We start from the raw sequence: 44,623 nt of genomic DNA, 5'->3' as shown, positions 1-44,623 counted from the left end.
CCGATCGCCGCCTGCGTCGGCGCCGCCGCCTCTACATGGCTGGCCCGGTGGCTCGTCACCACCCCGCCCAGCACCACGGCCAGCGCCCCCGCTCCCACCAACGCGAGAATCCGCTTGCGGATACTCAAGGTGCTACTCCTGCTTCTCTAGTTCGGGTCATTGCTCTGCCACTGAGACCCGTGGAATCGGCGGTGGCGCGCATCCGCACGCTGCTGTTGGCGGCCGGAAGCCCCGACGCGCCTCCTCTGCATTCGCACCTCCTCGCGGCAAGTGGCCAGCGCTCACCGTGACTCCGTTCAGGGGAACCGGCGGATGCGCCCATCCGACGATAGGAACGCCCCTGAACGGGAAAGGTTAACGGCGCGCATTACGTTCATTTCGTCACAATCACGTTATGCGCGCGACAAACCCGCACCACTGTACACGCCTCAGCCGTGACGGGGAAGGGTTCTGCGGAATTATGTCAGTGGCTTTTCCTCCGGGCATCTGGGGCGCAGACTGAACAACGCGGCGGCGGGGGCGGTGCCCGCAGCGCCCGCGCCGCGCTGCCGAACGATGGTACAGTTGGTCCTGCACAGGACGATGCGCAATGGAACATGACGCAGCCGCCCGGGCGAACGGCAACGAGGAGCTGACCCCTGCCGTCGTGGCGCGGCTGCCGCTGCCGGGCTTTACCCAGCCGGTGCAGCACCGCTTCTCGCCCGACGGCCGGCTCGTCACCTTTCTCTTCAGCGAAGACGGCTCGCTCAGCCGCCAGCTCTGGGCCTTTGGTCCGGAAACGGGCGAGCGCGAGCTGCTGGTGCGCCCGCCCGGCGAGGGCGAGACCGACGCCAACCTCTCGCGCGAGGAGCAACTGCGCCGCGAGCGCCAGCGCCAGCGCGGCTTCGGCGTCACCAGCTACGCCTGGGCGAAGCGCGGCGCCACGCTGCTTGTGCCCGTGCGCGGCGCTCTCTACGTGCAGCACGGCGCCGGCGGCTCCCTGCGCCGCGTCACGGACGAGGAGCCGCCCTGCATCGACCCGCAGCTCAACGAGGACGGCGCCGCCGTGGCCTTTGTGCGCGCCGGCGAGCTGTATTGCCTGGACCTGACGCGCGACGACGCCGTGCCCGTGCGCCTCACGTTCGACGCCGCGCCCGTGCAGAACGGCGAGCAGCTCGTGACCAACGGTCTGGCCGAGTTCGTGGCGCAGGAGGAGATGGACCGCGCCACCGGCTTCTGGTGGTCGCCCGACGGCCGCTTCATCGCCTTCGAGCAGGCCGACAGCAGCCCCGTGCCGCCCTACACGATCGCGCACCAGGGCGAGGCGCGGTACGACACCGAAGTCCATCGCTACCCCTTCGCCGGCGGGCCGAACGTGCGCGTGCGGCTCGGCGTGGTGCGGGCCGCGGGCGGCGCCGTGCGCTGGCTGCCGCTGCCCGGCGTCACGGACGGCGATGGCTATCTTGCCCGCGTGAACTGGGCGCCGGACGGCACGCTGCTGGCGCAGGTGATCACGCGCGACCAACGGCGGCTGGAGCTGCGCCGCATCGATGCTTGGGCGGGAACGACGACGACGCTGATCGCGGAGGAGGCGAAGGACTGGCTCAACCTCAGCCACGACCTGCGCTGCGTCTCGCGCGCCGGCGGCCCACCCGACGATTTCGAAATCCTCTGGTCGAGCGAGCGCGACGGCTTCCGCCAACTGTTTCTGTACGGACGCGACGGTGCGCTACTCCGCCGGCTCACGAGCGGCGATTGGCCGGTGGACGGCGTGATCGCCGTGGACGAAGCGCGCCGCCTCGTGTACTTCGCCGGCAGCGAGTCGCCGCTGGAGCAGCACATCTGGCGCGTGAGCCTCGACGGCGGCGAGCCGCAGCGGCTGACCACGGAGCCGGGCATGCATTTCGCCGCCTTCTCCGACGACTGCACGCGCTGGGTCGAGAGCTTCCAGTCGCTGGAGACGCCGCCGCGCGTCACCCTGCGCGACGCGGACGGCAAGACGCTGTGCGAGATCTTCGCCGGCGACGCGGGCGAGGCGAAGCGGCTGGGGCTGCGGCCGCCGGCGCTGGTCTCCTTCCCCTCGCGCGACGGCGTGACGCTGTACGGCGCGATCTACCACCCGCCGAACCTCGAACCGGGCAAGCGATACCCGGTAATCGTCGAGGTCTACGGCGGGCCGCACGTGCAGATGGTCTACAACGGCTGGGGCAACACCGTGGACCTGCGCGCCCAGTATTTGGCGCGGCAGGGCTACATCGTCTTCAAGTGCGACAACCGCGGCAGCGCCCGCCGCGGCCACGCCTTCGAGGCGGCAATCTTCAAGCAGATGGGCAGCGTCGAGGTGCAGGACCAGGTGGACGGCGTGCGCTTCCTCGCCTCGCTGTCCGAAGCCGACACGACGCGCACCGGCGTCTACGGCTGGAGCTACGGCGGCTACATGACGCTGATGTGCCTGCTGAAGGCGCCCGACATCTTCAAGGCCGGCGTCTCCGGCGCACCGTGCGTCGACTGGGACGGCTACGACACGTTCTACACCGAGCGCTACATGCAGACGCCGCAGGCCAATCCGGACGGCTACCGCGAGGCCAGCGCCCTCACGCACGCGGCGAAGCTGCACGCCCCGCTGCTGCTGCTGCACGGCATGCTGGACGAAAACGTCCACTTCCGCCACACGGCGCGGCTGATCACGGCGCTGAACGACGCGGACAAGCCCTACGAGCTGGCCGTCTATCCCAACGAGCGCCACGGTCCGCGCAGCCCCGCGCAGCGCGCCGCGCTCGAACGGCGGCTGGCCGAGTTCTTCCAGGCGCACCTGTGAGCAGCCCAGAACCTTCGCCCGCGATCGGCGCCACGCCCCGCGCCCGCGTCTTCATCGACGTGGACGACACGCTGCTCACCTGGAACTGGCGGCTGCGCCCCTTCGCGCGCGAGGTGCTGGCGGAACTCGGCACGGCGGGCTTCGCCGTCTATCTCTGGTCGGGCCGCGGCAAGCGCTGGGATGTCGTGAACACGTTCGGCCTGGCCGCGCACGTGCGCGACTGCTTCGAGAAGCCGCTCTTCCACCACCGCGAGCGGCTGGCCGAGCTGGGCGTGCCCTTCGCGCCCGACTACGTCGTGGACGACCACGCGGAAGTCGTCGCGGCGTTCGGCGGTCTTTGCGTGCGCCCGCCGCACGAACCGCTGGAGCAAGACCGCGAGCTGCTGCGCGTGCTGGACGATCTGCGCGGCCGCTCTGGCTGAGGCAGATTGGCGGAGCCTTGTGGCCTATGCGGCCACGGCCGCACAGATGGCGTAGGCGGTCAGTTGCGTCGTCACGTGCACGTCCGCGTGCCACTGCGCCGTCCAGCCGCTCGCATCGCTCGTGGGGAACGAAGCGAAGAGCTGCGCGTTGCCGTTGCTGGAGGCGCCGCCGCCGCCGAGCACGCGCTCGCCCGCCGGGCAGCTCGCCGTCACGATCGCGTTGCCGCTGCCCACGGCGGTCGAGCTGGCGGTCACGACCTGGTAGCCGCTCACGCCGCTCGGCCCCTGCGGCCCGGCCGGTCCCTGCTGGTTCCAGTCGAGCTCGTTTGACCCGCCCGGACACTGGCCCGCATCGGCGGCCACGGAGAGAACGCCGCCGCCGCCGACACAGCCGTGAATCACGCCGCCGGCCGTCTGCGCCCGCACCAGCGCCAGCGAGCCGGCGCCCAGCACGCCGATCAGCAGCCCCGCGATACCCCAAACGATCCGATTCCTGTTCAGGTGATGCATGGCCGTGCCCCCGTCTTCAACCCGCCTGCTCGTCGTACCCGTTTCCCTCACAAGTACGATCCAGTGCGGTCGAGAGATGGCCGGCCATGCCCTGAGCAGGGCGCTGATCGCCGCGCCCGCTCCGCAAAGACGACACTCACTCACGCCGCCGTTGCAAGGCGCCGGGCGGCGTCTACAGATATGCCGGCGCCGCTTCGCCGCCGCGCGCGTTTTCCGCGGCGGTCAGCAGGCGGGCGAGGCGGCGGTAGACGGAGGCGTTGACGGCGAGGCCGCTGTGGCTGCCGCGCACCGTGAGGTTTTCGGCGTGCGGGTCGCGAGCCACGGCGGCCGGGGCGCGCACAATGCGGTCGTCGGCGCTGGCGATGGCGGCGATGCGGATCGTCTCTGGCAATGGGTGGCTGCCGGCGATCGGTGCGCCGAGCGTGATCACCTGGCGTACGGCCTCGGGATGGCGGCGGGCGATGGCGCGGGCCTGGGCGCCGCCGATGCTGTGGCCGACGATGCTGACGCGCCGGCCCGTGCGGCGGTATTCGGCCTCGACCTTCTCGCCCAGATCGGCGATCAACCGCTCGGAGAGGCCGGGGTTGCGCGCGATGCCGGAGCGCAGCGTGCTGTAGCCCAGCCGCCGCAGCCAGCCGCGCAACGGCCGCAGGTAGGCGTCGCCGGCGCCGAGGCCGGGCAGCACCAGCACGGTATGGCCGTCGCCCCGCGGCACGCCCCAGCCCCAGAAGACCGGGGCGCGCAACAACTGCGCGAGCTCGAGGGCCGGCTGCAGCGGGCCGGCCGGATAGGCGCCAGGGGCGCCGGGGAACGCTCCAGGTCGAGCCGCCGCCGTCCAGATCATCGGGCACCTCCTCGTCTTCGGCTTTCGCGGCCAGAGCAGCCGTGATGTGTGCAGGATGCGCGGGCCGCGTGGCGTGCTTCGTCCGCCCTGTGGGCGGAACTTGCCCGGCCAGATGGGCAGTAGCCACTCCGGCAGGACGGCGCGGAGGCGCGGGCGTCAACCCGCCAGCGCCGCGCGCACCGCGGCAACGATCCTCTCCGTGGACGCGAGCCGCGGGCTGCCGGCGGCGATCTCGCCATCGACGATCGTGGCGCCCCACGCGCGCAGCAGTTCGAGCGAAAGCCGCGTGCGCGGGTGCGCCCAGAGACCGGCATTCATCGCAGGCGCGACCAGCACACCCCAGCCGGCGCCGATCGCATCGGCCGCGATCGAGAGCGCGAGGTTGTCGGCGATGCCCGCGGCGAGCTTGTTCAGCGAGTTGAAGCCGCAGGGCGCCACGATCACCAGCCCCGGCGCCGCGGGCATGCCCAGCTTCTCATCAAAGTAACTCTCAACCACGCCATGGCCGCCGGGCAGCGGCGCCAGCGCCTGGTGCAGCTCGTGCAGCGAGAGCACCGCCGCGGCGTTCGGCGTGGGCACGACGAGCAGCCGCGGCCCCAGAGCGGCCCGCGCAACCGCGATCTCCGGCGCCCGCCGCGCCGTGCCCGCGCCCGTCACGATCAGATAGATCCGCTCGTGCATCGCCTTGCCCTGCCGCGCCCCGGCAGCTTCACGGGGCGCGTCTGCATGGCCGCGGCGCCTCCAGGTCGGGATCTATCTGGACGCGCCCAGGTACGCCTCGGTCAGCCAGCCACGCACCTCGTCGTCCACATCCTCCGTATCGTGCAAGTCGATGAAGTGCGCCACGCCCCGCGCTCCTGCCCGCACGTGCCGTCGCACCCGCGGATGGTCCAGCATGCGGCCGAGCAGCAGCGACAGCGCCAGCCGGTCGCGCCGCGGCCGCAGCTCGGCGAAGGTGCGCGAGGCCTTGATCAGGATGCCGACCGAGACGGCCTCGATCTCCACACCGTCCAGCTCGCGTACGTGTGCCGCGACCGCATCGAATACCCGGCGCTGCGCCGGCGGCCGCCCGGCGAAGTAGGCATCCAGCGAGAGCGCCGGCGCACAGGTGTGGGGCCGGTTCGCCCGCCCGAACGAGCGCCCGCAGCGCGGACAGATCCAGCGCGTGCCGTTCATCGCCGCCTCTACCAATCGCCTGCCGGCACGATGGTACGCTGTCGGGGCGTGCCCGGGCCGGAACGCGCCCGTGCGCCCCGCCTGGTCTGGCCGCGCATTCGTCGTAGAGGTACACGATCGCTATGGGCGAAGCGGCGGAGGTCCCGATCGTCGTCGTGCTTGCCGGCCCGAACGGTGCGGGCAAGACCACGACCTCGCGCAGCGTGCTGCAAGGGGCGCTGGGAGTGCAGGAGTTCGTCAACGCGGACACGATCGCCGTGGGCCTCTCCGCCTTCAATCCGGAGCAGGCGGCGATGGCGGCGGGCCGCATCATGCTGGCGCGGCTGCAAGCGCTCGCCGAACAGCGGGCGAGCTTCGCCTTCGAAACCACGCTCGCCAGCCGCAGCTTCGCCCCGTGGCTGCGGCAGCGACGCGCCGAGGGCTACCGCTTTCACCTGATCTTCTTGTCGCTGCCCAGCGCGGAGCTGGCGATCGCCCGCGTGCAGGAGCGGGTGCGGCGCGGCGGTCACCACGTGCCCGAGGAGGTAGTGCGCCGCCGCTACGCCGGCGGCCTGCGCAACTTCTTTACGCTCTACCTGCCGATCGCCGACGGCTGGCGGTTGTACGATAATACGGACAGGCAACGGCGCCGGCTGATTGCCCGGCGCAGAGTGGGCGAAACCAGCGAGGCGATCCTCGATCCGGCGAGCTGGAACCGCTTACGGGAGCAGAGTCGATGACGACCGAAACGAATCCGGCAGCAGCGGCGAAGGATCCATCGGCGCGGTTCAACGATGACGCCCGTATCCTCAAAGCAATGGACGAGGCCGTGCGCGCGGCGATCCTCGACCACAAGCGCGCCGGCAACCCGATCGCCGTCTGGCGCGACGGCCAGGTCGTCTGGATCGCCCCGGAAGACATCCCCGAGGACGACGAGCCCGACGCGTAGACGATCGAGTGCCGGGCGGCTCTCGAGCCGCCGATCTTCCTCTGTCCCCTGCGCGCCTGCCTGCACCGCGCGGAGAACGTCTCCGGAGGCCGCACGCGCCGCGTCTGCGGCCTCTCCGGCGCCTGTGCGGAGCGGCGCGGATGCGGGCGGCGTGACGAAGATCCGCGTTCACACGGCCTGATGGCTTCGATACGCAGCTTCTATGCCTGATCAACCTGCGCGCTCTACGATACCTTGTCTCATCTGCCTTTACATGGAGTAACAGTGCAGTAACACCCGTATCGACAGTTCGTAGTATTTCTTGTAACTGGTCTATAGCTATGGCACGCTGGCCGCGCCGGACGCAGGTTATACTGGATAACCGCGCAAAAGTTGATCCGGTTGAGGAGACGGTTGTCGTGCGCAAATGGACCGTGGTTGGAATGCTTGCCGCTGCCATCGGCCTGATGGCGATCGCCGTGCCCCATGCGCGGGCAGACGGCTCGCCTGCCGGCGAGGGCGCCAACGCTTGCTACCAGCTGTACGCAGGCGGCCAGCTTGCCGGCGCGACGCCGCTCGTCGTCAATGCGAAGTACAACGTGGGGAACCCGGCGTCCGTGCTGGTTGCCGGTGACTGCTCCGGTGGGGCGATCTCCTTCGTCGACGACGGTTTGACGGTTACGCTCAGCAACCCCACGGGCGGCGGCGGCAGCCTCCACCAGAACTTCTTCAACTTTTGCGGCGGCTCGAACAACGGCGGCCCGGCGCTCGACGTGACGGCGCTGTTCAAGCCCGGCACGAACAGCTTCTCGCTCACCCTCACCAACGAGTGCGGCGGCACCGTGTTCGCCCCAGCGCTCTTCCTCGTCGTCAGGCAGCACTGACGTACCGAGTCAGAAGACGCGCCCTCGCCAGCCTTCCGGCCGCTTCAGATCAGTGGCCGGAAGGCTGGCGGCGCGCCGGCGGCCGATCAACGATTTGCCTCCAGCCCGCGGCCTTCACCCGCTGCCTCGGCGGCAGCATAATTTGTCGCATGCGTTCATCGCGGGATCGCCAGGCTCGCCGGCATCTGGGTCGCGCTCATTGCCGGCGGGAACCGCTCCCCTGCCCGGCGCTAAACGACGCGGCGGCAGTTCTTTGCCTGCTTGTCTTGTGCCCGGCGCGTGAAGGGTGAGGCCGGTGAGCGATGCGGGCACGGCCGCCATCGCCGCGAAGCTGCGGCGTGTGCTGGGCGTCGCCGCGGTGCGCTGGGAGTCGCTGGCGCATCGCGGCTACACGAACAACGGCCGCTGGCTCGTCGCCCTGGCCGACGGCCGCACGGTGTTTGTGAAGGCGGCCGTAGACGGGCAGACGGCCGGCTGGCTGCGTGCCGAGCAGCGGATCTACGCGGCGCTGCGGGAGCCGTTTCTGCCGCGGATGTTGGGCTGGGACGATGACGGCGCCCTGCCCGTGCTCGTGCTGGAGGATCTCTCGTCCGCCGCCTGGCCGCCGCCCTGGACGCCGGCGGCGATCGGCGCCGTGCGAGAGTTGCTGCGTACCGTGGCCGGCACGCGGCCGCCGCCGGGTATTCGGCAACTCGCGGACCAGCGGGAAGCGCTCGCGGGCTGGGGACTTGTCGAGCGCGACCCTGAGCCGCTGCTGCGCCTCGGTCTCTGCTCGCCGGCCTGGCTGGACCGCTGCCTGCCCAGCCTGCGGACCGCGGCCGACGCCGCGCCTCTGGCCGGCGAGGCGCTGGTGCACGGCGATGTGCGCAGCGACAACCTCTGCCTCCGCGACGGCCGGGCGTTGCTGGTCGACTGGAACCAGGCCGTCGCCGGCAATGCGCTCTTCGACAAGATCAGCTGGCTGCCGAGCCTGCACGCCGAAGGCGGCCCGCTGCCAGAAGAGCTCGGTCTGCAGCAGGCGCCGGGCGCGCCCGAGCTGATCGCCCTGATCGCCGGCTACTTCGCCGCGCGCGCCGGGCTGCCGCCCATTCCGCACGCGCCGCGGGTGCGCGACGTGCAGCGAGAACAGCTCAAGGTGGCGCTGCCGTGGGCGGCGCGCACGCTCGGGCTGCCTCCGCCCACGACTTGATCTTGATATAGTAGTAGGTGAGGAGCGCCTGATGCCGAAAGCAGGTCAGCGCGCGAAGGCGTCGAAGCCGTCGGAGATCGATCCTGCGTTCGCGCCCGTGATCGATGCCTTCGCCGGCGACGGGCAGGTGCTGCTCGGCAAGATCTTCGTCTCCACCGGCCTGCAGGTGAACGGCAGGTTCTTCGCCTTCGTCCGCAAGGGCGCCATGGTGGTGAAGCTGCCGCGCGAGCGGGTGCGGGCGCTGATCGAGAGCGGCGCCGGCGAGCCGTTTGATCGCGGCAAGGGCACGCCGCTCCCGGAGTGGGCCGTCATCCCGCCCGGCCGCGCCGACTGGGTCGCAATCGCGCGGGAAGCGCGGCGCTTCGTCGGCGGAGAGGGTTAGCGGCGCGGACCTGTGCCGTCCGCCGCGCGTCCCAATCAACCCATGCCTCGCACCTGCCTGTCGCTCAGTCGAAGTCCCAGGTGATTTCGGTTTCGCCGAAGCGCACACGGTCGCCGTTCCTGACGCCGGCGCGACGCAGCGCCGCGGCCACACCGAAGCGCGTCAGCCGGCGGAAGAACTCGGCGCGCGCCTCGTCCTCGGAAAGGTTCAGCATCTCCGCCATCGCCGCCAGCCGCCGGCCCTCTACCGAGTAGCGCCCCGGCTGCAGCCGCTGCACCGTGTAGCGCCGTTCCGGCCGCGGCCGCAGCACCGGCAGCGCCTCCTCGTCCTCTCCGCCCTCCAGTTCTCCGCCATCGCGGCCGGCCGCATGGGCGAAAGGCAACGCCGCGGACGCGGGCCGCACCACGTCGTCCTCGTCGTCCGGGTTGGCGGGCGCGACCACGCCGCCCTCGGCCCAGCCGCTCTCGTCGCGCCGTCCGCGCACCTGCTCCAGCCGCTCGGCCACCCGCCGCAGCAGCTCCGGCAGGTGCTCCCGCGTGGCGACGGAGATCGCGATCGGCTCGATGCCCCGCGCCTGCAGCGCCGCCTCAAGCGCGGGCAGGTGCTCCCGCGCCGCTGCCAGGTCGATCTTGTTGAGCGCCACGATCTGCGGCCGCTCGGCCAGCGCCGGGTCGTACAGCGCCAGCTCCTCACTAATCATGGCGAACTCGCGCAGCGCGTCCTCGTGCGAGGCGTCGAGCAGATGCACGAGCAGGCGCGTGCGCTCCACGTGGCGCAGGAACTCGTGGCCGAGGCCGGCGCCGGCGTGCGCGCCCTCGATCAAGCCGGGCAAGTCCACCATCACGAACGAGGTGTAGCCCAGGTCCACCACGCCCAGCACGGGCTCCAGCGTGGTGAAGGGATACTCCGCGACTTTCGGCCGTGCGGCGGAGACGGCGGCGATCAGCGAGGACTTGCCCACGCTGGGCACGCCGACGATGCCCACGTCGGCCAAAAGCTTCAGCTCGAGCACGATCTCGGCGCGCTGGCCGCGCTGCCCGCGCTCGGCGATACGCGGCGCTTGATTGGTGGAACTGGCGAAGCGCGCGTTGCCCTTGCCGCCCAGCCCGCCGTAGGCCGCCACACAGCGGGCGCCGGCGTGGTCCAGGTCGGCGATCGTCTCCAGCAAGCCGTCGGGCAGGCGGCGCTGCACGATCGTGCCGGGCGGCACGCGCAGCAACTCGTCGCTGCCGCTCTTGCCGTGCATCGCCTTGCCGCCGCCGCGGCCGCCGTCCTCGGCGCGGTAGACACGGCGGAAGCGGATGTGCTGCAGGGTACTGAGGTTTTCGACGGCCACGATGTGCACGCTGCCGCCCTGACCGCCGTCACCGCCGTCCGGCCCGCCCTGCGGCGCGAACTTCTCCCGCCGAAACGAGACGGCGCCGGCGCCGCCATCGCCGGCCTGCGCGGTGAACTCCGCCCGGTCGATCACAGGGAACAGGGAATTTTCACAACCGCGCAACGCGCGGTTCTTAGAACAAACAGGGAATCGAGGGGGAACGGCTCGGCGCGCATGGGGTGCTCTCCAACGAGTACTTGCATGTAGTATCGCGGGCGGCGGACGCGGCGGCAAAGACGACGCGGGCTGGGTACGCGTGCTGCTCATTGAGGCGTGCGATGTGGGAAACGTGAAGAGCCTTAAGTCAGCCATCCAGATGGCATTCTGATCGGTCGTCGTAGTAAGGGTGTGGAGAGCGGGGAAAAGGCCGGATCGCCGCACGATTCCCGCGTCCGCCGCGGGGGAGAGGCGCGCGGCGGGCGTGGACGGTTGGGGATGCCCGGCCGCGCTACGCCGAGGGCGGCGCCGGCCTCTCCCCCGCGGCGCCCGACTTTCCACAGGACAGTGGACAAGTTATCCCCAGCGCGGGCCAGTTATCCACACGATCCGGGGTAGTTATCCACAGGCCCGGTGGATGCGGCCCGTGGCGCCGCGTTCGATGCGTGGACCATGCCCCGCGCGGGGCGGAGAATGGATGCGGCAGCTGCCGCCGTCTACGGCAGCGCGCGCAAGCGATGCTCTCTCTCTCGATGACCGATGAACACAAAGGACGTGCCCGCATGCGTGCCATCCTCAGCGTCTACGACAAGGCCGGCATTGCCGAGTTTGCCGGCGGGCTGACGCGGCTCGGCTGGGAGCTGTTCAGCACCGGCAACACGAAGACGGCGATCGACGCCGCCGGCGTGCCCGTGCGCAGCATCTCCGACCTTACCGGCTTCCCCGAGATCTTGGACGGCCGCGTGAAGACGCTGCATCCGGCGGTGCACGCCGGCCTGCTCGCCCGCCGCGACCTGCCGGCGCATGTGCGCGAGCTGGAGTCGGCCGGGCTCGGCACGATCGACCTGGTCTGCAATAACCTCTATCCCTTTGTGCGCACGGTGCGCGGCGGCGCCGACCTGGAGACGGCGCTGGAGAATATCGACATCGGCGGGCCGGCGATGCTGCGCGCCGCGGCCAAGAATTTTCCCCATGTGCTCGTGATCGTCGATCCCGCCGACTACGCGCCGCTGCTGAAGGCGCTGGCCGCCGGCGGCCCGGACACGGCCGAGCGGCGCCGGCTGGCGCAGAAGGCGTTTCAGCATGTCGCCAGCTACGACACCGCCGTAGCCGAGTACCTGCGCGGGCCGGAGGAGCCTTTCCCCGAGCACCTGACCATGGCCTACGAGAAGCGCTTCGACCTGCGCTACGGCGAGAATCCGCACCAGCAGGCGGCCTTCTACGCCGAGCAGTCGGTGTTCGCGCCAGGCGTGGCCGGCGTCGCCGGGGCGCGGCAGCTCCACGGCAAGGAGCTCTCCTTTAACAACATCCTGGACGCCGACGCGGCCTGGAACGCGGCCTGCGCCTTTCCCGAGCAGACCGTGGCGATCATCAAGCACACCAACCCCTGCGGCCTCGCCTCGCACGACGACCAGGCGGAGGCCTACCGCCGGGCGCTGGCGGGCGACCCGGTCTCGGCCTACGGCGGCATCGCCGCCGTCAACCGCCCGCTCGACGCGGCCACGGCGGAGGCGATGAAGGGCGTCTTCTACGAGATCGTGATCGCGCCGTCGTTCTCCGACGCGGCGCTGACCGTGCTCCAGAAGCGGCGCGACCTGCGCATCCTGGCGATGGGCGACGCCGCGAACGGCGGCCACGGACTGGACTACCGCCGCGTCTCCGGCGGCCTGCTCGTGCAGACGCCGGACGCCTATCCCGAAGACCAGCTCGCCTTCACCCAGCAGAGCGAGCGGGCGCCGACGCCGGCCGAGCTGGACGATCTGCGCTTCGCCTGGCGGGCGGTGCAGCAGATCAAGTCCAACGCGATCGTGCTGGTGAAGGACCGGCAGATCGTGGGCATGGGCGCGGGCCAGCCGAACCGGGTGGTGAGCGTGTACCTGGCGGTGCGGGCGGCGGGCGAGCGGGCGGCCGGCTCGGTGCTGGCCAGCGACGCCTACTTCCCCTTCCCTGACGGCCCGCAACTGGCCGCCGACGCCGGCGTGACGGCGATCGTGCAGCCGGGCGGCTCGGTCCGCGACGCGGAGACGGTGGCCGTCTGCGACCAGGCGGGGATGGCGCTGGTGCACACCGGCGTGCGGCACTTCCGCCACTGAGGCCGCGGCGCGGGCAAGTTCAGGCGTCCGCGGCGGCGGGCCGCGCGAAGCGCCTGAGCTTGTCCGGGTTGCGCATGCCGTAGAGGGCGCGGATGCCCTGCTCGTCGCCGTCCAGCAGCAGCACGAAGAAGGGCGTGCCGTCCGCCTCGCGCGTCACGATCGCCGGCTGGCCGTTCGCCTGCTCGATCGTGATGTTCAGCCCCGGCGGCGCCCGGCGCACGATGCTCTCGGTGAAGCGGATCACCGGCTCCGGCCCGTACAGCGGGCGCGTGGCCGCGGTGACCTGGCCGCCGCCGTCCGTCCAGGCGGTGACGTCGGACGCCAGCAGCCGGGTGAGCTGCTGCACGTCGCCGCCGGCGGCCGCCTGCAGGAAGGCCACGGTCAGCCGCTCCAGCGCCGCCGGCGAGGCGTGGAAGCGTGGCCGGCGCTGCGCCAGCGATGCCTGGGCACGGTGAAACGCCTGGCGGCAGGCATCCTCGCGCCGGCCCGTCATCTGCGCGATCTCGGCGAAGCGGTAGTCGAAGACCTTGTGCAGCACGAGCACCGCCCGTTCCAGCGGCGGCAGGCTCTCCAGCAGCACGAGCATCGCCATGCTCAGCGATTCGCGCTCTTCGAGGCGGCGGCCGGGCACCAGCTCGGGGTCGGCGTCGGCGGTGGGCAGCGGCTCGGGCAGCCAGGGGCCGATGTAGTACTGCTCGCGCCGCGCCCGCGCCGACTTGAGCTGGTCCAGGCAGAGCCGCGTGACGATCGTGGCCAGGTAGGCGCGCGGCGAGCGCAGGGCATCGGACGCGGCAGACGCGCCGGCCGCCGAGGCGCGGAAGCGGAGGTAGGCGTCCTGCACCACGTCCTCCGCCTCCGCCGCGCTGCCGAGCATGCGGTAGGCGATGCCGAACAGCAGGCCCCGCTGCTGCTCGAACGCTTCCGTGACGCGGTCGCCTGCGGTGCTCTCCGCCGTCGCCGCGTTGCTATGGCGTGTCGTCATCTCCGACTCTGCCTCGCTTCAGTCTCCCGCGCCCGCCTGCGGCTGCGCCCGGCCGCTCGCCTCGTGCTCGCTAGTCCGCGGCCGCTTCCCTTGCGGCCAGCTGTACGAGCCCGGCCGGCGCCGCTCCATGCCCAGCGCAACGGTCGTGTAGCGGCAGATGAACTCCTTGAACATGGCCGCCGCCCGGCCCGTGATGATTCTCTCACGCGGCGAGTCGTCGTCGTTCACCATCTGGATCAGGCCGTTCTTGCGGCCCAGGCTGATGCACTGGAACAGGTAGCGGTAGCGGAACGCCGGCGCGGGCTTGCCGGCCAGGCTCGCCAAGATGCTGTCGCCGGCGCAGGCGCCCATCGGCATCGCCGTGGCGCAGGCCATGCGGATCGGCGCGCCGGGGTCCTCGGCGAAGGCGGCCGCGTCGCCGGCGGCCACGATCCGCGGATGCGAGAGCGAGCGCAGGTCCGCGCCGACGAGGATCTGCCCGTGCTCGTTGACGCGCAGGCCGGCCTGGCGCGCCAGCGCCGGCACGCGGAAGGAACCGGCCCAGAGGCAGAGGTCGAAGGGCAGCGTCTCGCCATCGGCAAGCTCCGCCTCGCCGGCGCTCAGCCGCGCCACGGCTGCGTCCTCGAACAGCGCGATGCCCAGCGTTGCGAAGACGCGGCGCAGGTGGGCGCGGCCCTTCTCGGAGAGCCGTTCGCCCAGCCGTTCGCGCGTCGCCAGCGCGACGTTCAGGCCGGGGAAGGATTCGGCGATCTCCGTCGCGGCCTCGATGCCGGTCAGCCCGCCGCCGCAGACCAGCAGCCTGCCGCCGCGTTCCGCCAGGGAGGGCAGTTCGCCCGCCAGTTGCGCGGCCAGCTCCGGGCTGCCCAGCGCCAGCGCCTGCTCGCGCACGCCGGGCACGCCCTCCGTGTCGATCGTGCTGCCGAGCGTGTAGAGCAACGTGTCGTAGCCCAGCGCGAGCGTGCTGCCGTCCGGGCACGACACGGTCAGCCGGCGCTCGTCTGGCTGCAGGTCGTGCACATAGCCCTGCACAAACTCGACCCCCGTGCCGCGCAGCATCCGCTCGATGCGGCGCGGCTTCACCGTCTGGCCGCTGCCGGCCTGATGCAGGCGGATGCGCTCGACGAAGGTCTCGGCGCCGTTCACCAGCGTGACGCTCGCGCCGAGCCTGCGCGTCCGCTTGCCCAGCCGCAGCGCCGCCGTGATGCCCGCGTAGCCCGCGCCGATGATCACCACGCGCTGTGTGCTTGTCTGCAAAGGCATCGTCGTTCACCTCGACTTCCCGCCGCCCTTGCCGGCGGCGTGCTCAGAGGCGAGACGAGATAGCCCCCGCGTTTTGTGACAGAACGAGCAAACGAATTTTGCCGCTAGCCCGGCAGCACGGCGATCGCCTCGATCTCCAGCAGCAGGTCGGGGTGGGCGAGCGCGGAGACCTCGACCAGCGTGCTGGCCGGATTGGCGTCCTTGAAGTACTCGCGGCGCACGGCGGCGATCCTGGCGCGGTCGGCCATGTTGCGCACGAAGACCGTTACCTTCGCCACGTCGCTGAAGTCCGCGCCGGCGGCGCGCAGGCAGGCGCCGAGGTTTTCCAGCGTCTGCCGCGCCTGCGCCGTCACATCGCCCACGCCGACGACGCGGTCGTCCTTGCCGAAGGCCACCGTGCCGGCGACAAAGACGAGGTTGCCCGCCTTCGTCAGGTGCACGTACGGCCCGCCCGGCGCCGAAAGCTCCGCCGGATCGATGCGCTCGATCGCCATCTTCCTACCCTCCGCGCGCCGCCTTGCCGATGGTTTCAAACCGGCGCTTCGGCTGCAGCTCACGCGAGATGGAGGGCTCGGCCGGTTTCGAAACCATGTATCCGGACGCGGCGTCCGCGTGGTCAGGCTACCACGCGGCACGGCGGGAAGGAGCGGCCGGGACGATATACTGGGCGGCAGGCTCGCTCGTCCCGCCGGCAGAGCGGCCAGAGGAGCAACGCATGACGCTCGCCCAGGCATCGCCCCCGGTTCGTGCGCCCTCGCTGGCCGTGCGCCTCGCGGCGCTGGCCGAGCAGGCGCCACTGGCGCGCACGCTCGCCCGCGCCTTCGACCAGGACCCGATGATCAACTGGCTGCTGCGGCAGGACGCCGGCCGCGCCCGCGCCTTCCGCCGCTTCTTCAACATCGCCATCGGGCGCATGGCGCAGCCGCACAACCTCGTGTTCACTACCGCCAGCCTGGACGGCGCTGCGCTCTGGCTGCCGCCGGGCAAGTGGCGGATGGGGCTCTGGCGGCAACTGCAACTGCTGCCGGCAATGGCGAGCAGCGTCGGCTACCGGCGCGTGCCCGGCGTAATGGCCGGCATCAGCGCCTTCGACCAGCAGCACCCGCGCGAGGCGCACTACTATCTCTTCCTGCTGGGCGTCGAGCCGGCCTGCCAGGGAAAGGGCGTGGGCAGCGCCCTGCTGGGGCCGGTGCTGGCGCGCTGCGACGCGGAGGGGATGCCCGCCTATTTGGAGACGGCGAACCCGCGCAACCTGCCGCTCTACGAGCGCCACGGCTTCCGCGTGCAGCGCGAGTTCACGGTGCCGCGCGGCGGCCCGCTCAACTGGCTGATGTGGCGGGAGGCGAGGGTTTAGGGTCTGGGGTTTAGGGCTTAGGGATAGGAACAGGGACCAGAGGGCGCAGGGGCGCGCTGCGTGCGCCCTGCGCGCCGCCGGGTGCGACTCGCAGCACGCCAGGCGGGGCGGCGCAGCTTATTGCTCGGGGCCCTGGGTGGGGTCGTTGACATACTCGGCCAGGCGCAGCGAGCGCAGCATCTCGCGCCAGATGGGCAGGAAGCGGCCGGTGTCCTCCGGCCAGTAGACGAAGGTCATCAGCGCCTGTACGTTGCGCCGGCGCACCAGGCAGGTGTGGGAGCGCGCCTCGCGGTGCTCCACCGGCTCGACCCAGCGCATCTCTCGCCAGGCCAGCTGCAGGTTGTGACGCACCTCGTACATGGTCTGGCCGCGGCTGATGATCTCGTACTCGTCCGGCCCGCTCATCGCGTGGTCCAGCACCTCCGGCAACGCGCCCGGCGGCCAGGGGATCTCCGGCGGCAGTTGCATCGTCGTGACCTGGAGCTTGCACCTGTCCTTCGGCTCCGGCCGGTCGGTGAGCGTGATCGTGGGCCAGCCGGTATGCTCGTCGGTCTCCATCGCCATCTGCCAGTCCTGGGGGAAGTCCAGCCGCAGCGCCCCGCGGCCGACCACGACGATCTTCCAGCCCGGCTTCGCCTTCCAGCCGTGCCCCTTGCGCAGCCGGAGCTCCTGCTTCTCCCACTCCGCCATCGTGCCGGCCCTCCTGCGCTTCGTGCGGGTCCTTTCCACAGGATACCGCGCTGCGCCGGGCGTACGACCGAGGAGCGAGGAGACAGGCAATAGCAATCAGGAAATAGATAATAGGAGCGAGGAGCGAGTCGGCATCCCTATTTCCTATTTCCTTGTTCCTATTTTCTCGTTCCTCCAGTACCCTCACCCCATGCTCACCCTGTACCTGATCCGCCACGGCCAGACCTATTGCAGCCGCGAGAACCGCTTCTGCGGCAGCGTGGATGTGCCGCTGAACGAGCACGGCCTGGCGATGGCCCAGGCGCTGGCCGACGCCTTCGCCGGCGAGCACTGGCAGGCGATCTACGCCAGCCCGCTGCAGCGCGCCCGCCAAACCGCGGAGCCGCTGGCCAAGCGCCTGGGCATGACCGTGCAGATCGAGCCGGGTCTGCGCGAGATCGCCTACGGCGCCTGGGACGGGCATCTCGAAGCGGAGATCGAGCAGTTGCACCCGCGGGAGTTCGCCGCCTGGTCCGAGGATCCCGGCCGCGTCGCCCCGCCGGGCGGCGAGACGGCGCCGCAGATCGCGGAGCGGGCGTTGGCCGCGCTGGACGACATCCGCGCCCGCCACGCGGACGGGCAGGTGCTGGCCGTGGCGCACAAGGCGACGATCCGCATTCTCGTCTGCGCCCTGCTGGGCATCGACGTGGGCCTGTTCCGCAAGCGCATCGCGCAGGAGGTCGGCGCGGCCACGGTCTTCGAGTTTAAGAGCAGCGGCCCGCTGCTGAAGACGCTGAACGACCTCTCGCACCTGCCCCCCGAGCTGCGCCACGCCGAGGGCACGTGAGCGGCTGGCCCCCATCCCCCGACCCCTTCCCCCAATACTAGGGGAAGGGGAGATCTGGGGACGGAGTATCGAGGCCGAAGGCGGGGCGCTGTGCCTGTGCGCTGCACCTCGCTCCCCTCTCGGTGGACACGGTGGACACGGTGGACACGGTGGAATAGAGAGGGGAGTGGGGCAGGGGACAGGGCTACGCCAGCGCCGCGCGCACGCGGTCGAGCGTCGCCGCGAGCTGATCGCGCTCGCTGCTGAGCGCGGTGAGCTGGATCTGGAGCGCGGCGCAGGGGTCGGGCGGCGGCGCCACGTCCAGCGCGGCGAAGGCGGCGAGCGCGGCGGCATCCATGCTGCCCAGCCGCCAGCCGCAGACGCCGCCGCAGCCCAGCGCCCGCGCCGCCGGCCAGAGGTCCGCGAAGCCCGCCGCGCCGTCGCCGGGCAGCACCGGCACGACCGGCGCACCGAGCCGCGCGCAGGCGGCGATCTGCGCCAGGCAAGCCTCCGGCGCCGTGCCGAAGTCGGTCCAGTAGGTCTGCGGCAGGATGCCCGCCGTCTGCCCCGCCCAGCTCGCCGCGTCCAATGCCGCCAGCGCCCGCGGGCGCGGATCGAGGCTCACATACAGGTCGCGCACGCCGCCGGCGCGCAGGCCGGCAAGGTAGACCGGCACGCCGTCGGCCGCGTCGGTCCAGAAGCCGGCGTACGGTTCGAGATCCACGACCAGCACCTCGCCCAGCGCCGCTTGCGCCGCCGCGTCGGCCCGGCTATGCGGCACCACCCAGGGCACGACCGTGCAGCCCTGCGCCGCACCCATCTGTTGCAGGCCGCGCAGCGCCTTCGGACCGTAGATCGCGGCGGGCGCGTTGTCGAAGTCGCTCATCCACTGCTGGCCGTCCATCGCCTTCACCAGCAGCACGCCCGCCCCAGCCAGCGACTGCGCGGTGCGCAGCGCATCGGCCCAGGTGCGCTTGGCCTGCGCCGAGAACATCCACAAAAAGATGGCCCTGCGGTTGTCGAAGATCGTGGGCATGGCGCTGCCCTCCCTGTGTGGAGGAAGGAAATGGAATGCACGAAATAGAAAATAGCTGGGAGCGCCCCACGCTATGTTCTATTTCCTCGTTCCTGTTTCCTGCCTCCTACGGTTTGACCCGGTCGACGGAGGGGTTAGGTGTTGGGCTTCAGGGGTTGGGGATCCAATCCCTGGGCCCTGACCCCTACAGCACCGCGGTAATCAGCGCATCGGTGGGGTCGGCGTTGTTCCAGAGCTGCACGCCGGCCAGCGTGGCCGCGCCGGCGACGGCGCTGCTGATCATCGGGCTGACGGGGATGGCGATCGCCGGGCTGTCCGGCGTGTCGCCGAAGCGCACCACGGCGGTGTTCGTGCTGCTGTTGTAGGAGACGATCGTGCCGCGCCGCGCGAGGCCCTGGTGCTGCGTGCTGGGCGCGTGCTGCTTGCCGTCCGCTCGCGGGTGGTGGCCCAGCGGATAGCTGCTGCCGTAGGCGAAGCCGAGCACCGGCCCGGTCACGGCGCTGGTCAGCACGCCGTTCATCTCCCAGGCGAGCTGCTGCAGCTCCGGTGGCAGGCCGCCTTCGCCGCGGGGCCGGTGGAGCGCCTGCGCGTGGCCGCCGCCGTGCGCCGGCGTGCGCTGAGCGCTGTGCCCGCCGTCGTTGCGGCTGGTGCGCGGCCGGCGCGGTCCTCTGCTATGCCGGCTGCCGCGTTCGGGGAGGGAGGCTGCCTCTGACGGGCGGCGCGTTCGGCGTGGGCGGCTCACCGGCGCGTAGGGGCCGTGCGGACCGCTGAGGCGGCGGCGCAGCCCGCCCGAGGCGCCCTCGCTCGTCGGATAGTCGTTCGGGTCGTACGGGGGTACGGGGTCGTTCATCGTCGCTCTCCTGGGGCGAGAGGTGACAGATGGTCTGGGCCGGTCCCACTGTCACCTGTCACCTGTCACTTACGGGTTCATCAGCCCGACCGACTGCGTGTAGACGCCGCCCTCGCGCAGCGTGTCGAACAGCGTGCGCAGCTCGCGTACGCGCAGCGTCGCGCCGCTCATACCGCTGAAGCCCTCCGTGATCCCGATCGCGTCCCACGGCTCCAGCCCCACGTTCGGCGCCGCGGCGATCTCTCCCGCGTCGGTGATCAGCTGCGCCTTGCGCAGCGGCACGGCCGCCCGCGCCGCCGCGTTTGCCGTCGAGACCTGCATATCGTGCAGCGCAAACGGGTAGTCCGCGATCCGCTGCGCGTCGCTCGCGTCCAGCGCCTCGCCGATCAACGTGGGCGTGGTGGCCGTGCCCGTGTTCTTGCCGTAGAGCAGGACGTGGTTCAGCCCCTGCGCGTAGCAGGAGCGGCGCGCCGTCAGCACCGCGTGGCCGCCGGGCGCGTACGTGTAGACGGGCGGGTCGGTGCTCTGCGGCAGGCGCAGCACGGCGCCGGCCGCCGTGAAGAGCAGCACTTCGGGGATTTGGTCCAGCAGCTCGTGCACGGCCTGGGCGCCGCTGCTTGCCGGGTGAACGGCGAAGGCGGGACTGCTCTGCAAGAGCACCGAGGGCGAGGCGGGCGGCGTGAAATCGAGTCCGGCCCGCGCCAGGATCCACTGCAGGATCTGTGCGATCGTGCTCTCGCCCGGCAGCCAGGAGTAGAGCCGCCGCGGCCGCCACGCCGCCAGCACCTGCCAGCCGTCGTGCGCCGTGATCTCCGCGTAGCGCGTGCCGCCCGCGCCCGAGGCGGTGACGCGCGACAGCCACAGCGGCATGGAGACGCTGTACTCGGCGCCGGCGCTCGTCACGTAGCCGAAGTCCAGGCTCAGGCGGTCGCCGATGCTGTCCGCGCTCTGCGCCAGCGCCGCAAGCGAGAGGTCGCTGTTGTCCAGCAACACGTCGATGCCGGCGCCGTTCTCGCGCTCCGTGCGCGTGCAGCGCAGCACGCGGGCGGAGAGATCCTGCGTCAGCGGCGCCATGCCGTAATAGATGTTGGCCGGGTTCGCGTAGAAGAGGATGCCGTTCTGCGCGTCCCACGCCGGCTTCAACACCGCGGCGGCGTCCACCGGCAGCGCCTGCGGGTCGCGGGCATAGCCGGCCTTCACGTTCGCCGGCTTCAGCACGCTCTGGGCGAAGTTGCGCTTCGTCGCCAGGCTCATCTGCGGGTTCTGGAAGTCTTCGTAGAACGTGGCGCGGAAGGTGTCGGCCAGGCAGAGGCCGCCGGCGCTCAGGATCGTGCCCGGCGCCGTGCCCGGCCCCGTCACATACGGCTTCGTGATCAGTACCGTCTGATGTACGGAGAAGCTGCCGGCCCCCTGCAACGCGCCGTCGCCGAACAGCAGCGTTACCAGCTCCGACCAGGTGCCCGCCGTGTAGCCGGCGGAAGCGTAGATCGCGAGGTCTCCCGCGCCGCTGGAGACCGTGTAGCAGCAGCCGATGCCCATGGCCGAGTAATGCCCGTCGGCAGGATTGGAGGCCGAGGTGTAGGTCGCATTCGTGGCGCGCACGAACACGGTGATGTACTGCGTGCCCTGCACGGCCACGAAGACACGGCCGTCCGGCGCGAAGCAGCAGGCGACCGCCTGCGCCTGGTAGGCCACGCCGTTGGGCAGGTTGAGCGTTTCCGCCGCGCCGAAGCCGGCATCGCCGCTGCCGGAGAAGCGCAGCGAGAGCGTGCTCGCGCCGGGTGCGGCCGTGACCACGGCGACGTTGGCCGGCGTGTTCTGCTGCTGCGCCGCGGCGATCAGCGTGTCGGTGGTCGACCAGCGCGTGCCGCCGCTTTGAAAGACGAGTGGGCTGCCCTGGTAGTAGTCCACGCGCACGCTGCCGGCGTGGATCGCCCACATGCGCAGCACACCGCCCGAGGCGGTCACGGCGTACGGGTCGCTCAGCGAGCCGGAGCCGGCGAGGAAGCTCAGCGTGTAGCGATCTTCGCCGGCGGAGGCGCGCCGCCGCGTCAGGCGCACGGCGGGCACGGCGCCGCTCGCCTGCTGCGCGGCCGTGAGCGTGCTGGTGAGGGTGCGCATGAGGGGCTCCCTTCGGTCGCCGGGTGAAGGGTAAAGCGGGAAGGGTTGAGGGGAGGAGCACCAACCCTCCACCCACTACCCTGAGAGGCAGGCGAGGGCCTGAGCGGTTTCCGGCGGGCTGAGGGCGACGCGGGGAAAGAGCCACCAGCTCCACATCACCGAGACGGCCTGCACCGCCGGGTCGGCCGGGTGCGGCAGGCCGAGCGCGTGGCCCAACTCGTGCGCCAGCGCCCCGATCTGCGCCGCGCGGCTGCCCGAAACCGGGTCCAGCGGGTTCTGCCCCAGTGCGAAGGCGTCCAGCGAGCCGGACGACTGCACCACCAGCACCGGCGGCCCGCCGGCGGCCGCGGCGCTGGTGCCGATCACGTTGCCGGCGCAGCGGTACGGCAGGTCCGAAAGCAGCGCGTAGACGACGTACAAGGGAACAGAGAGCGAGGGACAGGGAACAGAGGTGCCGGCCTGCTCGGACAGGGCGGCAAGGTCGGGGAAGTAGCGCGCCAGCTCGGCGCGGATGCGTTCCTGCGTGTCGCAGGCGTAGGCGGCGCGGGGCTGCCGGCCGCCGATCGCCAGCGCCGGCTCCGGGTCGAAGGGCTGCACGCCGAGCCGTGTCTGCCACCAATTCAGCGCCTCGGCCAGCGCCGCATCGAGCGCCGGCACGTACTCGGCGTTCCAGCCGGCGCAGTCGCTTGGCACGAAGACCAGCGGGCACAAAGGGCGGGCATGCGGCGTGGCGGCCTGTTCCGGGGCGCCATTGCTGGACGCGGGCAGGGCGGTTGTGTTTCCGGCGAAGACGCTCATGACGCCGCCTCCGTGTGCGGCTCGGCTGCGGGCTCCTGATCCAGCCAGGCGAGCACGGCCGGCGCGATCGCGCCCGCGACGAGCCCGCCGATCAGGCCGCTGTCGACGCGACGGCAGTGGCACAGGCCCGCATCGATCTGCCGCACCAGCGACACCGCCAGGCTCACCGCCCGCGCCCACGGCTCGATCTCGCTCGCGGGCAGGGTCGCGCCGCTGCCCAGCCGGGTCAGAACCAACGTCCAGAGAGGCGGAAACGCCGCCTCCGCCGCGGGCGGCAGGCGCAGCAGCTCTGCCGCTGCCCGATCGCGTCGCTCCCCGTTCAGCGCGGAATCGTTCGTCTGCATCTGCACCACCTCCGGCCGCTCGCGGCGGCCAACGCGCCGCCACCGCTTGCCCCGCTCGTCGCGCGGCTAGGCCGCCGATCAGAGTTGAGCCGTGGGGGCGGCCGCGCCGATCAGCGCCTCGTAACGCGCCGCCGCGCCTGCAAGCGTCTCCTCGATCAGCGCCAGCAACGCCGGCAGCGAGACGGGCGGCGCCGCGATCAGTCGCCCGCGCAGCTCTTCCAGCAGCAGGCCGGCGAAGACCAGCGCCTGCTGGCGCGCGAACTCCTCCAGCGCGGCGGCCTCCGGTGAGTGCTCGACCGCATGCAGCGCCACGAGCGCCCGCGCGCGGGCCGTCTCCGCGAGATGACGAATGACCTCGATCGGCGGCATGAGCCGACTCCTTCGCCCGCTATTCCTTAATTCCCTGTTCCCTGTTCCCTACCCCCGCCAGGGCGCCTCGACGGTGAAGCGGCTTTGGCGCGGCTCGGAGGGGGCATAGGCCCGCTGCGGCGTGACGCGGGCGCGCACGATCTGCAGATAGCCGCGGAACTCCGCCGCCTTGTCCTGCGCCAGGTCGCGGTAGCGCAGCCAGGCGTTCGGCCCGGCCGTGTTCACCTGCCCGGCGGTCTTCGCCGCGTACTCCAGCGCGGCGAAGGCCACGGCGCCGGCGATGATCGCCTCGTCGTCGCGCGGCGGCACGGTCGTGCTGGACTGGCTCACCGTGTGGCTGAACAGCGCATAGATGTTCACGTTCAGCGGATCGCTGGCGGCCGGCGCCCCGTCCAGCCAGAGCGAGAGCGCGCTGCCCCAGAGCTGGAACTGCACGTAGGCCGGCGGCCACTGCCCCGTGGGATATTCCACCGCGCGGATGCTCACCAGGCTGGCGAGGTCGGTTGCGCCGAGCGTGATCTGGCGGCTGCCGGCCGTGAGGCCGTAGCTGGTGAGCAGTTGCTCCAGCGGACTCCAGTAGCTGTACTCGTGGACCGCGTGGCTGACGTGCCGCTGGAGGTCCGTGTCGGACCAGATCGCCGCCGGCGGGTTCGGGTCGTCCAGGTCCTGGCGCACCGCGGGCACGTAGTCGTTGAAGCCGTTGGCCACGGGACGCTCCCTTCGGTCGCTTGAGGTGACAGGTTACCGGTGACAGGGAACAGGGTGGTCCGTGCACCAACCCTCCCTGTCGCCGGTGCCCGGTCACCTGTCACCTCCCTCATCGCCAGCTGAGGAAGATGCTGACGGTGGGCGACGTGCCGCCGGCGAGCGTCTCCACCAGCACGGCGAGGTCGTCGCCGTCGGTCTGCACGTCGAAGTAGGTGTCGAAGTTGGGCGCGCCGGCGAGTGTCTGCGCCGCGCCCGTGCCCACCTGGCCGCTCGTGCCGCCGGAGCGCACGTAGGGCCGCAGTGTGCAGCTCGTGGGCGAACCCGTGCTGGTGACGAAGACGCGGCACTTCTGGCGGTAGCCGGGGTTCTGCGCGAACAACGCGCTGCCTGCCGCCGGTTTGGTCGTGCCGTCCGCCGCGGAGATGCCGCCGCGGTAGGCCAGCATGCCGGCCGGGTCCGCCCGCGCGCTCTGCGGCACGATCAGGTTGCCGGTGGCGCCGTCGATCTCCTGGGGCATCGGAACGCTCCCTTCGGTCGCGAGCGGTGAGCGGTTACTGGTGACAGGTGACAGTGGGTACGAGTGAGACTCCGGGTTTCGAGGACTGCGTCCCCTGTCCCCTGTCCCCTGTAACCTGTCCCCTGTAACCTGTTACCTGTTACTTGTCATCTGGCCCGTTACGGCGTGACGCCGATCAGGCGGGCGGCGCAGACGGTGCCGAACATGGCGAGCGAGACGTACCACTTGATGCGCCAGCGCACGGCGTCCTTGGTTTCCAGCTCGCCCACGCGGTCCACCTGCATGCCGCCGCCGCCCTGCAGGCCGCAGAGCCGGCCCTCGCCGAACTGCAGCGCGTAGATCGTGGTGGCGACACTCGAGGTGCCCTGCGTCTGCGCCTCGGAGATGTAATCCGACACACCGATGGGGATGCCGTTGTAGCGCTCCTGCCACATGCCGAAGGCGTTGACGTTCCCCTCCAGGAACGCCCCGGCCGCGCGCACGAGCTGCGTGAGCTGGCGGCGCGATCGGCGCGACATCAGGAGCATGTCCGGCATGCCCGGCTTCACCGCATCGATCAGCTGGTCGATCAGCGGCAGGCTGAGCGTGGCGCCGTTCGTGCCGGCCGCGATCGTCTGTGAGGCGGGCGCGGCGCCGATCAGCGTGTCCAGCCCGGAGAAGCCGGCGGCCGCCGTCGTGCCGGTGATGAACTGCTGCTCCCAGGTCTGGCGCACGGCCTTCGCCTTCAGCTCCAGCACCACGGCCTCGATGTCCTGCACGTTGCTGCGCGTCTGGCGCAGGTAGTTGTCGACGTCCGCATCGCCGCCGAGGATGCTGAGCGTGGCCGTCTGTTGCGTGAAGGTCGGCGTCGATTCGACCCAGGTATCGCCGACATTGAAGAAGCCGGCCGTGGCAAGCGCGTTCTCCTGGTTGTAGACGAGCGCGTTGCCGGTGATGTCGATGAACGGCAGCGCCTGCAAGACGGGCGACTCCTTGACGATCGTTTCCACCACGCCCTGCAAGACCACGTTGTTCGAGAGCTTCGCGCCCTCCGTCAGCGTCAGCGCCATCGTTGGCTCCTTTCAGTCGCCAGGTGACAGGTGGCTGGTTACCGGTGACAGGTGACAGGGGACAGGGGACAGGGTAGAGGGGGTGGTTTCCCGATCACCCTTCACCCTTTCCCCTTCACCCTCGTTAGAGGTCTTCGCGCCCAGTGGAGATGAACAGCGTGACGTGCACGTCGTGCACGGTGTAGGCGCCGCCCGTGGCCGTTTGGTAGAAGACGCCGATGAACTGGCCCGCCGTGAACTGGCAGTCGGCCTGGTCCTTGGAGACGGTGGCGCTGGCCGCCGGCGCGGCCGAGGTGATCTGTACTGAGAGCGAGGCGCAGTTGGCAGCGCCGCCGCCCGCCTTGGTGATACAGATCTGCGGGATCACGGTCACGGAGTCGCCCGCCGCCGGCGAGCCGGTGACGGCGATGCCGACGATCGTGCCGGTGAACGGCATGAGGATGGCGGCGACATCGGCCGTGTCGGGCAGGCCGAAGGGCGTGGGCACACCGCCGCCGCCGGCGTTCGCGGCCGGGTCGGCCATGGCGAAGGGAATCGCGATCACGCTCTGCTGCAGCGTGGGCATGGGGATCGCTCCTTTCAAGATCGGCACGTGCGTGCCGATGGCGGCTCAAGATCGGCACGTGCGTGCCGATGGCGGCCAGTCGCGAGGTGACCGGTTACTGGTGACGGGTGACAGCCGGCCCGAGGATGGCGAGGGCGTTCGGCCCGCACCCCGCCCGGTGACCTGTGATCTGGAACCTGTCATCGAAAACTCGTGCCGAAGACCAGCTTCTCCCGGGCGGTCATGCCGGAGAGGTCGGGCAGCGTGCGGCCGGGGGCGCCGGCAGGCACCCGCGGCGGCGCGTCGGGCGCCCGCGTGGTCTGGCCCGGCGGGCCGGCGCCGCCCGCGCTCAGCACCTTTTCGCGCACGTACTCGACCACGGCGCGGGCCTTCTCCAGCGCCGCGTCGACCTCGCCGATCGTCTGGCCCTGCACCAGCGCCGGCGGCAGCGATGGATCGCCGTTCAGCGCGGCCTGGCGGTAGGCGGCCACGGCGATGCCGTGCTGCGTGCTCAGCGCCTCCAACGCCTCCTGCCGCTGCTGCGCCAGTTGCTCCGCCTCCTGTGCCTGCTGCCGCACCGTATCCAGCGACTGCAGCGCCGCCTGCAGCTCGGCTGCCACACGTTCCGCGTCGCCGGCGCCATGTTGTGCAGCAAACGCCTCAAGAAAGGCGCGATACCGCTCCCTGAACAGCAGTGGATCATCGTCGATCAAACCGTACTCTGGCGGCGAGAAGCCGATTGGTGGGGACATGTGCATGCTCCTTTCACATCGAGGTGACAGGTCACCGGTGACAGGTGACAGTAGACTGAGTACCGTACGTCCGAGGAGGCCGCGTATGGATGATCTCCCGCAGGCCCTGCCGCGAGCTCCGATTCGCTCCCATCGTGATCTGGTGGTGTGGCAGAAGGCGATGGATCTGGCGGTTCTGGTTTACGAACTGGCGGATCGATTCCCCAACGCCGAGATGTACCGCCTGACTGCGCAAATCACACGAGCGGCAGCTTCCGTTCCAGCAAACATCGCCGAGGGCAGCGTGCGAGCAACGGCCAGGGATTACGGAAACTTCCTCGCCATCGCATGCGGGTCGCTGATGGAGACCGAAACCTTCGTCATGCTCGCCATCCGCCGAAACTATGTGCGGCAGGATGACGCCGAACCGGCTCTGGCGCTGCTCACCGAAGTCAGCAAGATGCTCACCGTACTGCGCAACCGCCTGCTCAGGCGCTGAGATACCGACCGCTCGGGGAGTTGATGGTCGTCGCCTGGCGCCGGCACTTCCTGTCACCTGTCACCAGTAACCTGTTCCCTGTCACCTACCCGACGGCGATCCGCTCCGCCACCGCCGCCTCGGCCGGCCCGCCTTCGGCCTGGATGCGCTGGTTCTCGCCCAGCCAGGCGGCGAAGTCCGTGCCGTGGTCGGCGTCGCCCAGGTTGGCCGCGGCGCGGGCGCGGGAGTGGATCCCGGCGTTCACCAGCGCCACCTCGTCCAGAATGTCGCGGGCGCGGTCCGTGGGCAGCAGCGGCCCCCAGGTAATGCGCGAGCGGTACGGCGCCATCGCCTCGCCCGTGAACTGCTCCCACAGCCGCAGCGCCATGCTGTTGCGCTGCCGGAACGCCGCGGCGCGGATCAGCCGCTTGCGCTGCGCGCGCTTGATCAGCGGGTCCAGCTCGATCGCCAGCGCCACGCCGGAGCGGGCGCCGCTCTCATCGTGGCCGCCGAAGGCCGCGCGCGGCGATTCGCCCAGGTCGTGCAGCGTGCGGTAGAGCAGATCGATGTAGTCCAGGTGGATACGGATGCCGCCGTGCTCCACCAGCGAGAGCAGATAGGCCTTCGTGCCCGGCGGCATCTCCCAGATCGCGCCCGGCTCCACGGCGATGTCCTTCGAGTCGGTGATCCCTTCAAGGATGGTGATCGGGTTGCCGGAGACTTCGAGGATCGCCGAAAGCTGTGTCAGCGCCCGGTTCAGCTCCACGCAGGGCTCCCGGATCGCGGCCAGGTCGCTTTCACCCCAGAACTGCTTCGGCCGGCGCAGGTTGGGATAGACCACGTAGGGGATGAAGCCGTACGGGTTGCCGCGCCGCTCGATCAGCGTGCCGTCGTGCCAGATCTCCCAGCTCTCGTCCGTCCAGACCTCGGTGATCGTCGGGTTGCGCTGGTTCGTCTGCAAGATCTGCGGGTAATACTGCTCCTGCTGGCGGATGGCGAGCGGGTCCACCGTATAGCGGTGCGCCAGCCGCCAGAAGCGCTGGTGATCGTCCGGGTAGAGCCAGACGTAGACGCCCGTCACGTCCGGCGCGGTGACGCGCACGCGCCGCTGCTCCGGGTCCCAGACGACCTTGAAGCAGCCGTCGCCCAGCACGGCGCAGTCGATCTCGCTGTCGAAATCGAGCGCCTGCAGGTCGTTCTGTTCGTAGATGTCGCGCAGCACGCGCTCGCGGCGCGCCGCCCGCGGCGCATCCTCCGGCGATTCCGCGTCCACGGCGAAGCCGGCGCCGGCCAGCAGGAAGCTGGCGGCCTTGTCGACCAACGTGCGAGCGTAGTTGAAGGTGAGCCGGCGCTGGCGCAGGTTGCGCCGCTGCACGGGCCACTGCCGCCCGGCGTAGAAGTCGAGGTTGAGCTGGTAGTCGCGCAGCCGCTGCCGATCCATGACGCCGAGCTGCTGCACGGCGAAGGCGGCCGGCGCTGCCGGCGCGGCGCTGGAGACGGCGGCGTTCATGCGCGGACCTCCGATTCGAGGTGACCGGTTATGGGTGGCCGGTGACAGGGAGCCGAAGGGTGCGCAGGCGATGGCCTGGCGCGAACCTGCTGTTCCCTGTGCCCTGTAGCTGGTCGCCTGCGCGGCCCCGGCGCCGCCGCCCGTGGGGCAGCGCGAAGAAGGCGAGCGGAACGCTGCGCGGGGGCGGCGCCGGGATGTGTGAGCGGCGAGGGCCGTTCACAGGCGCAAGAATAGAACGCATGTTCTCAGCGTGTCAAACTCCGGTGATCATTTCGGCACTGAAACTGCCGCGTTATGTGCAGATTCTGCGCCTGAACAGCGATTTACCGGGCATTTCGTAAAGTACTGCGGTGGCACGTGTGCGCACACGTGCCCGGCCGCTTTCACCGCTGCACGCGGCCGAACCGGCGGCGCCGCGCGAGGCGGCCTCCCCGCTGCCGGCCGATCGGACCGCCGGATGTCTCGACTGTAACACCGGCGTTATGCATACTCGGCGGCGAATGGCTTCACGTGTCGGTCTGGTTGCCCCTGGCTTTTTCTGTAATACTATAACAATTCTGCCGCCCGTCGGGCAGGAGGTTGTGGATGCACGCCAGCAGGAGGGTTGGTTCGGCACGGGTTCGGCGCGGCTGGGCGCGCCGGCTCGGCGTCCTGGCGCCGGCGCTGCTGCTCGCGCTGCTCTCGGCCCTGCCGGCCGTGCGCTGCCCTCGTGATTGCAGCCGATGGTGGCGCCCTTCCAGGGGTGAGGCATAATCCTTGCACTTGACATATGCGCCACGTTCCTGCATGATTCGCACCGCGCTCGATTAGTCGCTTCCCGACCTTCATGGGGTGCGCGGCTTGATGGGTCTGGCGCTGCTGCTCGCTCGGATTCTGCTGGCTGTCGTGTTCGCCGCCGCTGCCGTCGCGAAGCTGGCGGACCAAGCCGGCGCGCGCCAGGCGCTGCGGGGCTTGGGTGCTCCTCAGCGTGGCCTGGTACCTGACGCTTGGCTGCTGCCAATATTCGAGTTGGCTGTCGCGGTGCTCCTGGTGCCGGTTGCCACGGCCTGGGTTGCTGGCATAGTCGCGTTCGTGCTGTTGCTCCTCTTCAGTGGAGCGGTGGTCCTGAGCCTCGCCCGCGGTCGCCGTCCTGTGTGTCACTGCTTCGGGCAGATTGCCGCGGCGCCCCTGGGGCGAGCGACCGTCGTTCGGAACCTGCTGCTCCTTGGAGTGGCGGGTTTCGTCGTTCTCGCGGGCCGGCAGGATGCGGGCATAGACGTGCTTGGCTGGGTGGGAGGCGGCTCCATGCTGGCGTGGATCGGGTTTGTGCTCGGTGCGGCGGCGCTGGTGGTGAGCGTCGTGGTGCTCGTGCTGCTGGTGCAGCTGCTCGCTCAGAACGGCCGGCTGCTCGCGCGGCTTGAAGGAATGGAAGGGCGGCTCGCGCTGGCGCCAGCGGCTGCGCAGACGGTCGCCGGCTTGCCGGTTGGGACGGCGGCGCCAGAGTTCGCTCTGGATGACCTCGAGGGGAATGCCGTGACGCTGGCGAGTCTGCGTGCGGGCGGGAAGCCCGTGCTGCTGGCGTTTCTCGATCCTGCCTGCGGGCCATGCAAGGCGCTCTTTCCCGACGTCGTCCGCTGGCAGCGGGAGCTTGCCGACCGAGTGATGGTGGTGTGCATGAGCCGTGGCGCCTTGAGGGCGAATCGGTCGAAGGCGGCTGCCCTGGGGCTTTCGGCGGTGCTGGTGCAGCAGTCGAGCGAGGTGGCGCATCCCTTCGGGGTGTATTACACGCCGAGCATGGTGCTCGTGCTGCCCGACGGGCGGATAGGGAGCCCGGTGGCGCAGGGTGTGGAAGATGTGCGCGCGCTAGTGGCGCGGCAGTTCGGGCCTGCGGCCACAGAATCTGAGCTGAGCGTGGTTGGCGCCTCCTGAGTTTGACGCGGAGGGCGAGCGATGGGCCACTGGTTCGACGACCTGAGCGAGGCGATGGCGACCCGGCGGTCGCGGCGGAGCGCGCTCAAGCTCTTCGCCGCTGGTATCGGTGGGCTGGTGGCGGCGCGTCTGCCCGGTGGGCAGGCACGAGCGCAGAGCGGGGGCGTCACCTATCCTGCGGGCTGGAACCTGATCGGCGGTCCAGACGGCTCGACCGTATCGGGCGCGATGGGTAACCTCTACACGTTCCAGGCGGGAGACACGGCGTATCAGGTGATCGACCCCGCGGCGCCGCTTTCGGCGTGCTGGGGGTATTGGGCCTACTTCCCCGATGGCGGCAGCCTGACGCCGGGCGCGAGCGAAAGTTCGTGTGCTGACGACGGTACCGGCGGCAACTGGGTGATGATCGGGAATCCTTCGATGGACGGGCCGGCACTCGTGCGAGGGGCGGATACCGTTCTGACCTACCGCCCGCAAACGGGCTATCAAGGGGCCAGCTCGATTCCTGTCGGCGCCGGCGCCTGGGCGATCGGGAACGGGAACATTGCCTTGACCGCGCCGGTGGTGGCGGCCATAGCCACGCCGATGCCCGCGCCACCGACGCCGATTCCGGCGCCGATCCAGCCGGCTCCCGTTCAGCCGGCGCCTGGCTCGGCGTGCTGCCGCACCTGCAGCTCGGGGTGTCCGTGCGGGAACTCGTGCATCACCTGCCGCGATCGCTGCCGCGTGGGGCCGGGCTGTGCCTGCTGAGCGGTGTCCGGGCGGGGACGCGCGCGTGGTTCGGTGCGCGCGGGATGCGCGCGACGCACGCGCCGGTGTTAGGGGCTGTCCTGCGCAGCGCGGCCGGGCACGGCGCGCTGAGCCTTGCCGCCGACGGTTCCTTCAGCTACACGCCCAATCCCGGCTTCAGCGGCGCCGACAGCTTCCAGTACAGCCTCAGCGACGCCAGCAACGGCGCCAGCTCGGCCAACGCCACCGTGACGATCAGCGTGACGGCGACTGCACCGGTCGCCAACAACGACAGCGGCAGCGTTACCGCCGGCAACACGCTGACCGTGTCGGCGCCCGGCGTGCTCGCCAACGACAGCGGCCCCGCCGGCGATGCGCTGACCGCCGTGCTCGTCTCTGGCCCGGCACACGGGTCGCTGACCTTGAACGCCGACGGCAGCTTCCGCTACACGCCGCAGCTCGCCTACCAGGGCCTCGACAGCTTCACCTACAAGGCCCATGACACCGCCGGCAATCTCGACTCGAACGTGGCGACCGTGAGCGTCGCGGTCGGCCAGAGTGCCGCGGCCTTCGGCGTCATACCGCAGCCGCCGCAGCCGCCGACGCCGATGCCGATCGTGCTGTTCCTGCCGCTGTTCAGCATTTCGGTGAATATCCAGGGTTGCGGCAGCGTGACGCCGGCGGATGGGGGCGGCCTGCATCTGTTTGGCGACACCGTGACGCTGCAGGCCGTGCCCTGCGCCGGCAGCAGCTTCGCCGGCTGGCAGGGCGGGCCGTGCGACGGTACGGCAATCAACCCCTGCGCCGTGGTGATGCCGCCGAACAACCTGGTGATCACCGCCAGCTTCCGGCCCTGATCCAGGGGAGCGTGGTGCGTCGGCGCGGGTGGCGCCCCGCGGCCCGCAATCGGTCACTTCGCCGGGCGACAGCGGCTGCGATCCGGTTCCGTGACTCTTGCCGCCGGTAACGACTCGGCAACAATCGCGGCGCACGCCGGCCAAATCTCGCCCGGCGCCCGCCGATCCGTGCGATGCTGGTCCTGATCGCGTCGGTCCACGTACAGATGGTTACAACGCCGGCCCGCGTCTCTGCACCTGCTGCCCGATGGGCCCGATCGCCGGTGTCGCAGCCAGGCCTTGCAGATGGTTTCAAAACCGGCGTTAAGGCGCGATCGCGCACCTGCAAGCGGGAACCCGAGCCGGTTTTGAAACCATGTCTTAGTAGTGAGGAGTCGAAGTCATGGGCGCAGCGCCTGAACCCACCCGCCGGCGCCGCGCCGCGCGATCGGGGCGTGGGTTTCTGCTGCTGCTAATCACCGCGCTGCTCCTGACCCTCACGATCGCCGTCCTGCCCCTGCTCGGCCACGCCTGACGCGCCGGCACGCTACGCCAGCGCCGTCACCAGAATCACCACGCCGATCGCCGCGAACAGCACCCCGCTCGCCCGCGTCAGCAGCACGGGCGAGAGCACGCGCGAGACCTGCGCGCCCGCGCCCGCCGCGATCACCGTCACCGTCCACAGCCCCGCGATCGCCCCCACGGCCACCGAGAGCGGCTGCCCCGTGCGCGCGACGATCGCCGCCGTGGCGAGCTGCGTCAGATCGCCCCATTCCGCGGCAAAGACGACGAGGAAGCTGGTGAGCCAGCCGGGCAGGCGGCGTCTGGGCTCCGCGCCCGCCTGCGCCTGCTCCGCGGCCAGCTCCTGCTCTTCGTCCCGCCGGAAGGCCAGCACGGCGAAGAGCAGGAAGCCCAGGCCGGCGGCCACGTGCACCGGCCGTGCCGGCAGCAGGTGAAAGAGGCTGCCCGCCGCCACGGCAATCGCCGTTTGCAGCACGAACGCCAGCCAGGCGCCCGCGATCACCGCGCGCGCCCGGTAACGGGTTGCCAGCACCAGCGAGGCCAGCGCCGTCTTGTCCGGCAGCTCGGCGAGGAAGATCACCCCGAAGGTCGAGGCGATCAGCGAGAGGCTCATGCGGCCACGGTAGTAGGGTTCAGGCGTTAGGGAACAGGGGATAGCGGGCGTAGGAGCGCGGGCAGCCGCTGCTAGCCCAGCCGTGCGGGGCGCCGCACCCGCGGGCAATCACGGCAGAACGCCACGCTGAGACCCGCGTCTGCCCCGTGCAGGCTGAGTGCGAGCGGCAGCCAGCGATGCATGCCCAGCCGGCAGCGCAGCGGCGCCGGCGCTGCCGGCGCGGGCAACTCAGCCGGGGCGCTCGGCTTCGACGCGAACAGCAGCGCCGCCGGCAGCGGTTCATGGGTTCGCCCTGCATCAACGGTCGAGAGCCGCATCGCCATCCCGTCCAAAAGGCGTCGTCCACATCGCGCCGGGATAGCCCATATAGTGCCGCGAGCACGATGCCATTGCAAGAGCTATGCGAGAGGATAACGGGCTGATTGTGACGGCATCGCCATAAGAACGTGAGGACATAACTGGGGCTGGCCAGGGGCGCGCGGGGCAAAGCGCGGCCGGACCGCGGCCGGGGATGTGCATGCAGCTTGACTGAACTAGTACATATGTTCTATACTGTTGCCACACCGGAGGCGGGCCGGGTGCCGTAGAGGCACTCCCGCCTCCGGTGCATTTTGCCGGCCGCGTGCGCTCGCGCAGCACGGCCGCGCGAGGAGCAGCTCGTGCCGCGCAAACGCCCGGCATCCGGCTTCTACGCCCCGGCGCTCGACCCCGAAGATCGCGCGGATCTTGCCGCCGCCGGCGCCGTGCACGGCCTGGAACAGGAGATCGCCGTGCTGCGCCTGCGCCTGCGGCGGCTGCTCAGCGAGCGACCGGACGACTTCGCCCTCACCGTCCGTGCGATCGAGCTGCTGGTGCGCGCCGTCAACGCCGCCGGTCGCGCCGCACCGGCAGACGAGCATGGGGTGCTAGAGCGGCTGAGCGCCGGCCTCGGCGGCATCCTCGACCTGCTTAGCGAGGCGAGCGAGGAGCCGTAGACCGTGGCGAAGGGCGCCATCCCTGGCTGTCCCTTCACGGCGCTGCACACCAGTCATTCCCCGTCCGGCCCAGCGAGGAGCGCCAGCCATGCCAGCACCGCGTAACACCGCCGCCGGCCCCGCCGCGCCGGATGACCTCGCTGCCGCCGTTGCCCGCGCCCGCGCCCGCACGGCCGCCCGCCGCGAAACGGCCGCCGCGGCCGCCAGCGCCGCCTTCCGCGCCGCCGTCGAAGAGCGGCTCAAGGCGCTCGAAGCCGAGCTGGCCGAGGTGAAAGGCCGGCTCAACGGCCTGCTCTTCCTGCTCGCCGGCGCCGTGCTCGCCCAGATCGCCCTGCGCCTGCTGCGCTTGTAGGGCGCAGAGCGCAGGGCGCAGGGCGTAGAAAGGCCGAGGGGATGTCGCGGATCAAAGAGCAAACGGGGATTGGATACCAGCAGGCCAACGCCCACGGCGCTCGCCGCGCCGTCCCTGCGCCCCTCCCCCTGCGCCCCACGCCCTCTATTCCCTGCGCCTCATTCCCTGTTCCCTCCCTGCGGCCGTACCAGCGCGAGGCGGCGCGGGCGATCCTGCGCAGCGCCCTCAGGGGTCACGGCCGCAGCTTCTCCGTGCTCGTCGCGCGGCAGGGCGGCAAGAACGAGCTCTCCGCGCAGATCGAGCTGGCGCTGTTGCTGGCGAGCTGGCGGCGCCCCGTCGAGGCGATCAAGTGCGCGCCGACTTTCGATCCGCAGTGCCGCATCAGCCTGCGCCGCCTCTGGCAGCGGCTTTCCGCCCTGCCGCTGCCCGCCGGCCTCGCCGCCGTGGAAGAGGGCAACGCCGTGCGCCTGGGCCGCGCCCGCCAGCGCTTTCTCTCCGCCGAGCCCGGCGCCCACGTCGTCGGCCACACCGCCCATGCCCTGCTGGAAGTGGACGAGGCGCAGGACGTGGACCCCGACAAGTTCGCCAGGGAGTTCCTGCCCATGGCCGCCGCCGGCAACGCGACCGTCGTCTTCTACGGCACGGCCTGGGACGAGACGAACCTGCTCGCGGCCGCAGTCGCCCGCCACCGCGAACAGGAGCGGCGCGACGGCATCCGCCGCCACTTCGCCGCCGACTGGCGCGCCGTGGCCGCCTGCAACCCTGCCTACGCCCGCTACGTCGCCGCCGAGCGCGAGCGCCTGGGGGAGGAGCATCCACTCTTCCAGACGCAGTACCTGCTGCGCCCGCTGCCCGGCTCCGGCCGGCTGCTCGCGCCCGCCGCGCTGGCCCTGCTCGAAGGCAGCCACGCCCGGCTCGACGCCCGGCCGGCCGCCGCAAGCGAGCCGCCCGGCACGCTGTACGTCGCCGGCCTCGATGTCGGCGGCGAGACGCTCGCGCAGACCCGCCGCGACCCCGACCGCACCGTGCTCACGATCGCCCGCGTGCTGCCCGCGTCGCCCGGCCTCCTGCTGGCCGAGCCGGCGATCGAGGTCGTCGCGATCTATGCCTGGCAGGGCGCGGGCCACGGCGAGCTGGCCGGCGCCATCGCCCGCCTGGCGCGCGACTGCTGGCGCCTGCGCCGCCTGGCGATCGACGCCACGGGCATCGGCGAAGGGCTGGCCGCCGCGCTCGCCGCACCTGCTCTCACCGCCGGCGGGCTGGAGGTGCTGCGCCTGCGCCTCAGCCGCGAGCGTAAGTCGGCGCTGGGCTACGCCTTGCTGGCCGCGGCCGCCGGCGGCCGCCTGCGCCTGCCCGCCGATGACGGCTCGCCCGAGCGCGCCGAGTTGGTGCGGCAGCTACGCCTCGCCCGTGCCGTCTATCTGCCCGGCCGCCTGCTCGCCTTCGACGTGGACGAGGCCGACGGCCACGACGACCACCTGTTCAGCCTCGCGCTCACCGTCGAAGCTGCCGCCGGCGCCGCGCCGCTCACCGCCTTCGGCCGCCGTAGGGAATAGGGAACAGGGAATAGAAGCAGGATGGGTGGAACGCGTTGGCTCGATGCCGAAGCCGGATCGTCGGAGGCGGCCCAGGACGCTGGCCCGGCTGCCGGCGCCCCGCGGCCGGCGATGGCGCCGTATACGGCGGAGCAACTGGCACGGTTGCGCAGCGCCCTCCGTGCCGGACTGAGTCCCGCCGCACCAGAACCGGCGGGCCACGCCGCCGCGCCGCTGGGCGAAGCGGAGGTTGCGGCGGCAGCGGTCGCGGCCGACTCCCTGCCCGAGCACACGCTCTACCGCGACGAAGGCTGCTCTATTGCGCCCGCTTGCCTGCGCTGCCCGCTGGAACGCTGCATCTACGACCGCCCTGCCCATATCGATCCCGGCTACCGGCGCGGCCGCGACCGGCGCATGCGCACCCTTGCCCGCCGTGGCTGGGAGGTCGAGCGTCTCGCTCTCATCTTCCGTCTCTCCCCGGCGCACGTGCGCCGCATCCTGCGCCCGCAGCGCGCCCCCCGGCGCCGCGCGCAGCCCGGATCCGCGCCGCCCTGAGCGCGGGCCGGTCGGTCGTCGGGGTCTGAAAAGCTCGGCCGTAGCGCCACGCCTTTTGGCGCTGTCCGCCGCTATGCTGGGGCGAGAGCGAGGCGGGCAGGGGATGCCCTGGTTCGATACGCACGTGCATCTCGACCGCTATGCCGCCGCCGAGCGCGCGGCGCTGCTGCGGCGGGCGCGGGCGGCGGGAGTCGTGCGCCTGCTGGCCGTCGCGGTTGACTGCGCCTCGGCGCGGCGCGTGGTTGCGCTGCCCGCCGGCGTGTTCAAAGCCGTGGGCGTGCACCCGCGGCACGCGGCGGAAGGGATCTGCCCCGAGCTGGAGGAACTGGCCGCACGGCCGGGCGTCGTCGCCATCGGCGAGGCCGGCTTCGACGGCGCCGGCCCCGACTTCGCCGTGCAGGAGGCGGTTTTCCGCGCGCAGTGTGCGCTGGCGCGGCGGCTGAACCTTGCCCTGATGCTGCACATCGACGGCGCCGGCGCCTGGCCCGCCTTCGCTGCCGCCGGCGCGCTCGCCGGGCTGCGCGTCGTGCGGCACTACTTCACGGGCGACGCCGCGCAGGCCGCCTGGCACGGCGAGCGCGGCCACTGGCTCAGCTTCGGCCGGCCGCTGCTGCGCGAGCCCGCGCTGCAGGCGATCGCCCGCGCCGTCCCCGCCGCGCGGTTACTGATCGAGACGGACAGCTATCCGTTGCCCGGCCGTCGCACCGAGCCGCGCGACCTGGCGCCGCTCGGCCTGGCGCTCGCCCGCCTGCGCGGCTGGAGCGAGGAGCAGTGTGCGGAGCAGCTCTGGCAGAACGCCGTCCGCGCCTTTCAACTGCCCAGCCAGCGCTCGCTCCAGCCGGCGTCGGGCTGCGCCGCTGCAAACGGCCAGGGCTGATCCCAGCCATTGAGGAACACCACCTGCCGCACAGGCCGCCGCCGCAGCGGTCCCGGCCGGTCCAGCGGATAGCCCAGCGGAATCAGGCAGTAGACCTGGTACTCCTCGGGAATGCCGAGCGCGGCCATCAGCTCGGCCTCATGAGCGCGGGCAAAGTTCGTGATCGAGCCGCCCAGCCCCAGCGCCCGCGCCGCCAGCAGCAGGTTCTGCACGGCGGGAAAGATGCTGCCGCCGGGCGTGCTGTGCTGGCCGCGCACGCCGCAGGGCGCGATGATCGCCGGCGCCTCGTGTACGTGCCGCGCCAGGAAGTCCGTGCTCTTCAGTGAAAGCCGGCGCGAGCGCGGCAACGCCTCCATCAGCGCCGGCTCGGCGGCGTACTGCGGCTGGTAGCGCTGCCAGGCCTCCCAGAACCAGGCCTGGATCTGCCGCTTCAGCGCCTGCTCGCTGATCACGACGAAGCGCCAGTCCTGCGCGTTGCCGCCGGAGGGGGCGCGGATCGCCGCATCGAACAGTTGGAAGAGCACGGCGTCGGGGATTGGGTCGGGCTTGAAGCGGCGCAGAGCACGCGTGCTGTAGATCGCCGTGAACAGGCCGATCTGCTCCGCCGCCGGCTCAAGCGCGTGTGGCATGCCCGCCTCCCGTGTCGCCCGCTGCGGCGCTATCCGCTCCGTGACGGCGCGGCGGCGTTGGGCGACGCCATGCTAGCACGCGTGCATCCGCGCCGGCCGGCGGACGCGGCGCCTGCCAAATCTGTGGCAAGCTGGGCAAAGGCGCGGCGCCCCGCCCGCCGCGGCGTAGAATGCCGGGCATCGGGACGTTGATGTGCTGCAGAAGGCGATCCTACAGGAGCTGCGATCGCCGTAGTGTTTGCTGGCCGGTGCGCGGCGGCGGGGTGGGGCGGTGGTGGTGCGATCTGTGCTCGAAGCGGCGCGCAGTACGCCCGTACGGCTGGCCGTGGTGCCGGTCGCCTCGTCTGTGGTGGCCTATGGCAGCCTCAAGCTGCAGCCGCTGATCCGCCTGCGCCGGCGCTACCTGGCGGGGCAGGAGCGGCACAAGCGCATCCTGCTCGCCGTGCAGGTGCTCTACGCGCTGCTGCTCACCAGCTGGCTGCTGTTCACCCACTCCTGGCCCGCACCGGATGTGATCGCGCTCTTCCTGCTGCTGTTCGCCTTCGTCGCGGCGCGCGGCCTCAGCTTCCTGCGCGACTGGTCGCCGTTCGTGCTCTTGCTGCTGGGCTACGCCGCGCTCACGGGCATCGCGCCGGATCTCACGGGCGTCGTGCACGTCGGCTTTCCCATTCAGGCCGATCGCTGGCTGTTCCGCGGCGCCGAGCCGAACCTCTGGCTGCAGGCGCACTTCTTCCATCCCGGCCAGGCGCGCTGGTACGACTACGCCGCTACCGTGCTCTATCCCATGCACTTCGTCACGCCGCTGGTGCTGGCTTTCGTCTTCTGGATGTGGTGGAAGCCGCGCTACTGGCGTTTCGTCACGGCCTACCTGCTGCTCTGCTACGCCGCGTTTGTGACCTACCTGCTCTATCCGATGGCGCCGCCCTGGTGGGCGTACCGCGTGGGCAAGCTGCCGCCGGTGCACCTGGTGCTCTACGAGGTCCACTACGCCGGCCTGCAGAATCCGATCGTGCTCGCCATGCAGTTCTTCAAGCCGAACCCCGTGGCCGCGATGCCGAGCCTGCACGCCGCCGTGCCGGTGCTGATCTGGCTCACGCTGTGGAAGACGTGGCCGCGCTGGGGCTGGGCCGCGATCGTCTATCCCCTGGCGATGGGCCTCGCCGTGGTCTACCCGGGCGAGCACTACGTGATCGACGTGATCGCCGGTGCGGCGTACGCCGTCGTCGCCTTCGCGCTGGTCTGGGGCTACGCGGCGGGCCCCTGGCGGCTGGCGACCCGTCCGTTCCAGCGCGGCGTCGCCGCTCGGCCGGCGCTGTCCGCCTTCGGTCCCGCGCATCTGGCGCCGCACCTCTGCGCCGTGCGCGTGGCGCCGCGCCGCGAGCCGCGCCGCCAGCATGCGGCGCTGCCCGCACGCTGCCAGCGGCGCGCCTGAAGCATGCCGCCTCGTTGCCGCGCCGCCTGCCCGCCGAGGGGTCATGCGCCGAGCCAAACGAGGCCGGGCCAGGCGACGGCTACGACGCGCGCACGCGTGGCAACACCTCGGCGCCGAGCCGGTGGTAGGAGGCCAGCACCTGCTCCTGCTCCGGCGAGATATGGCGCACCAGCACCTGCGTGAAGCCCAGCGAGGCCAGGTAGCGGAACTCGTCGGCCACGGTCTGCGGCCCGCCGATGCAGAGCGCCTCACGCCGCATGCCGCGGTAGCCCTTCGCCAGCTCCGGCGCCACGACCTGCTCTGCGTCGGCGTCGCTTTCGCCCACGAACACGTCGCGGCGGATGATCAGCTCGGGCCGTCTGCCGGCGTTGGCCGCGGCCTGGCGGTAGATGTCCGCCTGGGTGGTCAGCTCCTCGCCCGTGGCGCCGGGCGCGGCCAGCCAGCCGTCGGCCAGTGCCCCCGCCCGCTCCAGCGCCGGCCGACCGGAGGCGCCGATCCAGATCGGCGTCGCTTCGGGCGGCACGGGGTTGACCGCCACGTCTTGCAGCGTATGGTAGCGGCCATTCAGGCTCACGCGCTCGCCGGCGAGCAGCCGCCGCACGATCGCCAAGTCCTCTTCCAGCCGGCTGGGCCGCTGCCGCAGCGGCACGCCGAAGGCGGCGAACTGCTCTTCGCCGTCGCCCGCGGCGAGGATGATCGTCAGCGGTCCCTCGCTCAGCGCGGCCAGCGTGCCGGCCTGCTCCGCCAGCAGCACGGGATGCCAGAGCGGCGCGAGGAAGAGCGCCGCCAGCGGCATCTCGCCCGTCTCGGCCGCCAGCCGCGCCAGCGCCGGCACGTTCTGGAAGTAGTACGAGGGCGTGGCGTGGTGGTCGCCGACCTGCAGCATGTCGAGCCCAGCGGCGCGGATCGCCCGTGCCCGCTCGACCAGGTTGCGGCCGGCCTCGCGCGCCGCCATGCCGCGCGGATGCGCCGTGGTGAGCGAAACGCCGATCTTCATGGCCTCACCCCCTGCCCCCTCTCCATGGAATGGAGAGGAGAGGCTATGGACGTGATTCGTTGGAGTTGGTATGGGAGGGACTGCGCCCTCTGTTGCTCGTGCAGGGCTGGGACCGCTACGGGCCGCGCTCCAGGAGATCGGGGGCGAGCGGGGGGTGGCCGGTCCAGGCGGTGAGGCCGCCGTCGACGGTCAGCGCCGCGCCGGTGACGAAGGCCGCCTCCTCGGAGGCGAGGAAGAGCACGCAGTTGGCTACCTCCTCCGGCCGGCCCAGGCGGTGCAGCGGCAGCGCCTCGATCAACCGCTCGCCCACCTCCGGCTGGCGGGCGAGCATGCCCTGCACCGCCGGCGTGTCGATCGGGCCGGGGCAGACGCAGTTCACGCGCACGCCGTAGCGCGCGTACTCGATCGCGGCGGTGTGCGTGAGGTTGACGACGGCGGCCTTGGCGGCGTTGTAGGCGCTCATCGCGTAGTCGCCGAACAGGCCGGAGACCGAGGCGGTGTTGACGATCGCGCCGCTGCCCTGCCGCGCCATGATCGGCAGCGCCGCCCGCATGCCGTAGAAGGTGCCGTGCAGCGTCACGTCGAAGGCGCCGCGCCACTGCTCCGGCGAGAGGCGCCCCACCATACCGAAGCGGGTTCGAAAGGCGTTGTTGTGCAGCACGTCGAGCCGGCCGAAGCGCTGCGCCGTCTCCTCAACCAGCCGCGTCACCGCATCCGCGTCGCCGGCGTCGGCGAGCTGGAAGACGGCCTCGCCGCCCGCCTGCCTGATCTGCGCGGCAACCTGCTCGCCGGCCTCGGCCTGGATGTCGTTGACGATCACCATCGCGCCCTCGGCGGCGAAGCGCCGCGCCGTGGCTGCGCCGATGCCCGAGGCCGCGCCGGTGATGATCGCCACTTTGCCCTGCAGGCGCCCCGCCATGCGCTCCTTCGAGGTGACAGGTTGCAGGTGACAGGTTACAGGGAGTAGGGAGCAGGGAACAGGCCGTAGGGGCGCCAGCCACGACACCCGGCGCCGGGAACAGCAAACCGGGCGGCCAGCACAGTCCTCCTGTCACCTGTCACCTGTCACCTGTCACCTGCAACCTGTCACCCTCTGTTCCCTCCAACGTTCCCTGTTCGAGCGAGCGGCCGTAGAGCGGCAGCGCGGGCAGAATGAACAGGCCCGCCACGACGATGCCCGCCGGAATCGAGACGCCGGCCGCCGCGGCGCCGAGCAGCGGACCGCCGCCGATTTGGCCGAGCGCGTCGGCCTGGTTGTTGATCGAGAAGAGCGTGGCGCGCACGCCCGGCTCCACGTGCTGGTTCAGCCAGGCCGTGACAAGCGGCGTGTTCACCCGCCGCAGCACGGTCGCCGACCACCAGGTCGTCAGCGCCAGCGCAAAGTTGCCGGAGAGGCCGAAGGCGATCACCGTGATCGACAGCAGCGCGTTGACGCCCAGCAGCGTACGCGCCACGGCGCCGTGGCTGGTGGTATCGAGCCGGCGCTTCAGGATCTCGGCCGCGCCGATGCTGAACAACATGCCGCCGCCGGCGATCACGCCGAACCAAACCACCGGGTCGAAGCGGCCCAGCGCCGGCAGGCCGATGTCGAGCAGCACGTGCGCGTCCTTCAGCCGGTCGAAGCCCTCGCTGGAGGCGCCGAGGATCGCCGTGATCGCCAGGATCGTGATCAGCACCGGCCGGCCGCGCACGGCGGCAAGTCCGGAGCGCAGCGTACCGCTCCACTGCTCCCAGCTCGTGCGCTCGCCCTTCGGCGTGGGGCGGAAGCCGTGTTCGGGCATCAGCACAACCATCGCGGCGCCGAGCACCAGGAAGAGGACGCCGGCCGTGAGCAGCGGCAGGCTCAGGCGAATGCTCGCCAGCGTGACGCTGAGCACGATGCCCGCGATGCCGCCGAGCTGCGCCGCCTGCGTGCCGCGCAGAAAGGCGTGGCCGGCGCTGGCGTCGCCGATCTCGCCGGCGATCCAGGCCTCTTCGGCGCCGCTGATGCAGGTGTAGCCCGCCCCGTAAAAGAGCTGCGCCAGCAGGATCGTCTCGAAGCGGGCGAAGGCGCCCCAGATCAGGAAGCCGATGCCGGTGAGAAAGAGCCCGATCAGCACCGACAGCCGCCGGCCGTAGACGTCGGCGATCACGCCCGTCGGCACCTGCAGCATGAACGCGATCGCCTCAAGCGTGGTGCCGACCAGCACGAGCTGCAGCGGATTGAGGTGCGCCGCCTGCACGGCGTACACGCCGGAGACGGTGGAGAGCATCGAAAACAGCAAGAACTGCGCGGCCGAGAGCCCGAGATAGACGCGGTAGGCGGCGGGTTTAGGCAAACGCATGTCGTCCCATTCTGCCCCGCGCGGCGGTTATGCCGCGAGGTCCGCAGTTCAGCGCGCAAGCGGAGAGACGGCGGGCAAATTGGGCGATGAACGCCGCCACGACGGCGGCAAGCCATGCCGCTGGCCGCACCGGTGAGCGCCTGGGCGCCGGTATCAGCCGATGCAAGAACTGGTGGGAACGGCTAAAGCGTTGCCTTCATAGTGCCGGCATTATCAGGCGGCGGGCCAGGGCGTGGCAAGCAACGTCGGCTGCGCAAAGCGTCGCCGCCGGCAACCAATCGATGAGGACTACTCCGCCGCGCTGCAAATACATCGATGCGTCAATCGCAGGCGGGCGGCGCTCAGGCGATCATCATTCTGCATCCCGCCCGCACAGCCGGGAACAATGGGCCGCAACGGCCAGGGAGAGGGCGCGATGCCGGATGGGACGAGGGCGACGGGTGCTGGGCGGAGGCGGCGCGCTGCCGGGTACGCGGCCGCGGCTCTGACGGCGATTGTGCTGCTCGGACTCGCCGGCTGTACGAGCAAGCATAACCACGAGGGCGTGGCCACGGCCGCAGCGGCGGCGACGCCGAATGCGGCGAGCATGCCCCCCTTCAGCTCAAGCGGCGCCACGTCGAGCGCCGGCCTGATCACGGCGATTCGCCAGGTGGTGCAAGAGGTGAAGCCGGCGGTGGTGCAGATCACCAACGAGCAGGTGCCGCCGGACCAGTTCGGCGGCGTAGCGGTGCCCGCCGGCGTCGGCTCCGGCGTGATCTACGACGGCCAGGGCCACATCCTCACCAACAACCACGTGGTCGAAGGCGCGCAACAGTTGCAGGTGTCGCTGCCGGATGGCCGTTCGTTCTCCGCGAAGCTGGTGGGGAGAGATGCACAGACCGATCTTGCGGTGGTGCAGATCTCCGGCAGCAATCTGCCCACCGCCGCGCTGGGCGATTCCACCACGCTCCAGACCGGTGAGTGGGTGGTGGCGATCGGCAACGCGCTGGCGCTGCCGGGCGGCCCGACCGTGACGCAGGGCGTGGTCAGCGCCCTGGGCCGCACCGTGCAGGAGCCGCCCGCCGGCCAGGCCGGCGGCAACGGGCCGGGCGGCGGCGCGGCCGGCCCCTTCCTCTTCGACCTGATCCAGACCGACGCGCCGATCAATCCCGGCAACTCGGGCGGACCGCTGATCAACGCCCAGGGCCAGGTGGTCGGCGTCAACTCGCAGATCTACAGCCAGACCGGCGGCTTCATGGGCGTGGCTTTCGCCATCCCCATCGACATCGCCTCCAAGGTGGCGCGCGAGCTCAAGGACAAAGGCAAGGTGACGCGGGGCTGGCTCGGCGTGGTGGTCCAGGAAGTGGACCGCAACCTCGCCAAGTCCTTCAACCTGCCCAAGCCCGAGGGCGCACTGGTGGCCCGGGTGCTGCCGGACAGCCCGGCGCAGCAGGCGGGGCTCAAGGCGGGCGACGTG

Annotated in this window: 49 protein-coding genes; 22 read left to right on the top strand and 27 right to left on the bottom strand. The window is 71.1% G+C overall.

Annotated features, from left to right (window positions below; genetic code table 11):
* The first annotated feature begins 589 nt into the window (after nucleotides 1–589).
* Both VKV26_06750 and VKV26_06745 read left to right on the top strand, forming a co-directional pair.
* Nucleotides 590–2,797: a S9 family peptidase gene (locus VKV26_06750; protein HLZ69597.1), complete on the top strand. Its 2,208-nt coding sequence runs from the start codon at nucleotides 590–592 to the stop codon at nucleotides 2,795–2,797.
* The gene (locus tag VKV26_06745; GenBank protein HLZ69596.1) at nucleotides 2,794–3,219 is read left to right on the top strand and encodes an HAD hydrolase family protein; all 426 of its coding nucleotides are present in this window, start codon (nucleotides 2,794–2,796) and stop codon (nucleotides 3,217–3,219) included. Before VKV26_06750 ends, VKV26_06745 begins: the two co-directional genes overlap by 4 nt.
* A 24-nt stretch (nucleotides 3,220–3,243) precedes the next feature.
* Here VKV26_06745 and VKV26_06740 read toward each other — a convergent pair whose 3' ends face one another.
* From VKV26_06740 to VKV26_06725, 4 genes are all read right to left on the bottom strand, one after another.
* Nucleotides 3,244–3,729 carry a hypothetical protein gene (locus VKV26_06740; GenBank protein ID HLZ69595.1) on the bottom strand — a complete coding sequence of 162 codons (486 nt, stop codon included), beginning with the start codon at nucleotides 3,727–3,729 and terminating at the stop codon, nucleotides 3,244–3,246.
* A 172-nt stretch (nucleotides 3,730–3,901) separates the two neighbouring features.
* Nucleotides 3,902–4,573 carry an alpha/beta fold hydrolase gene (locus tag VKV26_06735; protein HLZ69594.1) on the bottom strand — a complete coding sequence of 224 codons (672 nt, stop codon included), beginning with the start codon at nucleotides 4,571–4,573 and terminating at the stop codon, nucleotides 3,902–3,904.
* A 156-nt stretch (nucleotides 4,574–4,729) separates the two neighbouring features.
* Nucleotides 4,730–5,254: a flavoprotein gene (locus tag VKV26_06730; GenBank protein HLZ69593.1), complete on the bottom strand. Its 525-nt coding sequence runs from the start codon at nucleotides 5,252–5,254 to the stop codon at nucleotides 4,730–4,732.
* 72 nt (nucleotides 5,255–5,326) lie between these two features.
* Nucleotides 5,327–5,749 (bottom strand): DUF5655 domain-containing protein, encoded by a 423-nt coding sequence (locus VKV26_06725; GenBank protein ID HLZ69592.1) that lies wholly within the window; start codon nucleotides 5,747–5,749, stop codon nucleotides 5,327–5,329.
* Nucleotides 5,750–5,871: 122 nt separating this feature from the next.
* On the opposite strand from VKV26_06725, the gene VKV26_06720 reads away from it, so the two are divergent.
* From VKV26_06720 to VKV26_06700, 5 genes are all read left to right on the top strand, one after another.
* Nucleotides 5,872–6,468, top strand: coding sequence for a zeta toxin family protein (locus tag VKV26_06720; GenBank protein ID HLZ69591.1), 597 nt, complete (start codon nucleotides 5,872–5,874; stop codon nucleotides 6,466–6,468).
* Nucleotides 6,465–6,677: a hypothetical protein gene (locus VKV26_06715; GenBank protein ID HLZ69590.1), complete on the top strand. Its 213-nt coding sequence runs from the start codon at nucleotides 6,465–6,467 to the stop codon at nucleotides 6,675–6,677. Before VKV26_06720 ends, VKV26_06715 begins: the two co-directional genes overlap by 4 nt.
* Nucleotides 6,678–7,075: 398 nt before the next feature.
* Nucleotides 7,076–7,540, top strand: coding sequence for a hypothetical protein (locus VKV26_06710; GenBank protein ID HLZ69589.1), 465 nt, complete (start codon nucleotides 7,076–7,078; stop codon nucleotides 7,538–7,540).
* A gap of 295 nt (nucleotides 7,541–7,835) precedes the next feature.
* Nucleotides 7,836–8,729: a phosphotransferase gene (locus VKV26_06705; protein HLZ69588.1), complete on the top strand. Its 894-nt coding sequence runs from the start codon at nucleotides 7,836–7,838 to the stop codon at nucleotides 8,727–8,729.
* 31 nt (nucleotides 8,730–8,760) lie between these two features.
* On the top strand, nucleotides 8,761–9,111 hold the full coding sequence (locus tag VKV26_06700) for a hypothetical protein (protein HLZ69587.1): 351 nt from the start codon (nucleotides 8,761–8,763) through the stop codon (nucleotides 9,109–9,111).
* A 64-nt stretch (nucleotides 9,112–9,175) separates the two neighbouring features.
* Here VKV26_06700 and obgE read toward each other — a convergent pair whose 3' ends face one another.
* On the bottom strand, nucleotides 9,176–10,582 hold the full coding sequence (gene obgE, locus VKV26_06695; GenBank protein HLZ69586.1) for a GTPase ObgE: 1,407 nt from the start codon (nucleotides 10,580–10,582) through the stop codon (nucleotides 9,176–9,178).
* 626 nt (nucleotides 10,583–11,208) lie between these two features.
* Between obgE and purH the strand changes: the two genes are divergently transcribed.
* Nucleotides 11,209–12,738 (top strand): bifunctional phosphoribosylaminoimidazolecarboxamide formyltransferase/IMP cyclohydrolase, encoded by a 1,530-nt coding sequence (purH, locus tag VKV26_06690; GenBank protein HLZ69585.1) that lies wholly within the window; start codon nucleotides 11,209–11,211, stop codon nucleotides 12,736–12,738.
* Between the two features lie 19 nt (nucleotides 12,739–12,757).
* Here the strand turns inward: purH and sigJ are convergent, their stop codons facing one another.
* From sigJ to VKV26_06675, 3 genes are all read right to left on the bottom strand, one after another.
* On the bottom strand, nucleotides 12,758–13,720 hold the full coding sequence (gene sigJ, locus VKV26_06685; GenBank protein HLZ69584.1) for an RNA polymerase sigma factor SigJ: 963 nt from the start codon (nucleotides 13,718–13,720) through the stop codon (nucleotides 12,758–12,760).
* An 18-nt stretch (nucleotides 13,721–13,738) separates the two neighbouring features.
* Nucleotides 13,739–14,980, bottom strand: a complete 1,242-nt coding sequence (locus VKV26_06680; protein HLZ69583.1) for an FAD-dependent oxidoreductase — start codon at nucleotides 14,978–14,980, stop codon at nucleotides 13,739–13,741.
* 104 nt (nucleotides 14,981–15,084) lie between these two features.
* Nucleotides 15,085–15,474, bottom strand: coding sequence for a RidA family protein (locus VKV26_06675; protein HLZ69582.1), 390 nt, complete (start codon nucleotides 15,472–15,474; stop codon nucleotides 15,085–15,087).
* A gap of 221 nt (nucleotides 15,475–15,695) precedes the next feature.
* Here VKV26_06675 and VKV26_06670 point away from each other — a divergent pair, with 221 nt between their 5' ends.
* On the top strand, nucleotides 15,696–16,334 hold the full coding sequence (locus VKV26_06670; GenBank protein ID HLZ69581.1) for a GNAT family N-acetyltransferase: 639 nt from the start codon (nucleotides 15,696–15,698) through the stop codon (nucleotides 16,332–16,334).
* A 117-nt stretch (nucleotides 16,335–16,451) separates the two neighbouring features.
* Here VKV26_06670 and VKV26_06665 read toward each other — a convergent pair whose 3' ends face one another.
* On the bottom strand, nucleotides 16,452–17,024 hold the full coding sequence (locus VKV26_06665; GenBank protein HLZ69580.1) for a hypothetical protein: 573 nt from the start codon (nucleotides 17,022–17,024) through the stop codon (nucleotides 16,452–16,454).
* 190 nt (nucleotides 17,025–17,214) lie between these two features.
* Here VKV26_06665 and VKV26_06660 point away from each other — a divergent pair, with 190 nt between their 5' ends.
* Nucleotides 17,215–17,850: a histidine phosphatase family protein gene (locus tag VKV26_06660; GenBank protein HLZ69579.1), complete on the top strand. Its 636-nt coding sequence runs from the start codon at nucleotides 17,215–17,217 to the stop codon at nucleotides 17,848–17,850.
* 184 nt (nucleotides 17,851–18,034) lie between these two features.
* Here the strand turns inward: VKV26_06660 and VKV26_06655 are convergent, their stop codons facing one another.
* The 11 genes from VKV26_06655 to VKV26_06605 all read right to left on the bottom strand — a co-directional run bounded on the left by VKV26_06655 (nucleotide 18,035) and on the right by VKV26_06605 (nucleotide 26,917).
* Complete coding sequence (locus VKV26_06655; GenBank protein ID HLZ69578.1) at nucleotides 18,035–18,865, bottom strand: hypothetical protein; 831 nt, start codon at nucleotides 18,863–18,865, stop codon at nucleotides 18,035–18,037.
* A 184-nt stretch (nucleotides 18,866–19,049) separates the two neighbouring features.
* Nucleotides 19,050–19,715, bottom strand: a complete 666-nt coding sequence (locus tag VKV26_06650; protein HLZ69577.1) for a hypothetical protein — start codon at nucleotides 19,713–19,715, stop codon at nucleotides 19,050–19,052.
* A gap of 69 nt (nucleotides 19,716–19,784) precedes the next feature.
* Nucleotides 19,785–21,836 (bottom strand): hypothetical protein, encoded by a 2,052-nt coding sequence (locus tag VKV26_06645; protein HLZ69576.1) that lies wholly within the window; start codon nucleotides 21,834–21,836, stop codon nucleotides 19,785–19,787.
* 75 nt (nucleotides 21,837–21,911) lie between these two features.
* A complete protein-coding gene (locus VKV26_06640; protein ID HLZ69575.1) occupies nucleotides 21,912–22,634 on the bottom strand; it encodes a hypothetical protein in 723 nt (240 codons plus the stop codon).
* Nucleotides 22,631–22,978, bottom strand: a complete 348-nt coding sequence (locus tag VKV26_06635; GenBank protein HLZ69574.1) for a hypothetical protein — start codon at nucleotides 22,976–22,978, stop codon at nucleotides 22,631–22,633. Before VKV26_06635 ends, VKV26_06640 begins: the two co-directional genes overlap by 4 nt.
* A 78-nt stretch (nucleotides 22,979–23,056) precedes the next feature.
* Entirely contained in the window at nucleotides 23,057–23,347 is a 291-nt protein-coding gene (locus tag VKV26_06630; protein HLZ69573.1) for a hypothetical protein, read from the bottom strand.
* Nucleotides 23,348–23,395: 48 nt separating this feature from the next.
* Nucleotides 23,396–24,055 carry a hypothetical protein gene (locus VKV26_06625; protein ID HLZ69572.1) on the bottom strand — a complete coding sequence of 220 codons (660 nt, stop codon included), beginning with the start codon at nucleotides 24,053–24,055 and terminating at the stop codon, nucleotides 23,396–23,398.
* A gap of 109 nt (nucleotides 24,056–24,164) precedes the next feature.
* Nucleotides 24,165–24,572, bottom strand: a complete 408-nt coding sequence (locus VKV26_06620) for a hypothetical protein (protein HLZ69571.1) — start codon at nucleotides 24,570–24,572, stop codon at nucleotides 24,165–24,167.
* A gap of 158 nt (nucleotides 24,573–24,730) precedes the next feature.
* Complete coding sequence (locus VKV26_06615) at nucleotides 24,731–25,621, bottom strand: phage major capsid protein (protein HLZ69570.1); 891 nt, start codon at nucleotides 25,619–25,621, stop codon at nucleotides 24,731–24,733.
* A gap of 124 nt (nucleotides 25,622–25,745) precedes the next feature.
* A complete protein-coding gene (locus VKV26_06610; protein ID HLZ69569.1) occupies nucleotides 25,746–26,186 on the bottom strand; it encodes a hypothetical protein in 441 nt (146 codons plus the stop codon).
* 179 nt (nucleotides 26,187–26,365) lie between these two features.
* A complete protein-coding gene (locus VKV26_06605; GenBank protein ID HLZ69568.1) occupies nucleotides 26,366–26,917 on the bottom strand; it encodes a hypothetical protein in 552 nt (183 codons plus the stop codon).
* An 85-nt stretch (nucleotides 26,918–27,002) separates the two neighbouring features.
* Between VKV26_06605 and VKV26_06600 the strand changes: the two genes are divergently transcribed.
* Nucleotides 27,003–27,395 carry a four helix bundle protein gene (locus VKV26_06600; GenBank protein HLZ69567.1) on the top strand — a complete coding sequence of 131 codons (393 nt, stop codon included), beginning with the start codon at nucleotides 27,003–27,005 and terminating at the stop codon, nucleotides 27,393–27,395.
* An 85-nt stretch (nucleotides 27,396–27,480) separates the two neighbouring features.
* Here VKV26_06600 and VKV26_06595 read toward each other — a convergent pair whose 3' ends face one another.
* Entirely contained in the window at nucleotides 27,481–28,884 is a 1,404-nt protein-coding gene (locus VKV26_06595; protein HLZ69566.1) for a phage portal protein, read from the bottom strand.
* 843 nt (nucleotides 28,885–29,727) lie between these two features.
* On the opposite strand from VKV26_06595, the gene VKV26_06590 reads away from it, so the two are divergent.
* The 4 genes from VKV26_06590 to VKV26_06575 all read left to right on the top strand — a co-directional run bounded on the left by VKV26_06590 (nucleotide 29,728) and on the right by VKV26_06575 (nucleotide 32,892).
* Nucleotides 29,728–30,792 carry a MauE/DoxX family redox-associated membrane protein gene (locus VKV26_06590; protein HLZ69565.1) on the top strand — a complete coding sequence of 355 codons (1,065 nt, stop codon included), beginning with the start codon at nucleotides 29,728–29,730 and terminating at the stop codon, nucleotides 30,790–30,792.
* A 21-nt stretch (nucleotides 30,793–30,813) separates the two neighbouring features.
* Nucleotides 30,814–31,542 (top strand): hypothetical protein, encoded by a 729-nt coding sequence (locus tag VKV26_06585; protein ID HLZ69564.1) that lies wholly within the window; start codon nucleotides 30,814–30,816, stop codon nucleotides 31,540–31,542.
* A 44-nt stretch (nucleotides 31,543–31,586) separates the two neighbouring features.
* Entirely contained in the window at nucleotides 31,587–32,378 is a 792-nt protein-coding gene (locus tag VKV26_06580; protein ID HLZ69563.1) for an Ig-like domain-containing protein, read from the top strand.
* 382 nt (nucleotides 32,379–32,760) lie between these two features.
* On the top strand, nucleotides 32,761–32,892 hold the full coding sequence (locus VKV26_06575; protein ID HLZ69562.1) for a hypothetical protein: 132 nt from the start codon (nucleotides 32,761–32,763) through the stop codon (nucleotides 32,890–32,892).
* A gap of 12 nt (nucleotides 32,893–32,904) precedes the next feature.
* On the opposite strand, the gene VKV26_06570 is transcribed toward VKV26_06575, so the two are convergent.
* The gene (locus VKV26_06570) at nucleotides 32,905–33,492 is read right to left on the bottom strand and encodes a TMEM165/GDT1 family protein (GenBank protein HLZ69561.1); all 588 of its coding nucleotides are present in this window, start codon (nucleotides 33,490–33,492) and stop codon (nucleotides 32,905–32,907) included.
* 71 nt (nucleotides 33,493–33,563) lie between these two features.
* A complete protein-coding gene (locus VKV26_06565) occupies nucleotides 33,564–33,809 on the bottom strand; it encodes a hypothetical protein (GenBank protein ID HLZ69560.1) in 246 nt (81 codons plus the stop codon).
* A 342-nt stretch (nucleotides 33,810–34,151) separates the two neighbouring features.
* On the opposite strand from VKV26_06565, the gene VKV26_06560 reads away from it, so the two are divergent.
* The 5 genes from VKV26_06560 to VKV26_06540 all read left to right on the top strand — a co-directional run bounded on the left by VKV26_06560 (nucleotide 34,152) and on the right by VKV26_06540 (nucleotide 37,785).
* A complete protein-coding gene (locus tag VKV26_06560) occupies nucleotides 34,152–34,466 on the top strand; it encodes a hypothetical protein (GenBank protein HLZ69559.1) in 315 nt (104 codons plus the stop codon).
* A gap of 88 nt (nucleotides 34,467–34,554) precedes the next feature.
* Nucleotides 34,555–34,818: a hypothetical protein gene (locus tag VKV26_06555; protein ID HLZ69558.1), complete on the top strand. Its 264-nt coding sequence runs from the start codon at nucleotides 34,555–34,557 to the stop codon at nucleotides 34,816–34,818.
* Between the two features lie 41 nt (nucleotides 34,819–34,859).
* The gene (locus VKV26_06550; GenBank protein ID HLZ69557.1) at nucleotides 34,860–36,374 is read left to right on the top strand and encodes a hypothetical protein; all 1,515 of its coding nucleotides are present in this window, start codon (nucleotides 34,860–34,862) and stop codon (nucleotides 36,372–36,374) included.
* A gap of 21 nt (nucleotides 36,375–36,395) precedes the next feature.
* Nucleotides 36,396–36,908, top strand: coding sequence for a hypothetical protein (locus VKV26_06545; GenBank protein ID HLZ69556.1), 513 nt, complete (start codon nucleotides 36,396–36,398; stop codon nucleotides 36,906–36,908).
* 103 nt (nucleotides 36,909–37,011) lie between these two features.
* The gene (locus VKV26_06540; GenBank protein HLZ69555.1) at nucleotides 37,012–37,785 is read left to right on the top strand and encodes a TatD family hydrolase; all 774 of its coding nucleotides are present in this window, start codon (nucleotides 37,012–37,014) and stop codon (nucleotides 37,783–37,785) included.
* Here VKV26_06540 and VKV26_06535 read toward each other — a convergent pair.
* Nucleotides 37,719–38,414 (bottom strand): nitroreductase family protein, encoded by a 696-nt coding sequence (locus VKV26_06535; protein HLZ69554.1) that lies wholly within the window; start codon nucleotides 38,412–38,414, stop codon nucleotides 37,719–37,721. The genes VKV26_06540 and VKV26_06535 overlap by 67 nt on opposite strands.
* Before the next feature lie 271 nt (nucleotides 38,415–38,685).
* On the opposite strand from VKV26_06535, the gene VKV26_06530 reads away from it, so the two are divergent.
* Nucleotides 38,686–39,846, top strand: coding sequence for a phosphatase PAP2 family protein (locus VKV26_06530; GenBank protein ID HLZ69553.1), 1,161 nt, complete (start codon nucleotides 38,686–38,688; stop codon nucleotides 39,844–39,846).
* Between the two features lie 79 nt (nucleotides 39,847–39,925).
* On the opposite strand, the gene VKV26_06525 is transcribed toward VKV26_06530, so the two are convergent.
* From VKV26_06525 to VKV26_06515, 3 genes are all read right to left on the bottom strand, one after another.
* Nucleotides 39,926–40,843: an LLM class flavin-dependent oxidoreductase gene (locus tag VKV26_06525; protein ID HLZ69552.1), complete on the bottom strand. Its 918-nt coding sequence runs from the start codon at nucleotides 40,841–40,843 to the stop codon at nucleotides 39,926–39,928.
* A gap of 115 nt (nucleotides 40,844–40,958) precedes the next feature.
* The gene (locus VKV26_06520; protein ID HLZ69551.1) at nucleotides 40,959–41,762 is read right to left on the bottom strand and encodes an SDR family NAD(P)-dependent oxidoreductase; all 804 of its coding nucleotides are present in this window, start codon (nucleotides 41,760–41,762) and stop codon (nucleotides 40,959–40,961) included.
* Nucleotides 41,763–41,901: 139 nt separating this feature from the next.
* Complete coding sequence (locus VKV26_06515) at nucleotides 41,902–43,167, bottom strand: MFS transporter (GenBank protein HLZ69550.1); 1,266 nt, start codon at nucleotides 43,165–43,167, stop codon at nucleotides 41,902–41,904.
* A gap of 544 nt (nucleotides 43,168–43,711) precedes the next feature.
* Between VKV26_06515 and VKV26_06510 the strand changes: the two genes are divergently transcribed.
* A partial coding sequence (locus VKV26_06510) for a trypsin-like peptidase domain-containing protein (GenBank protein HLZ69549.1) occupies nucleotides 43,712–44,623 on the top strand: 912 nt, incomplete at its 3' end.

The organism is Dehalococcoidia bacterium (assembly GCA_035310145.1).
Classification (GTDB): Bacteria; Chloroflexota; Dehalococcoidia; order CAUJGQ01; family CAUJGQ01; genus CALFMN01.
This window is presented reverse-complemented; position numbering and strand designations above follow the sequence as displayed.

Coding starts and splice junctions, on each gene's coding strand:
- VKV26_06750 (HLZ69597.1), top strand. CDS start 590: ATGGAACATGACGCAGCCGCCCGGGCGAACGGCAACGAGGAGCTGACC.
- VKV26_06740 (HLZ69595.1), bottom strand. CDS start 3,729: ATGCATCACCTGAACAGGAATCGGATCGTTTGGGGTATCGCGGGGCTG.
- VKV26_06735 (HLZ69594.1), bottom strand. CDS start 4,573: ATGATCTGGACGGCGGCGGCTCGACCTGGAGCGTTCCCCGGCGCCCCT.
- VKV26_06730 (HLZ69593.1), bottom strand. CDS start 5,254: ATGCACGAGCGGATCTATCTGATCGTGACGGGCGCGGGCACGGCGCGG.
- VKV26_06725 (HLZ69592.1), bottom strand. CDS start 5,749: ATGAACGGCACGCGCTGGATCTGTCCGCGCTGCGGGCGCTCGTTCGGG.
- VKV26_06720 (HLZ69591.1), top strand. CDS start 5,872: ATGGGCGAAGCGGCGGAGGTCCCGATCGTCGTCGTGCTTGCCGGCCCG.
- VKV26_06715 (HLZ69590.1), top strand. CDS start 6,465: ATGACGACCGAAACGAATCCGGCAGCAGCGGCGAAGGATCCATCGGCG.
- VKV26_06700 (HLZ69587.1), top strand. CDS start 8,761: ATGCCGAAAGCAGGTCAGCGCGCGAAGGCGTCGAAGCCGTCGGAGATC.
- purH (HLZ69585.1), top strand. CDS start 11,209: ATGCGTGCCATCCTCAGCGTCTACGACAAGGCCGGCATTGCCGAGTTT.
- sigJ (HLZ69584.1), bottom strand. CDS start 13,720: ATGACGACACGCCATAGCAACGCGGCGACGGCGGAGAGCACCGCAGGC.
- VKV26_06680 (HLZ69583.1), bottom strand. CDS start 14,980: ATGCCTTTGCAGACAAGCACACAGCGCGTGGTGATCATCGGCGCGGGC.
- VKV26_06675 (HLZ69582.1), bottom strand. CDS start 15,474: ATGGCGATCGAGCGCATCGATCCGGCGGAGCTTTCGGCGCCGGGCGGG.
- VKV26_06670 (HLZ69581.1), top strand. CDS start 15,696: ATGACGCTCGCCCAGGCATCGCCCCCGGTTCGTGCGCCCTCGCTGGCC.
- VKV26_06665 (HLZ69580.1), bottom strand. CDS start 17,024: ATGGCGGAGTGGGAGAAGCAGGAGCTCCGGCTGCGCAAGGGGCACGGC.
- VKV26_06660 (HLZ69579.1), top strand. CDS start 17,215: ATGCTCACCCTGTACCTGATCCGCCACGGCCAGACCTATTGCAGCCGC.
- VKV26_06655 (HLZ69578.1), bottom strand. CDS start 18,865: ATGCCCACGATCTTCGACAACCGCAGGGCCATCTTTTTGTGGATGTTC.
- VKV26_06650 (HLZ69577.1), bottom strand. CDS start 19,715: ATGAACGACCCCGTACCCCCGTACGACCCGAACGACTATCCGACGAGC.
- VKV26_06645 (HLZ69576.1), bottom strand. CDS start 21,836: ATGCGCACCCTCACCAGCACGCTCACGGCCGCGCAGCAGGCGAGCGGC.
- VKV26_06640 (HLZ69575.1), bottom strand. CDS start 22,634: ATGAGCGTCTTCGCCGGAAACACAACCGCCCTGCCCGCGTCCAGCAAT.
- VKV26_06635 (HLZ69574.1), bottom strand. CDS start 22,978: ATGCAGACGAACGATTCCGCGCTGAACGGGGAGCGACGCGATCGGGCA.
- VKV26_06630 (HLZ69573.1), bottom strand. CDS start 23,347: ATGCCGCCGATCGAGGTCATTCGTCATCTCGCGGAGACGGCCCGCGCG.
- VKV26_06620 (HLZ69571.1), bottom strand. CDS start 24,572: ATGCCCCAGGAGATCGACGGCGCCACCGGCAACCTGATCGTGCCGCAG.
- VKV26_06615 (HLZ69570.1), bottom strand. CDS start 25,621: ATGGCGCTGACGCTGACGGAGGGCGCGAAGCTCTCGAACAACGTGGTC.
- VKV26_06610 (HLZ69569.1), bottom strand. CDS start 26,186: ATGCCCACGCTGCAGCAGAGCGTGATCGCGATTCCCTTCGCCATGGCC.
- VKV26_06605 (HLZ69568.1), bottom strand. CDS start 26,917: ATGTCCCCACCAATCGGCTTCTCGCCGCCAGAGTACGGTTTGATCGAC.
- VKV26_06600 (HLZ69567.1), top strand. CDS start 27,003: ATGGATGATCTCCCGCAGGCCCTGCCGCGAGCTCCGATTCGCTCCCAT.
- VKV26_06595 (HLZ69566.1), bottom strand. CDS start 28,884: ATGAACGCCGCCGTCTCCAGCGCCGCGCCGGCAGCGCCGGCCGCCTTC.
- VKV26_06590 (HLZ69565.1), top strand. CDS start 29,728: ATGGGTCTGGCGCTGCTGCTCGCTCGGATTCTGCTGGCTGTCGTGTTC.
- VKV26_06585 (HLZ69564.1), top strand. CDS start 30,814: ATGGGCCACTGGTTCGACGACCTGAGCGAGGCGATGGCGACCCGGCGG.
- VKV26_06580 (HLZ69563.1), top strand. CDS start 31,587: ATGCGCGCGACGCACGCGCCGGTGTTAGGGGCTGTCCTGCGCAGCGCG.
- VKV26_06575 (HLZ69562.1), top strand. CDS start 32,761: ATGGGCGCAGCGCCTGAACCCACCCGCCGGCGCCGCGCCGCGCGATCG.
- VKV26_06570 (HLZ69561.1), bottom strand. CDS start 33,492: ATGAGCCTCTCGCTGATCGCCTCGACCTTCGGGGTGATCTTCCTCGCC.
- VKV26_06565 (HLZ69560.1), bottom strand. CDS start 33,809: ATGCGGCTCTCGACCGTTGATGCAGGGCGAACCCATGAACCGCTGCCG.
- VKV26_06555 (HLZ69558.1), top strand. CDS start 34,555: ATGCCAGCACCGCGTAACACCGCCGCCGGCCCCGCCGCGCCGGATGAC.
- VKV26_06550 (HLZ69557.1), top strand. CDS start 34,860: ATGTCGCGGATCAAAGAGCAAACGGGGATTGGATACCAGCAGGCCAAC.
- VKV26_06545 (HLZ69556.1), top strand. CDS start 36,396: ATGGGTGGAACGCGTTGGCTCGATGCCGAAGCCGGATCGTCGGAGGCG.
- VKV26_06540 (HLZ69555.1), top strand. CDS start 37,012: ATGCCCTGGTTCGATACGCACGTGCATCTCGACCGCTATGCCGCCGCC.
- VKV26_06535 (HLZ69554.1), bottom strand. CDS start 38,414: ATGCCACACGCGCTTGAGCCGGCGGCGGAGCAGATCGGCCTGTTCACG.
- VKV26_06525 (HLZ69552.1), bottom strand. CDS start 40,843: ATGAAGATCGGCGTTTCGCTCACCACGGCGCATCCGCGCGGCATGGCG.
- VKV26_06520 (HLZ69551.1), bottom strand. CDS start 41,762: ATGGCGGGGCGCCTGCAGGGCAAAGTGGCGATCATCACCGGCGCGGCC.
- VKV26_06515 (HLZ69550.1), bottom strand. CDS start 43,167: ATGCGTTTGCCTAAACCCGCCGCCTACCGCGTCTATCTCGGGCTCTCG.